This is a genomic window from Amycolatopsis sp. NPDC114505 (assembly GCF_055633615.1).
Map to the genome: position 1 here is coordinate 710,354 of NZ_JBVKDV010000005.1, position 42,219 is coordinate 752,572.

General features: G+C 71.2%; 35 protein-coding genes and 1 tRNA gene (1 of these 36 running past the window's edge). 18 read left to right on the top strand and 18 right to left on the bottom strand.

What is annotated here, in order from left to right; genetic code table 11:
* From ACZ7OU_RS46290 to ACZ7OU_RS46300, 3 genes are all read left to right on the top strand, one after another.
* On the top strand, window positions 1-407 hold the 3' portion of the coding sequence (locus ACZ7OU_RS46290) for a mechanosensitive ion channel family protein (RefSeq protein ID WP_470244797.1). 370 nt of this gene lie to the left of the window's left edge; 407 of the gene's 777 nt are visible here — the last part of the coding sequence; its start codon lies off the left edge, out of view; it ends in the stop codon at window positions 405-407.
* Between the two features lie 71 nt (window positions 408-478).
* A complete protein-coding gene (locus tag ACZ7OU_RS46295) occupies window positions 479-1,195 on the top strand; it encodes an MOSC domain-containing protein (protein WP_470260129.1) in 717 nt (238 codons plus the stop codon).
* A gap of 54 nt (window positions 1,196-1,249) precedes the next feature.
* Window positions 1,250-1,885 (top strand): nicotinamide mononucleotide transporter family protein, encoded by a 636-nt coding sequence (locus ACZ7OU_RS46300; protein ID WP_470244795.1) that lies wholly within the window; start codon window positions 1,250-1,252, stop codon window positions 1,883-1,885.
* Here the strand turns inward: ACZ7OU_RS46300 and ACZ7OU_RS46305 are convergent.
* A complete protein-coding gene (locus ACZ7OU_RS46305; protein ID WP_470244794.1) occupies window positions 1,866-3,482 on the bottom strand; it encodes an L-lactate permease in 1,617 nt (538 codons plus the stop codon). The genes ACZ7OU_RS46300 and ACZ7OU_RS46305 overlap by 20 nt on opposite strands.
* 282 nt (window positions 3,483-3,764) lie before the next feature.
* Complete coding sequence (locus ACZ7OU_RS46310) at window positions 3,765-4,355, bottom strand: TetR/AcrR family transcriptional regulator (RefSeq protein WP_470260130.1); 591 nt, start codon at window positions 4,353-4,355, stop codon at window positions 3,765-3,767.
* An 82-nt stretch (window positions 4,356-4,437) separates the two neighbouring features.
* Here ACZ7OU_RS46310 and ACZ7OU_RS46315 point away from each other — a divergent pair, with 82 nt between their 5' ends.
* On the top strand, window positions 4,438-5,181 hold the full coding sequence (locus ACZ7OU_RS46315) for an SDR family oxidoreductase (protein ID WP_470260131.1): 744 nt from the start codon (window positions 4,438-4,440) through the stop codon (window positions 5,179-5,181).
* A gap of 4 nt (window positions 5,182-5,185) precedes the next feature.
* Here the strand turns inward: ACZ7OU_RS46315 and ACZ7OU_RS46320 are convergent, their stop codons facing one another.
* Both ACZ7OU_RS46320 and aceE read right to left on the bottom strand, forming a co-directional pair.
* Complete coding sequence (locus ACZ7OU_RS46320) at window positions 5,186-6,397, bottom strand: alpha-hydroxy acid oxidase (RefSeq protein WP_470260132.1); 1,212 nt, start codon at window positions 6,395-6,397, stop codon at window positions 5,186-5,188.
* 85 nt (window positions 6,398-6,482) lie between these two features.
* The gene (aceE, locus tag ACZ7OU_RS46325; protein WP_470260133.1) at window positions 6,483-9,278 is read right to left on the bottom strand and encodes a pyruvate dehydrogenase (acetyl-transferring), homodimeric type; all 2,796 of its coding nucleotides are present in this window, start codon (window positions 9,276-9,278) and stop codon (window positions 6,483-6,485) included.
* Window positions 9,279-9,694: 416 nt separating this feature from the next.
* Here aceE and ACZ7OU_RS46330 point away from each other — a divergent pair, with 416 nt between their 5' ends.
* From ACZ7OU_RS46330 to ACZ7OU_RS46340, 3 genes are all read left to right on the top strand, one after another.
* On the top strand, window positions 9,695-10,126 hold the full coding sequence (locus ACZ7OU_RS46330; protein WP_470244789.1) for a DUF3052 domain-containing protein: 432 nt from the start codon (window positions 9,695-9,697) through the stop codon (window positions 10,124-10,126).
* 72 nt (window positions 10,127-10,198) lie between these two features.
* Window positions 10,199-10,660, top strand: a complete 462-nt coding sequence (locus ACZ7OU_RS46335) for a peroxiredoxin (protein ID WP_470244788.1) — start codon at window positions 10,199-10,201, stop codon at window positions 10,658-10,660.
* A gap of 49 nt (window positions 10,661-10,709) precedes the next feature.
* Window positions 10,710-10,781 (top strand) — tRNA-Val (locus tag ACZ7OU_RS46340).
* A 24-nt stretch (window positions 10,782-10,805) separates the two neighbouring features.
* On the opposite strand, the gene ACZ7OU_RS46345 is transcribed toward ACZ7OU_RS46340, so the two are convergent.
* From ACZ7OU_RS46345 to ACZ7OU_RS46365, 5 genes are all read right to left on the bottom strand, one after another.
* A complete protein-coding gene (locus ACZ7OU_RS46345) occupies window positions 10,806-13,703 on the bottom strand; it encodes a tetratricopeptide repeat protein (RefSeq protein ID WP_470260134.1) in 2,898 nt (965 codons plus the stop codon).
* Window positions 13,704-13,776: 73 nt separating this feature from the next.
* Window positions 13,777-15,219 (bottom strand): MFS transporter, encoded by a 1,443-nt coding sequence (locus ACZ7OU_RS46350; RefSeq protein ID WP_470260135.1) that lies wholly within the window; start codon window positions 15,217-15,219, stop codon window positions 13,777-13,779.
* Between the two features lie 400 nt (window positions 15,220-15,619).
* Window positions 15,620-16,222 (bottom strand): GAF domain-containing protein, encoded by a 603-nt coding sequence (locus ACZ7OU_RS46355; RefSeq protein WP_470260136.1) that lies wholly within the window; start codon window positions 16,220-16,222, stop codon window positions 15,620-15,622.
* Window positions 16,223-16,326: 104 nt separating this feature from the next.
* Window positions 16,327-17,364 carry a hypothetical protein gene (locus ACZ7OU_RS46360; RefSeq protein ID WP_470260137.1) on the bottom strand — a complete coding sequence of 346 codons (1,038 nt, stop codon included), beginning with the start codon at window positions 17,362-17,364 and terminating at the stop codon, window positions 16,327-16,329.
* A gap of 121 nt (window positions 17,365-17,485) precedes the next feature.
* Window positions 17,486-17,986 carry a carboxymuconolactone decarboxylase family protein gene (locus tag ACZ7OU_RS46365; RefSeq protein ID WP_470260175.1) on the bottom strand — a complete coding sequence of 167 codons (501 nt, stop codon included), beginning with the start codon at window positions 17,984-17,986 and terminating at the stop codon, window positions 17,486-17,488.
* A gap of 125 nt (window positions 17,987-18,111) precedes the next feature.
* On the opposite strand from ACZ7OU_RS46365, the gene ACZ7OU_RS46370 reads away from it, so the two are divergent.
* Window positions 18,112-18,576, top strand: a complete 465-nt coding sequence (locus ACZ7OU_RS46370) for a MarR family winged helix-turn-helix transcriptional regulator (protein ID WP_470244749.1) — start codon at window positions 18,112-18,114, stop codon at window positions 18,574-18,576.
* On the opposite strand, the gene ACZ7OU_RS46375 is transcribed toward ACZ7OU_RS46370, so the two are convergent.
* Both ACZ7OU_RS46375 and ACZ7OU_RS46380 read right to left on the bottom strand, forming a co-directional pair.
* Window positions 18,573-18,989, bottom strand: a complete 417-nt coding sequence (locus tag ACZ7OU_RS46375; protein WP_470260138.1) for a cupin domain-containing protein — start codon at window positions 18,987-18,989, stop codon at window positions 18,573-18,575. The genes ACZ7OU_RS46370 and ACZ7OU_RS46375 overlap by 4 nt on opposite strands.
* A 14-nt stretch (window positions 18,990-19,003) precedes the next feature.
* Window positions 19,004-20,491 (bottom strand): AMP-binding protein, encoded by a 1,488-nt coding sequence (locus tag ACZ7OU_RS46380; RefSeq protein WP_470260139.1) that lies wholly within the window; start codon window positions 20,489-20,491, stop codon window positions 19,004-19,006.
* 31 nt (window positions 20,492-20,522) lie between these two features.
* Here ACZ7OU_RS46380 and ACZ7OU_RS46385 point away from each other — a divergent pair, with 31 nt between their 5' ends.
* Window positions 20,523-21,659 carry an acyl-CoA dehydrogenase family protein gene (locus ACZ7OU_RS46385; protein ID WP_470260140.1) on the top strand — a complete coding sequence of 379 codons (1,137 nt, stop codon included), beginning with the start codon at window positions 20,523-20,525 and terminating at the stop codon, window positions 21,657-21,659.
* 40 nt (window positions 21,660-21,699) lie between these two features.
* Window positions 21,700-22,647, top strand: coding sequence for an SDR family NAD(P)-dependent oxidoreductase (locus ACZ7OU_RS46390; RefSeq protein WP_470260141.1), 948 nt, complete (start codon window positions 21,700-21,702; stop codon window positions 22,645-22,647).
* Here ACZ7OU_RS46390 and ACZ7OU_RS46395 read toward each other — a convergent pair.
* On the bottom strand, window positions 22,644-23,804 hold the full coding sequence (locus tag ACZ7OU_RS46395) for an aminotransferase class V-fold PLP-dependent enzyme (protein ID WP_470260142.1): 1,161 nt from the start codon (window positions 23,802-23,804) through the stop codon (window positions 22,644-22,646). The two genes, ACZ7OU_RS46390 and ACZ7OU_RS46395, sit on opposite strands and share 4 nt — an antisense overlap.
* 46 nt (window positions 23,805-23,850) lie before the next feature.
* Between ACZ7OU_RS46395 and ACZ7OU_RS46400 the strand changes: the two genes are divergently transcribed.
* Window positions 23,851-24,480 carry a GntR family transcriptional regulator gene (locus tag ACZ7OU_RS46400; RefSeq protein ID WP_470244743.1) on the top strand — a complete coding sequence of 210 codons (630 nt, stop codon included), beginning with the start codon at window positions 23,851-23,853 and terminating at the stop codon, window positions 24,478-24,480.
* Complete coding sequence (locus ACZ7OU_RS46405) at window positions 24,477-25,229, top strand: metallophosphoesterase (protein WP_470260143.1); 753 nt, start codon at window positions 24,477-24,479, stop codon at window positions 25,227-25,229. The genes ACZ7OU_RS46400 and ACZ7OU_RS46405 overlap by 4 nt, the downstream gene beginning before the upstream one ends.
* A 4-nt stretch (window positions 25,230-25,233) precedes the next feature.
* Here ACZ7OU_RS46405 and ACZ7OU_RS46410 read toward each other — a convergent pair whose 3' ends face one another.
* Entirely contained in the window at window positions 25,234-25,938 is a 705-nt protein-coding gene (locus ACZ7OU_RS46410; RefSeq protein WP_470260144.1) for a hypothetical protein, read from the bottom strand.
* Between the two features lie 147 nt (window positions 25,939-26,085).
* Between ACZ7OU_RS46410 and ACZ7OU_RS46415 the strand changes: the two genes are divergently transcribed.
* From ACZ7OU_RS46415 to ACZ7OU_RS46425, 3 genes are all read left to right on the top strand, one after another.
* On the top strand, window positions 26,086-26,508 hold the full coding sequence (locus ACZ7OU_RS46415; RefSeq protein WP_470260145.1) for a hypothetical protein: 423 nt from the start codon (window positions 26,086-26,088) through the stop codon (window positions 26,506-26,508).
* A 13-nt stretch (window positions 26,509-26,521) separates the two neighbouring features.
* Window positions 26,522-27,031, top strand: a complete 510-nt coding sequence (locus tag ACZ7OU_RS46420) for a hypothetical protein (protein ID WP_470260146.1) — start codon at window positions 26,522-26,524, stop codon at window positions 27,029-27,031.
* Window positions 27,032-27,417: 386 nt separating this feature from the next.
* Window positions 27,418-28,509: a hypothetical protein gene (locus ACZ7OU_RS46425; RefSeq protein WP_470260147.1), complete on the top strand. Its 1,092-nt coding sequence runs from the start codon at window positions 27,418-27,420 to the stop codon at window positions 28,507-28,509.
* Here the strand turns inward: ACZ7OU_RS46425 and ACZ7OU_RS46430 are convergent.
* The 5 genes from ACZ7OU_RS46430 to ACZ7OU_RS46450 are packed head-to-tail and all read right to left on the bottom strand — an operon-like array spanning window position 28,499 to window position 34,548.
* Window positions 28,499-30,124 (bottom strand): CocE/NonD family hydrolase, encoded by a 1,626-nt coding sequence (locus ACZ7OU_RS46430; RefSeq protein ID WP_470260148.1) that lies wholly within the window; start codon window positions 30,122-30,124, stop codon window positions 28,499-28,501. The genes ACZ7OU_RS46425 and ACZ7OU_RS46430 overlap by 11 nt on opposite strands.
* A 50-nt stretch (window positions 30,125-30,174) precedes the next feature.
* The gene (gene aspA, locus ACZ7OU_RS46435; protein WP_470260149.1) at window positions 30,175-31,566 is read right to left on the bottom strand and encodes an aspartate ammonia-lyase; all 1,392 of its coding nucleotides are present in this window, start codon (window positions 31,564-31,566) and stop codon (window positions 30,175-30,177) included.
* Window positions 31,566-32,486, bottom strand: coding sequence for an asparaginase (locus ACZ7OU_RS46440; RefSeq protein ID WP_470260150.1), 921 nt, complete (start codon window positions 32,484-32,486; stop codon window positions 31,566-31,568). The genes aspA and ACZ7OU_RS46440 overlap by 1 nt, the downstream gene beginning before the upstream one ends.
* Complete coding sequence (locus tag ACZ7OU_RS46445) at window positions 32,483-33,904, bottom strand: amino acid permease (RefSeq protein ID WP_470260151.1); 1,422 nt, start codon at window positions 33,902-33,904, stop codon at window positions 32,483-32,485. Before ACZ7OU_RS46445 ends, ACZ7OU_RS46440 begins: the two co-directional genes overlap by 4 nt.
* On the bottom strand, window positions 33,901-34,548 hold the full coding sequence (locus ACZ7OU_RS46450; protein WP_470260176.1) for a FadR/GntR family transcriptional regulator: 648 nt from the start codon (window positions 34,546-34,548) through the stop codon (window positions 33,901-33,903). The genes ACZ7OU_RS46445 and ACZ7OU_RS46450 overlap by 4 nt, the downstream gene beginning before the upstream one ends.
* A 571-nt stretch (window positions 34,549-35,119) precedes the next feature.
* Between ACZ7OU_RS46450 and dnaE the strand changes: the two genes are divergently transcribed.
* From dnaE to ACZ7OU_RS46465, 3 genes are all read left to right on the top strand, one after another.
* A complete protein-coding gene (gene dnaE / locus ACZ7OU_RS46455; RefSeq protein WP_470260152.1) occupies window positions 35,120-38,704 on the top strand; it encodes a DNA polymerase III subunit alpha in 3,585 nt (1,194 codons plus the stop codon).
* A gap of 73 nt (window positions 38,705-38,777) precedes the next feature.
* Window positions 38,778-40,259, top strand: a complete 1,482-nt coding sequence (locus tag ACZ7OU_RS46460; protein ID WP_470260153.1) for an MFS transporter — start codon at window positions 38,778-38,780, stop codon at window positions 40,257-40,259.
* A gap of 420 nt (window positions 40,260-40,679) precedes the next feature.
* On the top strand, window positions 40,680-41,873 hold the full coding sequence (locus tag ACZ7OU_RS46465; protein ID WP_470260154.1) for a low temperature requirement protein A: 1,194 nt from the start codon (window positions 40,680-40,682) through the stop codon (window positions 41,871-41,873).
* Window positions 41,874-42,219: the final 346 nt, after the last annotated feature.

Genomic DNA, 42,219 nt, shown 5'->3' on the forward strand with positions numbered 1-42,219 from the left:
TCGTGGTCGCCGCGGCCATCGCGAAGGTCGTGCGTGACGTCGTCTCGTCGGCGATGTCGGGCCGCCCGGCCGGCCGCTACCTGGCCACCGGCGCCTACTGGCTGATCATGGCGTTCGGCATCATCGCCGCGCTCGGCCAGGTGAACATCGCGACGGCCATCACCGGCCCGGTGCTCATCGCGGTGCTGGCGACGATCGGCGGCGTGATCGTCGTCGGCTTCGGCGGCGGCCTGATCAAGCCGGCGCAGGACCGCTGGCGCGGCTGGATGGCGAACATGCAGCAGCAGCTGGCCGAGACGCCGGCGCAGCGCACCGGCGAGATGGGCACGAGCGCGGCCCCGCGCGCCACGGTCGGCGCGGACAACACCCCGACGCCGCCGGCGGGCATGCCGCGCGCGCAGGGCTGAGCGAGGATCGGAGCGGGAAGAGACCCGGCGGACGAGGAAGCCGCCGGGTCTCTTCCCGTTACGCTGGGGTGATGGGGGTCGTCGCGGCGCTGTGGCGCTATCCGGTGAAGTCGATGGCGGGGGAGCGGCTGGCCGAGGCGACGTTCGGCGAGCGCGGCCTCGACGGTGACCGCCTCTACGCGGTCCACGATCAGGACGGCAGGTTCGGCAGCGGCAAGAACACCCGCCGGTTCCGGCGGATGCCCGGCCTGCACGCCTTCTCCGCGCGGTACGACGGTGACGTCCCGGTGGTGACCCTCCCGGACGGGCGCGTCGTCCGCGGTGACACCGCGAGCGCAGAAATCGCCGCCGCGCTGGGCCTCCCGGGCGTCGAGCTGGCGAAGGAAGCGGCGATCCCGCACCACGACGAAGCGGCCGTCCACCTGGTGACGACGTCGTCGCTGGCCTGGCTGGCCGAGCGCGCGCCCGGCGTGGCGCTCGACGAACGGCGGTTCCGGGCCAACCTCCTGCTCGACACCGGATCGGCGCCGGAGCTCGCCGAGGAGGCTTGGGTGGGGAAGCGCGTCCGGATCGGCGAGGTCGAGCTGGAGGTCCTCCGCAAGGCCGTGCGCTGCGTGATGGTCGGCCTGCCGGGCGACGGAGTGCCGGCCGCGCCCGGGCTGCTCAAGACGATCTCCGACGTCAACGGCATGACCTTCGGCGTGCAGACCCGGGTCGTCCGCGGCGGCACGGTCCGCGTCGGGGACGACGTCCACGAGGTGGGATGTTCCGCGGCTCACAGTCTCTAGGGAATTCACCCCCTCCGGAGCATGTTTGATGCGATAGGACGAAAGGGGCGTCAGGTGGATTTCCTGCTGCACCACGGAATCACGGTGCTCGGTCAGTGGATCTCGGTCGCGGAGCTCGCCGGGCAGGTGTTCGCGCTCGCCGTGGTGTTCCTCGCGCAGCGTCGCACCCTGTGGACGTGGCCCGTGCAGGTCGGCGCGACCGTGCTGCTGTTCGCCGTCTACGCCTCCGCGCACCTCGGCGGGCTAGCTTCTCGCCAGGTCGCCATCCTCGCGATCTCCGTCTACGGCTGGTGGGCCTGGACCCGCCGCCAGGACCCCGTGTTCGGCGTCGTCGTCCGGCAGGGACGGCTCGCCGAGCGGCTGGCCATGCTCGGCGCCTTCGTCGCCGGCACCACCGTGATGGCCCTGGTCCTCGACGCGCTCGACGCGTCCTGGGCGCCCTGGCCGGACGCCGCCATCTTCGTCGGCACGCTCGTCGCCTTCGGGGCGCAGGGCGCGGGACTGGTCGAGTTCTGGCTGGTCTGGCTGGTCGTCGACGCGATCGGCGTGCCGCTGCAGATCTCGTCCGGGCTGTACTTCTCGGCCGCGATCTACATCGTCTTCGCCGGGCTCGTCGTGCACGGCTGGTGGAGCTGGAACCGCTCGGCCAAGAGCGTCGCGAACCGTCAGGTCATGGCAGCATCCAGCTGAGCACCGGCGTGCTCTGCCCGAGCACGATCAGGCACATCACCAGCAGCAGCCCCAGGCTCCACGGCAGCACCTTCCGCAGCAGCTTGCCCTCCTCACCCGGCAGGTTCGCGGCCACGCAGGCGATCGTGAGGTTCTGCGGGGAGACCATCTTGCCGAGGACACCGCCGGAGCTGTTGGCCGCGGCCAGGAGGTCCGCGGCCAGGCCCGTCTTGTTCGCCGCCGTCACCTGCAACGCGCCGAACAACGCGTTCGCCGACGTGTCCGAGCCCGAGACGGCGACGCCGAACCAGCCCAGCACCGGGGACAGGAACGCCAGGCCGGCGCCGGCGGCCGCGATGAACGTGCCGATCGTCGTGGTCTGGCCGGACAGGTTCATCACGTAGGCCAGCGCGAGCACCCCGGTGACGGTCAGGATCGCGAACCGCAGCTCCTTGACCGTCGCCAGCCACTCCTGCACGGTGCCGCTCGCCGACACGGCCAGGACCGCGGCCGTGATGATGCCGGCCAGCAGCACGAGCGTGCCGCCGGTGTTGAGGAACGGCAGCGAGAACGTGTTGCCGGACACCGGTTTCCCGTTCGGCGCGGCGACGTTCAGGCCCGGCCAGTGGAACTTCCAGGTCGCCTTGTCCAAGAGCTTCTTGATCGGCGGCAGCACGGCCAGGGAGAAGATCACGATGATCAGCGCGTACGGCAGGTACGCCTTGACGACGTCGTTGCGCGAGTCCTCCGGCGGCGCTTCCTCGGTCGTCGTCCCGCCGGTGCCGATGCTGGTCCGGACGGCTTCGGGCACCGCGCGGCGGGTCTGGGGGAGCGCGACCAACGCGGCGGCGCCGGCGAGCGCGGCGCCGATGTCGGCCAGCTGCGGCGAGACGTAGTTCGACGCGAGGAACTGCACGAGCCCGAACGCGACCCCGCAGACCAGCGCGGGCAGCCAGGTGTCCTTCAGACCGCGCTTGCCGTCGACGATGATCACCAGCAGCAGCGGCACGACCAGCGCGAGCAGCGGCGTCTGGCGGCCGACGATCGAGGAGACGTCCTGCAGCGGCAGCCCGGTGACCTGGGCCAGCGTGACGACGGGCGTGCCCATCGCGCCGAACGCGACCGGCGCGGTGTTCGCGACCAGCGCGACGACCGCGGCCTTGACCGGGTGGAAGCCGACGGCCACCAGCATCACGGCGCTGATCGCGACCGGCGCGCCGAAGCCCGCGAGGGCCTCCATGAGCGCGCCGAAGCAGAAGGCGATGATCAGGGCCTGGATCCGCGGGTCGTCGGAGATCCGGCCGAACGAGCGGCGCAGGACGTCGAAGTGCCCGGTCCGCACGGTGAGCCGGTAGATCCACAGCGCGTTGACGACGATCCACATGATCGGCCACAGCCCGAACGCGGCGCCCGACAGCGCCCCGGAGACGGCCTGGACGATCGGCATGCCATAGGCGGCGACCCCGACGACGAGCGCGACGACCAACCCGATCAGGGCGGCGTGGTGCGCCTTCATCCGGACGACACCGAGGAGCACGAGAACGGTGGCTAGGGGCAGCACGGCGACGAGCGCCGACAGGCCCAGCGAACCGAGGGGAGTCACGTCTTGCACGAACACGGGGACCTCCGTTTTCCATGATGCGAAAACGGCCTTTCGGCGAGTGCCCGAGATCTTCGTCACAAACCAGTCGGTCCGTCAAGAACTTGAGACCGGTTGGCCCAACGAGTCAGCCCTTCACGGCCGCGGGAGCGTGCGGAAAGAGGCATCACACGTGACTGGGCGGGCATCACACGTGACTGGAGGGGCATCGGCGTGATGCCCGTCTGATCACGCGTGATGCCTCCCTGATCACGCGTGATGCCCCGCTGGTCACGTGCGATGCCCCGCTGGTCACGCGGGTTACGGCCGCGGGAGCACGGCGAGGACGGTTTCGGCGATGCCGCGCAGGTCGGCCTGGTCGCAGCTGCCCTTGCCGAGGGCTTCGATGCCGCGCAGGGTCGCCAGCAGGAGGCCGGCCAGGCGGGTCGGGTCGGGGCCGGGGGCGAGGTCGCCCGCTCGCTGGGCTCCGGCGACGCACGCGGTCAGCATGGCGTTCAGCTCGCGGAACGCCTGCCGGGCCCGGGTCGCGACCTCCGGGTCGTGTTCGGCGCATTCGGCCGCGGACTTCGCGATCAGGCAGCCCCGGTGGATGTCGTCCGCGATGACGGCTTCGGCGTCAGCCAGGACGTAGTCGCGTAGCCGCTGGTAGGCGGTTTCGTCGGGGCCGTCGAGCTTGTGACGCGTCGCTTCGACGGCTTCGGTGCAGTAGTCGTCGAAGACGCGCAGGAAGAGCGCGTGCTTGTCCCCGAAGGCGCCGTAGAGGCTGCCTTTGCCCAGGCCGGTGGCCGCGGCTATGTCGTCGATCTTCGTGCCCGCGTACCCCGTCGACCAGAACCGGTCCCGGGCCGTGCGCAGCACCGCGCGCTCGTCGAAGCTCCGGGGTCTCGCCATGGGCTCAGGATATCCATTCTTGACTATCTCGTCCAGAACTGCGTACGTTCTGGACGAGATAGTCAAGAACTCGGAGGGCACCGTGAACCTGAAGGACAAGACAGCTTTGGTGACCGGCGGCGGGACCGGCATCGGCCTGGGGATCGCGAAGCGGTTCGCCGCGGAGGGCGCGCACCTCGTGATCACGGGCCGCCGCAAGGAGGTCCTCGACGACGCCGTCGCCGAGATCGGCGGCAGCGTGCAGGCGATCCGCGCCGACTCGGCGAACCTCGCCGACCTGGACGAGGTCTACCGCGTGATCGCCGAGCGCGGCCGCGGGCTCGACGTCGTGGTCGCCAACTCCGGCGGCGGGATTTCGGCCCCGCTCGGCGAGATCACCGAGGAGCAGTTCGAGACGACCTTCGGCACGAACGTCAAGGGCGTCCTCTTCACCGTCCAGAAGGCCTTGCCGCTGCTGAACGAGAAGGCGTCGGTCATCATCACCGGCTCGACGACGTCGACGCGCGTGGCGCCGGGCATGAGCATCTACGCCTCGACGAAGGCCGCCGTGCGCAGCTTCGCCCGCACCTGGGCGCTCGACCTGCAGGGCAAGGGAATCCGCGTGAACGTCCTCAGCCCGGGGCCGACGCTCACCCCGGGCCTCCTCGGCCTGGCCGAGCCGGACGCGCGGCAGCAGCTCGTGGACGGGATGGCGGCCCAAGTCCCGCTGGGCCGCCTCGGCGACCCGTCGGAGATCGCCGCGGCGGCGCTGTTCCTGGCCACCGACGAGGCGAGCTTCGTCAACGGCGTCGAGTTCTTCGTCGACGGCGGCCAGGCGCAGGTCTGAGCGTCTAGCGCAGGGTGGCGTGCGAGGGCGTCAGGTCCTTCAGGGTCCGGACGCCCAGCAGCTGCATCGTGCGCACCATCTCCGTGCGCAGGATGTCGACGCACCGCTGGACCCCGCGCTCGCCGCCGGCCATCAGGCCGTACAGGAACGCGCGGCCGACCAGCACCGCGTCGGCGCCGCGGGCGATGGCCGCCACGATGTCGCCGCCCGAGAGGATGCCCGTGTCGATCCAGACCTCGGCGCCGCCCTGGAGCTCGTCCAGCACCGCCGGCAGCAGCTCCAGGGGCGTCGGGGCGCGGTCGAGCTGGCGGCCGCCGTGGTTCGAGATCAGGACCGCGTCGGCGCCGTGCTTGACGACGTCCCGCGCGTCGTCGACGTTCTGCACGCCCTTGACCACGAGCTTCCCGGGCCAGGTCCGGCGGACCCAGTCCAGGTCGTCGAAGTTCAGCGTCGGGTCGAAGAGCTTGTTCAGCAGCTCGGCGACCGTGCCGCCGAAGTGGTTGAGCGAGGCGAACTGCAGGGGCTCGGTGGTGAGCAGGTTGAACCACCACGCCGGGTGCGTCGCGCCGTCGAGGAACGTCTTGAGCGTCAGCGCCGGCGGGATGGTCAGGCCGTTGCGGACGTCGCGCAGGCGCGCGCCGCCGACCGGGGTGTCCACGGTCAGCATCAGCGTGTCGTAGCCCGCCGCCCACGCGCGATTCATCAGATCTTCGCCCGCGCCGTGGTCGCGCCAGACGTAGAGCTGGAACCACCTGCGGGCTTCGGGCGCGGCCTCGGCGAGGTCTTCGATCGACGTCGTCGCCATCGTCGAGAGGCCCATCGGGATGCCGTTGCGCTGGGCCACGCGGCCCACGGCGGCTTCGCCCTCGTGCTGCATCATCCGCGTGAACCCGGTGGGGGCGAAGGCGAACGGCAGCGCCGACGTCTTGCCGAGGATCTCGCGGGTGGTGTCCACATCGGACACCCCGCGCAGGACGTTCGGGTGGAACTCGATCCGCCGGTAGGCCTGGCGGGCGCGCAGCAGGCTGTCTTCCAGCTCGGCCGCGCCGTCGGTGTAGTCGAACGCCGCTCGCGGGGTCCGCTTGCGGGCGATCATCCGCAGGTCGGCGATGGTGTGGGCGTTCGCCAGTCGCCGGTCGGTCGGGTTCAGCACGATCGGCTTCGGCCGCAGGATCTGCTTCAGCTCGTCCGGCTTGGGCAGTCGGCGCTTCGTCACCTTCATCAACTCCCTGGCAAGCGGGACCCGGCAGACATCGGATGTCTGCCGGGTCCCTTTCTAGCACGGTGTCTCTAGCACCAGGTCACGCGTTACCGGCTTCCGACGTCTGCGGCCCGGCGGCCGCGATGTCGTCGAGCCGGTACTTCGTGGCCGCTTCGAGGACCTTCGCCTGCTCGACCTCGCCGCGCTTGGCCAGGATCGACAGCGCGCCGACGGTGATCGACTCGGCGTCGACCAGGAACTTCCGCCGCGCCGCCGGCCGGGTGTCGGAGAACCCGAACCCGTCGGTGCCCAGCGTCAGCATGTCGGTCGGCACGTACGGGCGGATCAGGTCCGGCACCGCGCGCATCCAGTCCGACACCGCCACGACCGGGCCGTTCGAGCCCAGCAGCGCCTCGGTGACGTACGGCACGCGCGGCTCGCTGCCCGGGTAGAGCAGGTTGTCGTGGTCGATCTCGACGGCCTCGCGCCGCAGCTCGGTCCACGACGTCGCCGACCACACCGACGCCCGCACACCCCACTCCTCGGCCAGCATCTTCTGCGCCTTGAGCGCGTCCGGCATCGTGACGCCCGAGACCAGGATCTGCACCTCCGGGCCGTCGCCCTCGGGCGCGCCGGCGTACTTGTACAGACCCTTCAGCAGGCCGTCGACGTCGAGGTTCTCCGGCTCGGCGGGCTGCTGGTACGGCTCGTTGTAGATCGTCATGTAGTAGAAGACGTTCTCGCCGTTGCCGTCCGGGCCGGTCTCGCCGTACATCCGGCGCAGGCCGTCCTTCACGATGTGCGCGATCTCGAACGACCACGACGGGTCGTAGGCCACGGCCGCCGGGTTGGTCGCCGCCAGCAGCAGCGAGTGCCCGTCGGCGTGCTGCAGGCCCTCACCGGTCAGCGTGGTGCGCCCGGCGGTGGCGCCGATGACGAACCCGCGGGCCATCTGGTCGGCGGCGGCGTAGAGGCCGTCACCGGTCCGCTGGAACCCGAACATCGAGTAGAAGATGTAGATCGGGATCATCGGCTCGCCGTGCGTCGCGTACGACGTGCCGACGGCGGTGAACGACGCGGTCGAGCCCGCCTCGTTGATGCCCTCGTGGAGCAGCTGGCCCTTCTCGGACTCCTTGTAGGCCAGCATCAGGCTCGCGTCGACCGACGTGTACGTCTGGCCGTGCGGGTTGTAGATCTTGGCCGTCGGGAACATCGAGTCGAGGCCGAACGTGCGGGCCTCGTCCGGGATGATCGGGACGACGCGCTTGCCGATCTCGGAGTCCTTCGCCAGCTCGCGGACCAGCCGGACGAACGCCATCGTCGTGGCGACCTCCTGCTTGCCGGAGCCCTTCCGGATGCCCTCGTAGACCTTGTCGCCGGGCAGCACGAGCGCCTTCGAGGCCTTCGGGCGGCGTTCCGGCAGGAAGCCGCCGAGCGCCTTGCGGCGGCCGATCAGGTACTCGATCTCGGGCGAGTTCGCGCCCGGGTGGTAGTACGGCGGCAGCTTCGGGTCGCGCTCGAGCTCCTCGTCGCTGATCGGGATCCGCTGCGAGTCGCGGAACAGCTTCAGGTCGTCGAGGGTGAGCTTCTTCATCTGGTGCGTGGCGTTGCGGCCCTCGAACGCCGGGCCCAGGCCGTAGCCCTTGATCGTGTGGGCCAGGATCACCGTCGGCTGGCCGTGGTGCTCCAGCGCCGACTTGTACGCCGCGTACACCTTGCGGTAGTCGTGGCCGCCGCGCTTGAGGTTCCAGATGTCGGCGTCGGAGAGGTCCTTGACCAGGTCCTTCGTCCGCGGGTCGCGGCCGAAGAAGTGCTCCCGGACGAAGGCGCCGTCGTTGGCCTTGTACGTCTGGTAGTCACCGTCCGGCGTCACGTTCATCAGGTTGACCAGCGCGCCGTCTCGGTCGGCGTGCAGCAGCGAGTCCCACTCGCGGCCCCAGATGACCTTGATGACGTTCCAGCCGGCGCCGCGGAAGTACGACTCCAGCTCCTGGATGATCTTGCCGTTGCCGCGGACCGGGCCGTCGAGCCGCTGCAGGTTGCAGTTGATCACGAAGGTCAGGTTGTCGAGACCTTCGCCGGCCGCGATGTGGATCAGGCCGCGCGACTCCGCCTCGTCCATCTCGCCGTCGCCGAGGAACGCCCAGACGTGCTGGTCGTTCGTGTCCTTGATGCCGCGGTCGCGCAGGTAGCGGTTGAACCGCGCCTGGTAGATCGCGTTCATCGGGCCGAGGCCCATCGACACCGTCGGGTTCTCCCAGAACTCCGGCATCAGCCGCGGGTGCGGGTACGACGGCAGGCCGCCGCCCTCGCCGGCGTGCGAGTACTCCTGGCGGAAGCCGTCGAGCTGCTGCTCGGACAGGCGGCCCTCGAGGAACGCGCGGGCGTAGACGCCGGGGGAGGCGTGGCCCTGGATGTAGATCTGGTCGCCGCCGCCGGAGTGGTCCTTGCCGCGGAAGAAGTGGTTGAACCCGACTTCGTAGAGCGCGGCCGAGGAGGCGTAGGTCGAGATGTGCCCGCCGACACCGACTCCCGGGCGCTGCGCGCGGTGCACCATGATCGCGGCGTTCCACCGGATGTAGGCCCGGTAGCGGCGCTCGATCTCCTCGTCACCGGGGAACCACGGCTCGTTCTCGGTGGGGATGGTGTTGACGTAGTCCGTCGAGGTCAGCGCGGGCACCCCGACGTTGCGTTCACGAGCGCGCTCCAGGATGCGCAGCATCAGGTACCGCGCCCGCTGCTGACCTCCCCTGGCCAGCGCCTCGTCGAAGGAGTCCAGCCACTCGGCGGTCTCCTCCGGGTCGATGTCGGGCAGGTGCGCCGCCAATCCGTCACGGATGACGCGTACGCGTGCCGGGGTCTCCTTGCCGGAGGCGCCGTCGTTCTGCGGGGCCAAGGGGTCTCCTTGCGAAAAGTTGCAGCCGGTGGTGCTCGTACTCGGGGTGTGTGACTCTCCATCGTCGTCTTCCGTCCCGGCTTCCGCACCGCTACTGAGCGGTAACATCAGCCGACCCGGTCGAGCCACTCCCCGTGCGCGGTGTATCGCGCGCGCGTTTTCTTCCTCCCCACCCTAGGGGACGCCCCCCGAAGGGGTGGCGGACCGGTACCGGGAGGCACCCGAAACGACGTCGCGGGAGGCCGGTGGCGGGCCGTATCCTGCGACACGAGTTGTCAAAGATCCGGTGTGGACGGTTGCGCGCGAGGCCCTACCAGTGTTCGCTATCGGCAACCGGGTCGCCGAGTGTGGCGCGGCCGTACCCTCGCGAAGGGGGTCGGACGCCACGCTCCGTCGTAGTTGGAGGAGTGAAAGCAGTGGTCGCCGCGGGAGACGCTGATCAGTCAAGCGTCGCCGAGAGGCTCGGCATCAAGCCCGAGATGGTGGTCCAGGAGATCGGCTGGGACGAGGACGTCGACGACGACGTCCGCGCGGCGATCGAGGAGCAGATCGGCGGGGACATCCTCGACGAGGACGCCGACGAGGTCATCGACGTGGTGCTGCTGTGGTGGCGCCAGGACGACGGTGACCTGGGAGACGCGCTCATCGATGCCCGAGGCCCCCTGGAAGAGACCGGCGTGATCTGGGTGCTGACCCCGAAGACGGGACAGCCCGGGCACGTCGAGCCGAGCGAGATCGCCGAAGCGGTGCCCGTCGTCGGGCTGGCCCAGACCGCCAACATGAGCGTGGGCGCGAACTGGATCGGCACGCGCCTGGTGTCTCCGAAGTCGAAGTCGAAGCAGCGCTGAACAGGTCCCGCCCGGCTGACACGATAGGGTTGTCGTCGCAGGCACGTGTCCGTACGGGAGAGGAAACGCGGTATGACCGTCGAGGTCGGTTCTGAGGCCCCTGACTTCACGCTCAACGACTACAACAAGCAGCCGGTGCAGCTGTCGTCCTTCCGGGGCGACAAGCCGGTGCTGGTGGTCTTCTACCCGTTCGCGTTCAGCGGGATCTGCACCGGCGAGCTGTGCCAGCTCCGCGACGAGTTCGCCGACTACGACAACAAGGGCGTCCAGGTACTGGGCGTCTCGGTCGACACGCCGTTCTCGCTGAAGGCGTGGGCCGAGAAGGAGGGCTACCAGTTCCCGCTGCTGTCCGACTTCTGGCCGCACGGCGAGGTGGCGAAGGCGTACGGCGTGTTCAACGAGCAGGCCGGCCTGGCGGTCCGCGGCACGTTCCTGATCGACACCACCGGTGTGGTCAAGTTCGCCGAGGTCAACGCCCCGGGCGAGGCCCGCGACCAGCAGGCCTGGAAGAAGGCTGTGGCCGAACTGGCTTGATTTCCCCGGACGGCGGCTCCCGGTTGTTTGCGGGGGGCCGCCGCCCGAGGGGCGCATAGCTCAGCGGAAGAGCACTCGGCTTACACCCGAGCGGTCGCAGGTTCGAACCCTGCTGCGCCCACCGACCGGACGAACCCCGAGCCCATCACGGCGTCTCAGCCAGCACGGCTTCCGCGGGAAGCCCGGTTTGGACCAGACGCTGCCGAAGCCGAGCCGTCTCTCTTCGGAACGCTCGTTCGTGGAGTTCGGGGTTCATCGCGGCCGCGGCCTTCCACGCTTCGACTGCGCCGCGGTCGGCGCGAAGCGCCTCTTCGTGCCTCCCCAAGACCCGGAGGCTGAACGCCCGGTTGACCAGGAGTTCGGCGAGGGCGGGGAGGTGACGCAGGGGTTCGGCGTCGGCGAGTTCCCGGCGGATGACGATGGCTTCGTCGTTCAGGTCGAGCGCTTCCTGGTGACGGCCGAGAGCGCGCAGTGTGCACCCGTGGTTGTTCAGGGAATAAGCGACGTCGGAAAGGTATCGGCCGGGCTCCGTGCCGGCCAGTCCGCGGCGAATGGTGATGGCTTCCGCACCCGGGCCCAGTGCCTCCTGGACGCGGCCCACACCCTGCAGGATGCCGCCGAGGTTGCTGAGCGATTCGGCGAGGCCGGGGAGGTGGCGCGCGGGTTCGGCGTCGGTGAGTTTGCGGCGGATGGCCAGCGATTCCTTGGTGGGCTCTAGCGCCTTCTGGTACTGGCCCAGGCCGTGCAGGGTCGTGCCGAGGTTGCTGAGCGCGTGGGCGAGGTCGGGAAGGTGGCGCTCGGGCGCTGTCGCGGCGAGGTCCCGGAAAATGGTGACGGCTTCCTCGGCGGGCTCGAGCGCCTCCTGGTACCGCCCCAGGCCGGGCATGGTGGTCCCGAGATCGATCAGGGCGCGGGCCAGCCGGGGCAGGTGACGTCCGGGTTCCGTCTCGGCGAGTTCCCGCCGGATGGTGATGCCTTCTGTGGTCAAGTCGAGAGCCTCTTCGAAACGGCCCAAGGCTTGCAGGATCCCGGCGAGGTTGCCCAGTGAATCAGCGAGGCCGGGGCGATGGGGTCCCCGTTCGGCGTCAGCCGGTTTCCGGTGCAGGGTGACGCTTTCCTCGGCCACGTCCAGCGCCTCTCGGTAGCGCCCGAGGCTGCGCAGGGTGGCCCCGAGGTCCCCCAACGACTGAGCGAGGTCGGAGCGGTGGGAGCCGGGGTCGGTCTCGGCGAGCTCCCGGCAGATGGCGACGGCTTCCTCGGCTGGGACGAGTGCGTGCCTGCCCCGTCCCAGACGATCGAGGATGGTCGCGAGGTTGCTGAGGGCGTGGGCGACGTCGGGGAGGTGGCCGGGATCGGCGGCGGCCAGCTCCCGGCAGACGGTGACCGCTTCCTCGGCCACGGGGAGCGCTTCCCGGTAGCGGCCCAAGTGGTCCAGGGCGCCGCAGAAAGCGAACAGCGCCGCGACGAGGTCGGGGAGGTGACGTCCGGGCTCGGCCTCGGCGAGCTTTCGGCAGTGTTCGGCGAACAGAGCGGCCAGCGCGGCCCGGATGTGCGGGAAGCGGCCGTCCGCGGGAGACGTCAAGGTATGGGCCAGGTGCTCGGGGTCCGTGATGCGGGTGTGGTCGACCAAAGCGGCGATCGCGCGGTCGACGGCGTGGTCGGGGGCACTGGTGTCCAGGAGCGCGGTGACGACCGGGGACAGCGGGGAGCCGTCGCGGTCGATGAGTGCGATGAGCAGCTCGAGCGCGTCGGGGAATTCGGCGTGCGCGCGCACCAGGACCGGGGTGGCGACGGCGATGTCGCCGGGCTCGAGCAGCTCGGTGCGGCCGAGTGTGTTCAGCATCAGGCGGTCGCCGACCAGGTGCGGGCGCACCCCCAGGCGCTCGTCCGGCCCGTTCGGGTAGCGGTTGCGTGCCCAGCGAGCCACCGCGAAGCGGGACTCGTGGGCGGCGTCCGGGGCGAACTGAGGAACTCGCCGCAGTGCTTTCGCGGCCTCCTCGGTGCTCTTCGCCGGAATCAGCATCAGGACGGTCACGGCCTCGGCCAGCACATCGACGTCGCAGCCGGACGGCAGAGAGCCCGACCCCGGCTCCCAGGTCCGCGTTTCCCGGTCCACGAGCTCGGCCATGAGCGTGGCCATGGACAGTTCGCGGGCGTCGGTGTTCCCGAGGGTGGTGAGCAGGGCGCGGGCATGCAGGATCAGCATCGTGTCCTGGTTCGTGCCGACCGGGCGATCCGGTAGCTCCGGATGCCGGACACCGAAAGTGGCGGCGTAGGCGATGGTCGTTTCCTCGAACCAGCGGCGCCGATCGGCCTCCTCGCCGATCGCCGCCAGCCGGTCGACCCCGAACACCCGCGGCAGTAGCGTGTCCGGCAACCGGAGTGCCTTCGGATCCCGGCACAGCACCAGCAGCCGCACCAGTGCCGGGTTGCGAAGCGCCGCGAGCAGCAGCCGCTCCAGACCAGGCACCCGGTCGGCGTCGTCCACCAGGACCAGCGTCGGATCACCGGCCGCCACGACCCGCTCCAGCACGCCGTCGACCGGTCCGGTCAGCCAACCCGCGGCCCATCCTGCGGGCAACGACTCCGCCACGGCCAACGCCAGCCTGCTCTTGCCCACCCCCGCCGGTCCGGCGACCACTCGGGCCACGCCGGCCTCCGGCGCCCGTTCCACGCACCAGGAAACCAGCGCGTCGCGCGACTTCGCCCGGCCCCACAACCGGGTCGGGGTGAACGGCGCGGTCAGCCAGGCCACCGCCGCCGGCACGCCCTCGGCTCCCGGCTCAGGCACCTCCGGTGGCGGCGGCCGCAACGGCGCCAGCACCAGGTCACGCGCCGCCCGCGCGGCCTGCTGATCACGCACGCCCTGCCACACCGAGAAGCCGGCTTGCGCTCCGACCAGCACCACCGTGGCGCACACCAGCACCCAGGTGGCGCTGTCGGTGACGAGGTTGGTCACCACACCCAAGCCGGCCGCGATCACCACGGCCGCCACGGGGTGCCACCATCGCATGACCGACCCGACCATGACTACGCGTCGCATGGCGGACGACAGTAGCTGCCCGGCTTCCGGCCTCGGTGCGGCAACACCCGGGCGGACCGCCGGCCGGCCGTGCTCATCCGACTTTCGCCGACTCCGGGACGGCCGTCTCCGTGCGGCTCATCGTCCACACCAACAGCGCCAGCCCCGCGAACAGGACCGCCGCGATCACGCCCGTCACGTTCACCGCGCTCGTGAACGCTTCCCGGGCCAGCGAAGCCAGCTCTGGGCGGGTGACGTCCGCAGCGAGAGTCGTCCCCGCCGGGAACACCCCGTGGTACACCGCCGTCGCCGTCAGGCCGATCAAAGCCAGCCCCAGTGAGCCGCCCAGGTAGTTGCCCGTGTCCGCCATCGAGGCCGCCGAGCCCGCTCGCTCCGGTGGGACCGCACCCATCACCAGCCCGATCCCCAGCGCGAACAGCGGGCCCGTGCCCAGCGTCAGCACCGCGATCCCCAGCATCACCAGCGGCAAGCCGTGAGTGAACGCCAGCAGGACCCCTCCGAGGGAAGAGACCACCAGGCCGCCCGTGATCGCCGTCGCCGGGGGCATCCGGCGGGTCAGCGACGGCGCCGTCATCGTGCCCGCCGCGACGCCCAGGCCCATCGGGGCGAACAGCAGCGCCGACACCAGCGACGAGTAGCCCAGGACGCTCTGCAGGTACTGCGTCACCAGCAGGCCGACACCCGCCATCGCGACCCCGGCGACCACCAGCGCGACCAGCACCGCGGTGAACGGCCGGTTCCGGAACAGCCGCAGGTCCAGCAGCGACGACGTCCGCAGCTGCCGCCGGACGAAGACGGCGCCGAGCGCGACCCCGGCGCCGATCGCGGCGAGGGGCACGAGCAGCTCCCCGGTGGTCAGCTGCTTGAGACCGAACACGATCAGCAGCACCGCCGCCAGCGAAAGCCCGACGCCGGCGAAGTCGAGCCGTCCGGACGCGGGGGCGCGGAACTCGGGCAGCAGGATCGGGCCGGCGACGAGCAGCACGGCCATCGCCGGCACCGCGACCAGGAAGACCGAGCCCCACGCGAAGTGCTGCAGCAGGAACCCGGCGAGCACCGGGCCGGCCGAGCCGCCCGCGAACTGGCACGTCGCCCAGATCGAGATGGCCTTCCCGCGCTGCTTCTCGTCGCGGAACATGTTCGTGATCAGGGCCAGCGTCGACGGCATCAGCGTCGCCCCGGCGACCCCGAGCGCGCCGCGGACCACGATGAGCATCGCCGGGGTGGTGGAAAACGCGGCGACGACCGACAGAGCCGCGAAGGCGCCGCCGCCGAAGAGCAGCAGCCGGCGTCGGCCGATCCGGTCGCCGAGGGTGCCCATGGTGATCACGAACCCGGCGACGACGAAGCCGTAGCTGTCGGTGATCCACAGCTGCTCGGTGGCGCTCGCCCCGAGGTCGGCGCTGAGCTGCGGCAGGGCGAGGAACAGCGAGGTCATGTCCATCGCGACGAGCAGGGTGGGCAGCACGAGCACCGTCAGCCCCAGCCACTCCCGCCGTCCGGCCGGCTTGTCCATTTCGACTCCTTCTCGGTGGTGCGAACACCCGGGGGTCGGAGCCGCGCCCCGCGACCGGACACGGGCGCGGAAACTTTCTTGAGACGATCTTGAGGGACGGCGGAGGTCCGGACCCGAACCTGGTTCCAGCGCACCACACCGGGTGGTGCCCGCCGGACAAGGACCTCCATGGCCGACCACGCGCTCCCCGCCCGCCGCCGCTCCGCCTGGCGCCCCCGTCGCCCTCGCCGTCATCGGCGGTTCCGTGCTCGCCGCCATGGACGCCGGCGTCTGGGCGACGCTCTCGGCGACCGCCGCGAACGTGACGCCCGAGACGATCAGCAGCGGTGACCCTCGCGGCGAACGGCGCCGGGTTCGACCAGGCGGTCGGCAACCTGGCCCCCGGCGACATCGTCAACCGCTACGTCGACCTCACCAGCGGCGGCAGCCTCGACGCCCAGGCGCTGACGATGCAGGTCGCGGCCACCGGCTCGGGCGCGCTCGTCACCGACTGGACCACGACCAAGGCCCTGCGGCTCACCCCGGGCAGCCTGCCGCTCTGGAGGCGGGTCAGGTCGAGGACGTCGTTCGGCAGCCGGATCAGGCGGTCGGTGTTCTTGGCCGCGATCGCGACCAGCCGCGCCGCCTGCAGCGGCGTCCGCAGCTCGTGGCTGACCAGGGAGACGAACTCCTCGCGGGCGTGCCGGGCGCCGCGTCGGGCCTGGACGACCGCGACCTCCAGCTCGACCCAGTGCGCCAGGCCGCGCAGCCGGTCGCGTTCCGCCGCGCGCAGGTGCTGCGGCTCGCGGTCGATCACGCAGAGCGTCCCGACTTTGTGCCCCGACGGCGTGCGCAGCGGCTGCCCGGCGTAGAACCGGATGTGCGGCGACCCGGTCACCGACGGGTTGTCCGCGAACCGCGGGTCGAGCCGGGCGTCGGGGATCTCCATCAGGTCGTCGAGCCCGACGCAGGACTTGAACCACTGCCGGTCCAGCTCGACGAGCGAAACCAGCGCGATGGGCACGCCGAATGTGTGCTGGTATCGAGGCGTGGCCGGGAAGCTGCCCGCCGTGTGACTCGACCAGGTGACGGCGCGCCCGCCGCGGAATTGGCGGGCGCGCCGGGGGTTCACCCGCAGTGCCAGCGCATCGGTGCCGTCCTGGGATCCGGGTCGTACACCGTGGCCGTGCCGAAGAGGTCACCGTTGTCGGCGACTTCCCGGACCCAGGCGTTGTGGTCGCCCGGGTCGACCGTCTGCGCCGGGCCGCCGTCGGCTGGGAGGAACAGCGTCGTTCCGTCGGCCGCGGAGCCCACGATCGCGCCCGCGGTGTTCATCGCCCGCACGCTCTGCAGGCCCGGCAACGCCCGGTCGAACGATCCGTCGGGGTGCCAGAGGAACGCCGCGCCGGGGCCCGCGTTGCCGGCGATCCGCTCCGACGTGATGGCCCTGGGCACCACGTCACCGGAGGCGACCGGCGAGGTCATGCGAACGGCGTCGCCGCCCGCGGGCACTACGAAACCAGCGAAGTTCCCGCCCACGGACCAGTCGATGGCCGCCACCGCGACCGTGCCGTCGTCGGCGATGCCGGCCGCGTTCTGGTAGCCGTTCGTCGGTATGGGCAACACCTCCACCGTCCCCGGGGCGTCCGCCGGCCACACGACCGTGGTGCTCACCCCGTTCACCGCCCTCTCGCCGACTTCGCCCATGATGTCGCCGCGGGCGTTGATCGCCAGCGCTTTCGTGTTCGTGTACCCCGGCGGATCGGGCAGCCGCTCGAAGTGGCCGCCGAAGTACCGGACCGCGTGGTTCAGCGGGAACTCCCCGAACTCCCGCGGATCGGTGTACGAGCCGACGGCCACCCCGGCCGCGTTCACGTCCTCGAGCGCGGTGTTCAGCCCGAACGCGGCGCCGAGCACGTGCGGCCCGTCGGCGCGCCACACGACCCCGACGATCGGCCCCTGCAGCGACTTCGGCTGCAAAGCGCCGGCGACCGCGCCCGCTCCGTCGCCCGTGCCGACGTTCTCCAGCCAGTAGCCGTCGGGCACCGGCAACGGACTCGACGAGCACCCCTCCGGCACCGCCGCCACGGCCGGTGTCCCGGCTGGCAACACCCCCGCCGACACTGCCGCGATGATGACGGCGATGTACTTCCCCCGTGTGCGCAAAAGTCCTCCTCGGACCTCGGATCAACCCCCGACCGAACACCTCGGATTCTACCGGCGGACACCGACAAAAACGGGCTTCCTGTTGTGGCGCAAGGGAAATCGGAAGGACGAGGAACGATCGTCACACCGCGGTAGCGTGCCAGGCGTGGCCGGCGAAAGCCTCGTCCAGCGGGGCGTCGGTCAGGCGGTTCGCGAACGTCGACAGCGTGTACGTCCCGATGCCCAGCACCACCTCCAGCGCGTTCCGGGTCGTGTAGCCGGCGTCGGTGAACGCCGCCAGCTCGGCCGGCGGGACGTCGCCCGTCGTGTCCATGACCGTCAGGACGAACCGCCGCAACGCCTCGAGCCGCGGTGACGGCAGAGACGACTGCGCTCGCAGTGCCGAAACCAGCTCCGGTGCGGCGGACAAGCCCTGCAGTGAAGCCGTGTGCATCGCCACGCACAGGTGACAGCCGTTGCGGGCCGCCACCGTCATGACCAGCACTTCGCGGTCCAGTGCCGGCAGCGTCGTGGACTCGAAGAGCGCGTTGAGCTTCAGGAAACCGTTCAGCAGTTCGGGTGACGTCGCCATGCGTGCGACGGCGGCCGGGACGCGGCCGAACTTCTTCGCGGTGGCCGCCATCGCCGGGCGGGCGGCGGGAGGTGCAGACTCCGGGGTGTGATCGGGGAACAAGACGTCTCCAGACGTAGTATCGACAACGTGGTTGTCGAAACAGTAAACCTGGTTGTCGAAAAGGGCAAGAGGCAGTGACCGACGCGCCCGGCTACGAGCTGCCCTTCCTGCTCTTCGGCGGCTTCCGCACGCTCATCGACCGCCTCCACGCCGAGCTCGCGCGCCGCGGGCACCCGGACGTCCGCCCGTCCTACGGCTTCGCGATGCAGGCCATCGGCGTCCAGGGCGCGACGGCGTCGGAGATCGGCCGCCGGCTCGGCGTCTCCAAGCAGGCGGCGGGCAAGACGGTCGAGCGGCTCGAGACGCTCGGGTACGCCGAACGCGCAGACGACCCCGAAGACGCGCGGCGCAAGATCGTGCGGCTCACCGCGCACGGCGTCGACGCGCTCACGAAGTCCGCGGAAATCTTCGACGACCTGCGCAAAGACTGGGCCCGCACGGTCGGTGCCGAGCGGATGAGTGCGCTCGAGACCGACCTGCGCGCGGTCGTCGGCCCGGCGGCCTACCGGCTCGACGCCGCCGGCTGGTTCAGCAGCTAGAAGCCGCAGCCCGGGTCGGGCGCGTCCTCCGACAGGGGGCTGCCCGCCGGGAGCACGTACAGGACTTCCAGCACCAGCGGCGTCGTCCCGAGGTTGCGGCCGATGTGCACCTGGTCGGGCTTCTCGGTGAACGCGCGCCCGGTGCCGAAGACGCCGTCGAGGCTGCAGTCGGCGAGGTTGTGCGTCAGCGTCCCGGCCTTCACGTACGCGTAGAGCGTGCCGTCGTGGAAGTGCCAGCCGGTGTAGCCGCCGGGCTGGACGGTGATCTCCCGCAGCGTGTAGTCGGTGTGGCCGATCGTCTTCTGGGCCAGGATCGTGCCGGTGACGCCGCTGCCGGGCGTCGCGGACGCGGTCCCGGTCAGCAGCGTGACGGCCAGCGCGGTCGTGGCGAAGAGCGTGACGGTCTTGCGCATCGGGCAGTTCCCCCTCAAGTCTTGCGCAGGGTGCGCCGCATCATCTTGCCCGATTCGGTGCGCGGCAGGCGATCGGTGAAGTCGAACCGCTTGGGCGTCTTGAAGCCGGCGAGCTCGCCGCGGCAGTGCTCGGCCAGCCGCTCGGCGAGGGAGTCGTCCGCCACGACACCGGGCACCGGCTCGACGACGGCGACGACCCGCTGGCCCCATTCCTCGTCGGGCTCGCCGATCACCGCCGCGTCGGCGACGTCCGGGTGCGTGAGCAGCCGCGCTTCGATCTCGGCCGGGTAGATGTTGACGCCGCCGGAGAGGATCAGGTCGGTCCGCCGGTCGAGCAGGAAGACGCGGCCTTCCGCGTCCCGGTACCCGAAGTCCCCGACGGTGATGTACTCCCCGGACCGGCCGGCGGCGGTCTTCTCCGGGTCGCCGAGGTAGTCGATCGCGGTGTGGGCCGAGCTGAACCAGATCGTGCCCGGCTCGCCGTCCGGCACCGCGGCACCGTCGTCGTCGAGGATCTTCAGCCGGACGCCGGTAAGCGGCCGGCCCACGGTTCCGGGCGCGGCCAGCCACTCGGACGCCGTGGCGCCGCAGATCAGGCCTTCCGACGCGCCGTAGTACTCGTGCACCACCGGGCCGAGCCAGCCGATCATCCGCTCCTTGACCTCGCGCGGGCAGGGCGCCGCGCCGTGGATCACGCTCACCAGGCTCGACGTGTCGTACCGCGCGCGGACGTCCTCGGACAGCCGCAGCATCCGGTGGAACATGGTCGGCACCAGGTGGGTGCCGGTGACGCGGTGCCGCTCGACCAGCCGCAGGGTCTCCTCCGCGTCGAAGCGGTCCATCAGCACCGCGCTGTGCCCGAGGTGCATCGCGTTGACGGCGAACGAGCCGGGCGCGGCGTGGTAGAGCGGGCAGGCCACCAGGTGCACGCCCGGCCCCGGCCCGACGTCGAACGCCGCCAGCAGATCGCGGTGGATCGGGTGCAGCGACGGCGGGTTCCCGCTCAGCGCGCGCCGGACACCCTTGGGCCGGCCGGTGGTACCCGACGTGTAGAGCATCGTCTGGCCGGCGGTCCGCGGCTCCGGCGGCGTCGACGGCTCGTCCTCGCCCCAGGACGCGTAGTCACCCCACCCCTCGGCCGGGCCGACCGAAAACCGGGGCACGTCGAGGTCGCAGCCGCGCGCGATGTCCGCGTCCGCGACGACGACCCGCGCGCCGCTGTTCTCGACCACGTAAGCGATTTCGGCGGGGGAGGAGCGGTAGTTGACCGGGGTGAAGTACATCCCGGCCTGCAGCGTGGCGAACAGCAGCTCGAAGTAGGGGAGTCCGTTGTGGACGATCGCGACGACGCCGTCGCCCTCGCCGAGGCCCAGCCGGCGCAGCGCGTGCGTCAGCCGGTTCGCCCGCGCGGCCAGCTCGCCGAACGTCGCGGCCGTGCCGTCCGGCGCGAGCACCGCGAGGCGGTCCGGGTGCTGCTCTGCCACGTCGAAGAAGGTGCTCACCCGCCGCACGCTACCGGGTACGGTGCGACGCATGGACGCGGAGCTTTTCGGGCAGGTGCTCGGTGCGGTGCGGGACTTCGTGCGCAAGGAGGTCGTGCCACGCGAGGCGGAGATCGACGAGCGCGACGAGATCCCGGCGGAGATCCGGGAGAAGGCCGCCGAGCTGGGCCTGTTCGGCTGGGCGTTGCCCGAGGAGTACGGCGGCCTCGGCCTCGGCATGGCCGAAGACGTCCGGCTGGCGATCGAGCTCGGCCACACGACGCCCGCGTTCCGGTCGCTGTTCGGCACCAACAACGGCATCGCCGGCCAGGCGATCGTGCACTACGGGACGCCGGACCAGCGCACCCGCTGGCTGCCCCGGCTGGCCGCGGGACAGGCGATCGCGTCGTTCGCGCTCACCGAGGCCGAAGCCGGTTCGGACCCGGGCGGGCTGACCAGCCGCGCGGTCCGCGACGGCGACCGCTACCGGCTGTCGGGCACCAAGCGCTTCATCACCAACGCGCCGCTGGCCGAGGTCTTCGTCGTGTTCGCGCGCACCGACCTCGAGAGCACCGGCAGCCGCGGCATCTCGGCGTTCCTGGTGTGCGCGGGCGCGGACGGCGTCACGGTCGGCCCGCACGACGCCAAGATGGGCCAGGCCGGCGCGTGGACGTCGGAGGTGGTCTTCGACGACGTCGAGGTGTCCGCGGACGCGCTGATCGGCGAGGAGGGCAAGGGCTTCGGCATCGCGATGGCCTCGCTCGCCCGCGGCCGGCTGCACATCGCGGCCCTGTGCGTCGGCATGGCGGAACGCGCGCTCGCCGAAGCCGTCGAGTACGCGCGGACGGCTCGTCAGGGTGGCCGCGTGATCGGCGAGTACCAGCTCGTGCAGGCGCTGCTGGCCGAGTCGCACGCCGAGCTCGCGGCCGGCCGCGCGATGGTGCACGAAGCCGCCGCGAAGTACGACTCGGGCGAGGACCGCAAGCTCGGGCCGTCGTCGGCGAAGCTGTTCTGCACCGAGATGCTCGGCCGCGTCGCCGACCGCGCGGTCCAGGTGCACGGCGGCATGGGCTACGTCCGCGGCGTCACGGTCGAGCGGATCTACCGCGACGCGCGGCTGTTCCGGATCTACGAAGGCACCAGCGAGATCCAGAAGCTCGTCATCGCGCGGCAGCTGCTCAAGGACTGAGCTTGCGCTGGAGTTCACTCCAGCTCTTACTGTCGGGGACATGACCACCGCACAGCACAAGATCGGCTCCGGGTTCGGGGACGGGAGCACCGCGGCCGAGGTCGTGGCGGGCCGCGACCTGACCGGCAAGCTCGCGATCGTCACCGGCGGCTACTCGGGCATCGGCTTGGAGACCACGCGGGCGCTGACCGCCGCGGGCGCGCACGTCGTCGTCCCGGCAAGGCGTCGCGCCACAGCGGAAGAAGCGTTGCGGGGCTTCGACAACGTCGAGATCGACGAGCTGGACCTCGGCGACCTCGGCAGCGTCCGCGCCTTCGCCGAGCGGTTCCTCGCTTCCGGGCGCGGGATCGACATCTTCATCGGCAGCGCCGGGATCATGGCGTCGCCGGAGACGCGCGTCGGGCCGGGCTGGGAAGCGCAGTTCGCGACCAACCACCTCGGGCACTTCGCCCTGGTGAACCGGCTCTGGCCGGCGTTCACCCCGGGCGCCCGCGTCGTCTCGGTGTCCTCGCGCGGGCACCACTACGGCCCGGTCCGCTTCGACGACCTCGAATTCCGGCAGGGCTACGACAAGTGGCTCGCCTACGGCCAGGCGAAGACCGCGAACGTCCTCTTCGCGGTCCAGCTCGACAAGCTGGCGCGCGAACGCGGTGTCCGCGCGTTCGCCCTGCACCCGGGCCGGATCCTGACCGAGCTGGTGCGGCACCTGGACCGTCAGGAGCTGGTCGACGCCGGCATGGTCGACGCGGAGGGCCGGGTCACCGGCGGCGCGAAGACCCCGGAGCAGGGCGCCGCGACGCAGGTCTGGGCCGCGACGTCCCCGCAGCTCGACGGCCTCGGCGGCGTCTACCTCGAAGACTGCGACGTCGCCGAGCCCGCCCCCGCCGACGGCGGCCACACGGGCGTCAAGGACTACGCGATCGACCCGGCGCTCGCCGAGCGGCTGTGGACGGTGTCGGCCGAGCTGACCGGGGTCAACGCCTTCTAGAGCTTTCCCACCAGCAGGTCGATCTCGTCCTCGGTGTTGTAGTAGTGCACCGACGCCCGGACCATGTCCGGCAGGTCGCGCGCGGTGAAGTCGAACTGGGCCGACGTCCGCGACGAGATCGACGTGTTGATGCCCGCTTCCGCGAGCCGCGCCTTGATCTCCTCGGCCGGGGTGCCGTCGACGCTGAAGGTGACGATGCCGCACTTGCGGGCGCCGGTGTCGTGCACGCGCGCCCCGGCTTCGGTGAGCCGGGTGCGCAGGGTCGCGGCCAGCGCGGCGACGCGCGTCTCGATGACGGGCAACCCCCAGTCGAGCGCGTAGTCGATCGCCGCGCCGAGGCCGAACACCGCCGCGAAGTCGCGCTCCCACACCTCGAAGCGCTTGGCGGTCGGGTCGACGACGTACTCCGCCGGCGACTCCCAGCTCGCCGAGTGCAGGTCGAGCATCGCGGGCTCCAGCCGGTCGCGCAGCCGCGGGTGCACGTACAGGAAGCCGGTGCCGCGCGGCCCGCGCAGGTACTTGCGGCCGGTCGTCGAGAGCGCGTCGCACTTGAGGCGCGCGACGTCGAGGTCGACCTGGCCGGCCGACTGGCACGCGTCGAGCAGGTACGGGATGCCGGCCGCCTCGGCGACCGCGCCGATCTCCTCGGCCGGGTTGACCAGCCCGCCCTGGGTGGGCACGTGGCTGATGGCGATCAGCTTGACGTCGCCGTCGACGCGCCGCTTCAGCTCTTCGACGTCCAGCTGCCCCGACTCGTCGTCGCCGATCACCTCGACGACCGCGCCGGTGCGCTTCGCGACCTGCAGGAACGCGATGGCGTTGCTGGCGTACTCCGCGCGGGACGTCAGGATGCGGTCGCCGGCCTTGAACGGCAGCGCGTAGAACACCGCCTGCCACGAGCGGGTCGCGTTGTCGGTGATCGCGATGTCGTCGGGCTCGCCGCCGACGAGCCGCGCCGCCGACGCGTACACCGCGTCGAGGCGATCCGACGCCTCGGCGGCCGCTTCGTACCCGCCGACCAGCGCTTCGTGACGCAGGTAAGCCACGACCGTGTCGGTCACGACGGCCGGCGGAAGGGCGGAGCCGGCGTTGTTGAAGTGGACCACTTCGGCGCAGCCGGGCGTTTCACGGCGGGCGCGGTCGACGTCGAAGGTCATGTGAACTGAATACAGTAGCGACCTTCTGTATGCAATACTGCCCGCCATGGCCCGGACCCCGCTGCGCAGCGACCTCACCGAGGAGATCACCGCCCGCGTGCTCGACGGGCGGCTCGCCGCCGGCGCCCGCGTCAACGAGGTGCACCTGGCCCGCGAGCTGGGCGTCAGCCGGACGCCGCTGCGGGAGGCGCTGATCGGGCTCGCCGACCGCGGCCTGCTCGTCTCCGCGCCCGGCCGGGGGTTCCTGGTGCCGCCGTTCGACCTCGACGAGGCCCGCCGCCTCTACCCCCTGGTCGCCGAGCTCGAAGCGCTCGCGCTGCGCTGGACGTCGCCGCTCGAGCTGGCCGGGCTGCCCGACGCGCTCGACGCCGTCGCCGACGAGATGAGCGCCGCGCCGACCGGCGCCGATCTGTCCGAAGTGGACGAACGCTGGCACGCGCTGCTGCTGTCCCGCTGCCCGAACCCGCACCTGCTGCGGCTGATCGAGCAGACGAAGCCGCTGCTCAAGCGGTACGAATCGTGCTACTTCGGCGGGGCGGAGCGCGCCGGGGAGAGCATCGGCGAGCACCGCCGGATCGCCGCCGCCCTGCGCGACGGCGACCTGCCCGCCGCGTCCGCGGTGCTCGTCCGCAACTGGGTGAAAGCACTGGCGTACCTGGGGAAGGACGAAAGATGATCATCGCGCACCTGAGCGACCTGCACCTCGACGACGAGCCGCGAGCCGAAGAACGCGTCGCCGCGGTGATGGCGTACCTCGGCGGGCTGGCGGTCGACGCGGTCGTCGTCACCGGCGACATCGCCGACCACGGCGCGGCGTCGGAGTACGCGCGCGCCGCCGAGCTGCTGAAGCACCCGGCGCCGGTGCTGGTGTGCCCGGGCAACCACGACGTCCGGGCGGCGTTCCGCACGGGGCTGCTGGGGCTGCCGGCTTCCGACGACCCGATCGACGTCGCCCGGGAGGTCGACGGCGTCCTGTTCGCGCTGTGCGATTCGACGATCCCGGGCCGCGGCGCGGGTTTCCTGGCCGACTCGACTTTGGCGTGGCTCGACGACGTCCTCGCCGGCGGCGACGGCCCGGTGTTCGTCGCGTTCCACCACCCGCCGGTCGAGGTGGGTGTCCCGCTGGTGGACGCGATCCGCCAGTCGGGCGAGGACCGGCTGGCGGCGGTGCTGGGCCGCCACCCGCGCGTGGTGGCGCTGCTGGCCGGGCACGTGCACACGGGCGCGTCGACGACGTTCGCCGGCGTGCCGCTGCGGATCGCGCCCGGCGTGGTTTCGCAGTCGCTGCTGCCGGTCGAGCCGGGTGCCGGGCGCGGCTGGGACGAAGGCGGCCCGCTGGACTACGAGCGGCCGCCTTCGCTGCTGCTGCACGTCCTGCACGACGACGGCCGGGTGACCAGCCACCAGCGGATCGTCCTCGGCTGAGGGCTCAGCCGGAGATCTTCGCGTCGTAGATCGTATTGCCGCACATGGCACCGCCGTAGCCGGTGACCTCCACGCTCCCGGAGACGTCGCCGCCGTCGACCGTCACGCTCAACCGTCCCGAGACCGGGAAGAACGGGCACGCCGCGACGCTCGACGACGTCGTGAAGAGGTTGCCGCCGGTGGCGGCCATGGACTCCACGGGTTCGACGTCGATCGTGTCGCCGTCCGCGTCGACGCTCGCCAGGTCGAGGTCCGCGGCGCCGGTCCCGGGGAGGCAGCCGGAGTTGGAGCCGAGCCGGATCGCGCCGGGCTGCGGCTGCGCGGCCGGGTTGCCGGAGACCAGGCAGACGTCGACCGGGTTGACGTCGTTGGTGGTGCCGGTCGAGGAAATCGTCTCGACGATGCGCAGCGTGGCGGACCGGCGGAACGAGTGGCCCGAGACCGAGCCGGAGAGCGTGACGTCGTAGGAGCCGGTGGTGCTCCGGCTCGCTTCTTCGGTCTCGGAGGTCGTGGTTTCTTCCTCGGTCGTGGTTTCTTCCGAGCTGGTCGTGGTCGTCTTGGCGGTCGTCGTCGGCGGTGTTTCGGTCGTCGACGGCGTTTCCGTCGCCGAGGAGGACGCCGGGCTCGCGACCTGCCGGACGCCGTCGCAGCCGGCGACGAGCACCAGCCCGGCGGCCAGCACGGTGATGATCTTTCGGTTGCCGATCAAGGGAAATCCTGACCTCGGGCGGTCCTGTCACCGGCGTAGACGGTGCGTGCCGCGAAGGCGTTACGGCGGGTTTGTAACGGCTTCGCCCGTGTGTGCGACTCCCGGACGGACACCCGGCCCGGGTGTCCGTCCACAGTGGAGGATCGGGTGCCGGGCGTCGTCCGCCGCGCGGGGTTCCGCGCGCTCGGGGTGGTCGCGGTCACCGCGCTGCTCGGGTTCGTGCTCCACCTGAGCCGGCCGGACGCGCCGGTGAGCGTGCCCGCGGCTCCGTCTCTCGCCGACGTCCCGGCGCGGGCGACCGACCGGCAGTGGGAGCTGAGCGGTGCCCGGGTGGGCGACGACGGAACGGGGTTCTTCACCGGCGAGATCACGGTGACGAACCGGGCCAGCCGGGCCCGGCCGGGGTTGTTCCGGCTGACGCTGTCGGTCGCGGGGACGAAGGTCGCGGACTTGGTCGGGCAGACCGGGCCGGCGGTTGCCCCGGGCGCGACGGTGCTGGTCGAACTGGGGCTCGGCGGCGAGTTCGTGCCGGGCCCGTACGCGGTGGAGTTCCACGAGGCGTTCGCATAGGAGGGTGGAGCGGGTGCACGACGAGGTCATCGGCTGGGCGGCGCGAGTGGCGGCGGTGGTGACACCGGACGAGGCCGAGCTGGTCCCGGCACTGACGGCGGCGTACGTGACGGGCGGGGAGTCCCGGCGGGAGTTGTTCGCGCGAGCGAACCCGGTCCCGGGCGGCTTCGACGTGACGGCGCCGATGGTGCTGTTCCCCCACGTACTGGCGGCGGTGACGTTGGCGGGCCCCGCGATCTGGGCGGCGTTGGGTGGCAACTTGAGCAGCGTCTCATCGTTGCTGAAGAACCTGGGCGACCTGTGGGACCGCCGCCACCGCGCGAAGCCGGCCGAGCCGGAGGAGCCGGCATCGCCGGAGCTGAGCAGGCTGATCGACACGATCATCGCGGAGCTGACGTCGGCGGGGGTCCCGCCGATCGAGAGCGAGGTTTTGACGTTCCGGATAGTCCGGGCGTTGATCGCGGACGGCGCTGGTACTAGGGCGTTTCTGGCGGCGGTGGCGCCGGAGAAGCAGAACCGGTGACGCCGGGGGAGCCGACTGGGGACGCGGGATCGATGGCCGGCGCCGCTGCTCGTGGGCCCGGCCCTGGCAGCCACCGACCCTCGCAGCCCCGCCCCGGGCCTCCCGCGCTGCCTCTTGCTGCTGCCGGAGTTGCTGGCACACGCGGCCCCGACGGCGAGCGATCTGCGTTGCCCCGCCCCGAACCTCCGGCCGCGGCCGCAGCTACTAGCGCGCCCGGTCCTGGCAGCCGCCGACCCTCGCAGCCCCGCCCCGGACCTCCCGCCGCGGCCGGCATGCCCGATCCCGGCGGCGGGCGACCCTCGCAGCCCCGCCCCAGACCTCCCGCGCTGCCTTTCCCGCCGGCCGGAGCCGCCAGCACACCCGGTTCGCAGCCCACACCGCCCGCCTTGCCCCTCTCCCCAGCCCCGCCCTGGCTGCTCTTCTGGTTCCTCACCGCCATCTGCTGGACCGCGCCCCGCCGGTTCCCCGACTGGCGCGACACCCTCCTCGACCTCCTGGGCGCCACCCCGAACCCCGCCGCCACGGTCCCCGGCAGCGACCTCCTCCGCGCAACCGGCCTGGTCGACCTCGTCCCCGCCTTCGTCCTCCTAGCCGCCGTCGCGACCGTGGCCGGGGCAAGCGTCCGAGGGCGGCTGGTCGAACGCCGATACCGCCTCGGCGACGATCTCCGCACCCCCACCCTCGCCGCCATCGCCGCGTACGCCCGGGACCGGCTGCCCGAAGTCGAAGTGCGCGCCAACCTCCGGCGCACCGATCTGCTCGCCTTCGCCTACCTCCGCCGCCCGCGCCGGCCGCGGCTCGCCGTCTTCGCGCCGCTCGTCGTTCTCTGGGGGCGTGACCGCGCTGCCGCCGAAGCCGTCGTGCGGCACGAACTCGCGCACTGCAGGCAGGGCGACACCCTGCTCGCCGGCGCCACCAGCCCACTGGGGTTCGTCGTCCGGCACTGGTTCGGCCTCTTCGTGTGGACCGCCTTGGTACCCGTCGGGGCGGTGTGGCTCGACGGCGCCCGGTACGCCCCCGCCGACCTCCTCGGCGGCCTCGGCCTGATGCTGCTCACCGCACTCGGCACGCTGTTGGCCGCCGTCACCCTGCCCGTCGCCGGGGCCTGGAGCGCCGAGTTCGCCGCCGATCACGTCGCCGGCGCCGCCGCGGCCACCCGGCTCGGCACAACGAACCCCCGCCGCGGGACGGCCTCGCTCACCCACCCGCCGATGGCCCTGCGCCGTCGCCTGCTCGACGCCGGCCCGCGGGCCACGGCGCTGGCCGCCATCGCCTGCTACCCCGTGGGCTGGCTGGTCCAGCTCGGCTGGCTGCTGCTCGCCGCCAACGCCGCCTGGCTGCAGCTCGGCGAGTCCGGCACCGTCCGCGCGCTCGGGCTCTGGGCCGCCGCCGGCTGGCCCGTCTGGGCGGCGGCCGCCCTCTTCCTCACTACCTGGCCGCTGCTGCGGCGGCCGTGGGCGCGCCTGGTCAGCCGGTGAACACCGGCAGCGTGATCTTCGACGGCCGGGCCGCGTCGTGGAACACCTCGAACCGGTTCGGCTTCCCGGTCACCGCCGACGTGACCGGCTCGTCCGTCCCGTGGTTGCGCGCGAAGCGCGGGAACGCCCCGCCCGCCACCTGGACGCGCAGCCGGTGGCCGCGGCGGAAGCGGTAGGCCGTCGGGTCCAGCGTCACCTCCGCCGTCACCACGCCGTCCGCGTCCGCCGCCGGGAAGCCCGGCCGCAGCCGGAGGATCCCGTCGGTCACGTTGCGGGACACCCCGCCGGCGTCGACGTCGCACAGCCGGACGTAGACGTCGGCGTGCCCGATCTCCGTGCGCACGTGCACGGTCGCCGTCACCTCGCCGATGACGTCGAGGTCCGACGGCAGCGGTTCGCCGGTGAACACCAGGACGTCCGGCCGCGCCTCGACCTCCTGGTTGTCGCGCTGCTTCCACTCGCCCGTCAGCAGCGGCCCGCCGACCGCCGGTGTCGGGTCGGCCGGGTCGTAGGTGAACGTCGTGGGCAGCGCCTCGTCACCGGCCCGCTCGCCGAGCCCGCCGATCGGCCGCAGGTGGGACGCGGTCGCCGTCGACGGCGGCGGCCACGACTCGAAGTCCAGCCAGGTGCCGGCGCCCTGCAGGAACAGCCGGACCGGGGCGCGCTGCAGGAAGGTCCGGTCGCCGAGCAGGTGCGCGCGCAGGAACCCGAGCTGGTCCCGGATCATCGGGCCCATGCTGCCGGGCTCGCCGTGCGCCCACGGCCCGATCGTCAGCCGCGGCGCCTTGCCCGCCTCGGACAGCGTCCGGAAGTCGCGCAGCTGCGAGCCGATGAACAGGTCGTACCAGCCGGTGACCATCGACACCGGGACGTCGAGCTTCGCGACTTCGGCGCTGTGGTCGGACATCGCCCAGTACTTGTCCTCCGGCACGAAGTGCTCGGTGATGTCCTGGAGGAACTGCACCGGCTTGCCGATCGCGGCGACGTCGGCCCGGCTCAGCGGCAGGAACGACATCGCCTTGCGCGTCTTGCGCTTCTGCAGCGGGTTGGGCAGCGCGGCGAAGCGCTCTTCCTGGCGGCCGATCATCGCCGACCACGACACCATGTTGTCCGCCGCGAGCACGCCGCCCGGGTAGAACGTCGAGACGAACTCCGACGCCGTGACGCCGAGGCACATCGCGGCCAGCGGCGGGTCGAGGTACGGGCCGACCGCCCACTGCGTGTGCCCGAGGTAGCTGGCGCCGGCCATCCCGATGGTCCCGTCGCACCACGGCTGCGCGCGCAGCCACTCGGCGGTCGCGACGCCGTCCTCGCGCTCGAGGTGGAAGGGCCGGAACTCACCGCCGGAGCCGAACGAACCGCGCGTGCTTTGGATGACCGTCTGCAGCCCGTGCCGGGCGAACGTGTCGCCGAAGAGCTTCGACAGGATGCCCTTGCGCCCGTACGGCGTGCGGATCAGCACGACGGGCGCCGACGTCGTCCCGGCCGGGGCGTACCGGTCGGCGAGCAGCGTGACGCCGTCGGCCATCGGCACGGTGAGATCGCGCGTCACGACCGGCTTCGGGCCTTCGGCGCGGGGGAGTCCGAGCATCTTGTCGACAAGTCGGTCCAGCACGGGCGCCCGCCTTCCGAAGTGGAGTAGGTCCTTCCGGATCCGACGGTACCTCAGTTCGCCCGGGCGAGCCGTTCCGGACGCAGCAGCTTGGCCAGCTCCTCGGCGGGGATCAGGCCCTTCTCGACGACGAGCTCGGCCACACCCCGCCCGGTCGCCAGCGCCTCCTTCGCGATCTCCGTCGCGGCCGCGTACCCGATGCTCGGGTTCAGCGCCGTGACCAGCCCGATCGAGTTCTCGACGTACCCGCGCAGGACGTCGACGTTCGCCGCGATCCCCGCGACGCACTTCGTCGCCAGCGTCCGGCAGGCCGCGCCCAGGTGCGTGATGCTCTCCGACAGCGCGTGCAGGATGATCGGCTCGAAGGCGTTGAGCTGCAGCTGCCCGGCTTCGGCGGCCATTGTCACGGTGACGTCGTTGCCGATCACCTCGAACGCGACCTGGTTCACCACTTCGGGGATCACCGGGTTGATCTTCCCGGGCATGATCGACGACCCGGCCTGCACCGGCGGCAGGTTGATCTCGTTGAGCCCGGCGCGCGGGCCCGAAGACAGCAGCCGAAGGTCGTTGCAGCTCTTCGACAGCTTCACGGCGATCCGCTTGAGCACACCCGAGAGGTGCACGAACGCGCCGCAGTCCTGGGTCGCCTCGACCAGGTCCGCGGCGGTGACGACCGGCAGCCCGGTGATCTCGCGCAGGTGGCGGCACGCGGCTTCGGCGTACCCCGGCGCGGCGTTGAGGCCGGTGCCGATCGCGGTCGCGCCGAGGTTGATCTCGTGCAGCAGTGCGACGGCTTCACCGAGCCGCAGCCGGTCCTCGCCGAGCATCACCGCGTAGGTGCCGAACTCCTGGCCGAGCGTCATCGGGACGGCGTCCTGCAGCTGCGTGCGGCCCATCTTCAGGACGTCGTGGAACTCCACGGCCTTGGCGGCGAACGCCTTCTCCAGCACGATCATCGCTTCCGACAGCTCGCGCACGGCGAGGATCGTCGCGACGTTGACCGCGGTCGGGTACGCGTCGTTCGTCGACTGCCCGAGGTTGACGTGCTCGTTGGGGTGCACGACGTGGTAGTCGCCCTTGGCGTGCCCGAGCAGCTCCAGCGCGCGGTTCGCGATGACCTCGTTGGCGTTCATGTTGGTCGACGTCCCGGCGCCGCCCTGGATGACGTCGACGACGAACTCGCCGTGCAGCGCGCCTTCGCGGATCTCGCGGCAGGCTTCGCCGATCGCGTCGGCGATCTCGGGTGCCAGCAGCCCGAGTTCGGCGTTGGCGCGCGCCGCGGCCTCCTTGACCGCGGCCAGCGCCTCGATCAGGTGCGGGTAGGCGGCGATCGTGGTCCCGGTGATGGGGAAGTTCTCGCGGGCGCGGGCGGTGTGCACGCCCCAGTACGCGTCGGCGGGGACGTCCTTGTCGCCGAGCAGGTCGTGTTCGCGGCGGGTGGTCATCAGAGGCTCCCAGCGGAGGCGGCGAGTTTTCCGGTCACGCGCAGGTTTTCCGGCCCGGGCGGGACGTCGGTCCCGCAGAGTTTCAGCGCCGCGGCCAGCACGGGCTGCCGGGCGCGGTCGCCGCCGTCGGCGATCTTGAACGCGATCGCCGTGCCGTCCGGCAGCGCGGCGATCTGGACGGCCTCGAAGCCGTCCTTCGCGATCAGCCCGGGCACCGCGCGCATGACGGCGGTGACGTCGCGGCGGCTGCCGCCGACCAGCTCCGGGTGCTTCCGGATCCCGTCGGCGACCAGGTGGTCCGGCGTGCCGGGCGCGGCCGTGGCGATCTTCGCGACGGCGGTCGCGAGCCCCCGCAGCGTCGTCGCGAAGAGCGGGGCGCCGCAGCCGTCCACCGCGACCCGCTCGATGCCGTGCCCGGTCAGGTCCTCGACGGTGGCGGCGATCGCGCGCTGCAGCGGGTGGGCCGGGTCGAGGTAGCCGTCGGTGCCCCAGCCGTTCAGGTCGCAGGTCGCGAGCATCGCCGCGTGCTTGCCGGAGCAGTTGTGGGCGAGCCGGCTCGGCGCCCGCCCGGCCGCGACCCAGACGTCCCGCTCGACCGGGTCGTACGGGAAGTCGGCCGGGTTGCCCAGCGCGCCGGGGGAGCGTCCGCCGAGCACTTCGAGGGCGGTGTCGAGGTGCATCGGCTCGCCGGAGTGGCTGGCCGCCGCGATGGCGAACCCGGCGGGGGACAGGCGCAGCCCGAGCCGCGCCATCGCCGCGGCCTGCAGGGGTTTCGCCGTCGACCGCGGGTACATCGCGGCGTCCGGGTCGCCGGCGGCGAAGAGCGTCGTGCCGTCCGGGGCGAGCACGATCGCGGAGCCGTGGTGCACGCCCTCGACCATGCCGTCGCGGATCAGCTCGACCAGTGGTTCGTGGTTCACAGGCCCTCCTCGTCGAACGCGCGCATGTCGATCCGCCTGCGTGCCGCGAACCAGCCCGCGACCAGCGCGACGGCGATCGCGGGCAGCGCCAGCAGGGTGATCCGGCCGGTTTCGTCGAAGCCCATCAGCACGACGACCGCGGCGAGGAACACCAGCGTCGCGATCTCGGTGTACGGCGAGAACGGCAGCCGGAACGCGGGCCGCTCGAGGCCGTCCTGTCTGGTCTTGCGCACGAACAGCAGGTGACAGACCACGATGATCGCCCAGGTCGCCAGGATGCCGATCGCGGCGAAGTTGAGGACGATGTCGAAGGCCTCCTTCGGCACCAGGTAGTTCAGCCCGACGCCCAGCACGCAGACCGACGCCGTCAGCAGGATGCCGCCGTAGGGCACCTGGTTGCGGTTCATCACGCCGGTGAACTTCGGCGCCGAGCCCGCCTTGGCCATCGACCGCAGGATCCGGCCGGTCGAGTAGAGGCCGGAGTTCAGGCTGGACAGCGCCGCGGTGAGCACGACCAGGTTCATCACGCTGTCGGCGGCGGGCACGCCCAGATGCGAGAGCACGGTGACGAACGGGCTCTGGTCCTTGGTGTAGGAGCTCCACGGCAGCAGCATCGCCAGCAGGACGACCGAGCCGACGTAGAAGACGAGGATCCGCCACATGATGGAGTTGATCGCCTTCGGCATGATCTTCTCCGGGTGCTCGGTCTCGCCGGCGGCGACGCCGACCAGCTCGACCGAGGCGTAGGCGAACACCACGCCCTGCACGATCAGGACCATCGGCAGCAGCCCGGTGGGGAAGATCCCGCCGTGCTCGGTGATCAGCTGCGGGCCGGGCACGTTGCCGTCGATCGGCGTCTGCGTCACCAGCAGGAAGATCCCGATCACCATGAACAGCACCAGCGCGGCGACCTTGACGATGGCGAACCAGAACTCCATCTCGCCGAACAGCTTCACCGAGACGAGGTTCAGCGTCAGGACCACGGCGAGCGCGATCAGGGCGAGCACCCACTGGGGGACCGGCGAGAAGAACGACCAGAAGTGCGCGTAGAGCGCGATCGCCGTGATGTCGGCGATGCCGGTGGTCGACCAGTTGAGGAAGTGCATCCAGCCGGCGACGTACGCGCCCTTCTCGCCCATGAACTCGCGGGCGTAAGAGACGAAGGCGCCGCTCGAGGGCCGGTAGAGGATCAGCTCACCGAGCGCGCGGACCACGAAGAAGGCGAAGAGGCCGCAGACGGCGTAGACGATCGCGAGAGCGGGCCCGGCCTGGGCGAGCCGCCCGCCGGCGCCGAGGAAGAGCCCGGTGCCGATCGCGCCGCCGATGGCGATCATGTTCACGTGCCGGGGCTTGAGGGCCTTGCTGTAGCCGGCGTCGCCCGCGTCCGCCGGGGTGGCCGTGAGGGTCTTTTCGGTCACTGGTCCCCGTTCACGATGCTGGTGAGGGTGGCTTCGACGTGCGTGAGGTGCGCGGTCATGGCGGCGACGGCGTCCTTTTCGGAGCCGCTCGCGATGGCCGTGACGATGGCGCGGTGCTCGACGTTCGACTGCGCGCGCCGGTCGCCGAGCTGGTTGAGGAAGGCGGACTGGCGGGCCAGCGCGTCCCGGATCTCTTCGATCACCTTCCCGAAGACGGGGTTGCCCGAGGCCTGGGCGATGGTGATGTGGAAGAGCGAGTCGAGCGCGACCCAGGCGGTGTTGTCGGTCTCGGCGTCCATCCGCTCGACGAGGTGACCGAGCAGGTCGAGGTCGTCCTGGCTGCGTCTGACGGCCGCGTAGCCCGCGACGGGGATCTCGACGTGCCGGCGCACCTCGATGAGATCGCGGGCGGAGTAGGGCCCGAAGGTGGGGTTGTCGGCGGGCCCGGTGGCGGTGACGAAAGTGCCCTTGCCGGTCTTGGACTCGGTCATGCCGAGGGCTTGGAGGCCGCGCAGGGCTTCCCGGATGACCGAGCGGCTGACCTCGAACTCCCTGCTCAGGGAGGCTTCGGAGGGAAGCTTCGCGCCGACGGGGTAGTCCCCGCGTTCGATCAGCCGCCGCAGGTGGGCCAGCACGGCTTCCATGGCGCTGATCCGCCGCGGACCACCTTGTCCGGCTGTCTGGCTGTCAGACAGGTTCATGAGGGGAATGCTCGGTTCCGAAGGTGCGGCTGTCAACGCGAGCCGAGGCGGCTGTGGCTGACCTCACCCGGCGCCTTCCTGGAGCGCGAGCTTCCGGCTACCGGCTGCAGCGTGATCATCACTTGTCGAGCGCCTGGCCGTCCGGCTGCCTCGCCGGCGTTGAGCTGCGCCGCGGTATCCGCTACGAGGCCCAGGCGCGCGCGTCCGCGCGCGAGGCGGCCGTCGACCACCCGTTCGGGTGGCCGGGGTCTCACCGAGCCGAGTCCCGCGAGCGTCGGCCACCGGCCCCGGCATGCCGCGCCCCACCGCCGGCCGGCCGCCTCGGCGTCCCCGTGTCACCGCCCGGCAGCGCCCCGTCGCCACCGGCTGCAGCGTGATCATCACCGCCCGAATCGGTGGCGCGTCGTGCCGCCCGGTGCGGGCTCCGGAGGCGCACAATCGAGCCCGGCGAGTGCGGGATAGGCTGGGGGACCCGGGCGCGCCGGTCCCACTCACCAAGGGGAGGTTTTCGCTGGTGTCGAACGATTCTTTCGTCCACCTGCACGTCCACACCGAGTACTCGATGCTCGACGGTGCGGCGAAGATCGCCCCCCTCTTCGCGGAGGCGGCGCGCCTCGGTATGCCCGCCGTCGGCATGACCGACCACGGCAACATGTACGGCGGCGACGAGTTCTACCAGCAGTCGAAGAAGCACGGCCTCAAGCCGATCATCGGCATCGAGGCGTACGTCGCGCCGGAGAGCCGGTTCCACAAGAAGCCGGTCTTCTGGGGACAGTCGAACCAGCGCGGGTCCGACGAGCTGGGCGAGGGCGGCGACGTCTCGGGCGCCGGCGCGTACACCCACATGACGATGCTCGCGCAGAACGCGACCGGGCTGCGGAACCTCTTCAAGCTGTCCTCACTGGCCAGCATGCAGGGCTACTACCGCAAGCCCCGGATGGACCGCGAGCTGATCTCGGAGAACCACGCCGGCATCATCGCGACCACCGGCTGCCCGTCCGGCGAGGTGCAGACCCGGCTGCGGCTGGGCCAGAAGGAAGCGGCGATCCAGGCCGCGTCCGACTACAAGGACATCTTCGGCGCCGACAACTTCTTCCTCGAGCTGATGGACCACGGCCTGCCGATCGAGCGGTCGGTCCGCGAGGGCCTCCTCGAGGTCGGCCGCCTGCTCGACCTCAAGCCGATCGCCACGAACGACTCGCACTACGTCACCAAGGACCAGGCCGACACGCACTCGGCGCTGCTGTGCGTCCAGGCCGGCAAGACCCTCAACGACCCGACCCGGTTCAAGTTCGACGGCGACGGCTACTACCTCAAGGCCGCCGCCGAGATGCGCGAGTACTGGGACAAGGAGGTCCCCGGCGCGTCGGACAACACGCTGCTGATCGCCGAGCGCGTCGAGTCCTACGACGACGTCTACGCGCACAAGGACCGGCTGCCGTTCTTCGAGGTGCCGGAGGGCTACGACCAGGGCGGCTGGCTGCGCGAAGAGGTCGCGAAGGGCCTCGCGTGGCGCTTCCCGGGCGGCCCGCCCGAGGGCTACCCCGAGCGGATCGAGAAGGAGCTCGACGTCATCATCGGGAAGGGCTTCCCGGCCTACTTCCTGATCGTCGCCGACCTCATCAGCTACGCCCGCCGCGTCGGCATCCGGGTCGGCCCGGGCCGTGGTTCGGCGGCCGGCTCGCTCGTCGCGTACGTCCTGGGCATCACCAACCTGGACCCGATCCCGCAGAAGCTGCTGTTCGAGCGGTTCCTGAACCCCGAGCGCGTCTCGATGCCCGATATCGACATCGACTTCGACGACCGCCGGCGCGGCGAGATGATCCGGTACGCGACCGACAAGTACGGCTCGGACAAGGTCGCCCAGGTCATCACCTTCGGCACCATTAAGACCAAGGCGGCGATCAAGGACTCCGCGCGGGTCCACTTCGGCCAGCCCGGCTACGCGATCGCGGACAAGATCTCCAAGGCGCTGCCCCCGCCGATCATGGCGAAGGACATCCCGCTCTCGGGCATCGTCGACTCGAAGCACGAGCGCTACGGCGAGGCCGCCGAGGTCCGCGCGCTGGTCGAAACCGACGAAGAGTGCAAGACGATCTTCGAGACCGCCCGCGGCCTCGAGGGCCTGATCCGCAACGCGGGCGTGCACGCCTGCGCGGTCATCATGTCGTGCGACCCGCTGACCGACGCGATCCCGCTCTGGCAGCGTGACGACGGCTCGATCATCACCGGCTGGGACTACCCGTCGTGCGAGGCCATCGGCCTGCTGAAGATGGACTTCCTGGGCCTGCGCAACCTCACGGTCATCGGCGACGCGATCGACAACATCAAGGCCAACCGCGGGATCGACATCGACCTCGACACCCTGGGCGTCGAGGACCCGGAGACCTACAAGCTGCTCGCCCGCGGCGACACACTCGGCGTGTTCCAGCTGGACGGCGGGCCCATGCGAGACCTGCTCCGCCGCATGGAGCCCACGGTGTTCGACGACATCGTCGCGGTCGGCGCGCTCTACCGCCCCGGCCCGATGGGCATGAACGCGCACAACGACTACGCCGACCGGAAGAACAACCGGCAGAAGGTCAAGCCGATCCACCCGGAGCTCGACGAGCCGCTGCGGGAGATCCTGGCCGACACCTACGGCCTGATCGTGTACCAAGAGCAGATCATGCACATCGGCCAGAAGGTGGCCGGTTACACGATGGGCCGCGCGGACGTGCTCCGCCGCGCGATGGGCAAGAAGAAGAAGGAAGTCCTCGACCTCGAGTACGAGGGCTTCGAAGCCGGGATGAAGGCCAGTGACCTGGTCCCGGGCGGGTTCTCCGCCGAGGCCGTCAAGGCCCTCTGGGACACGATCCTCCCGTTCGCCGGCTACGCGTTCAACAAGAGCCACGCGGCCGCGTACGGCCTGGTCTCCTACTGGACGGCGTACCTCAAGGCGAACTTCACGCCCGAGTACATGGCCGCCCTGCTCACCTCGGTCGGTGACAACAAGGACAAGTCGGCGGTCTACCTGTCCGAGTGCCGCCGCCTCGGCATCAAGGTGCTCCCGCCGGACGTCAACGAGTCGGCCCTGCGGTTCGCGGCCGTCGGGGAGGACATCCGCTTCGGCATGGGTGCCGTCCGCAACGTCGGCGCGAACGTCGTCGAGTCGGTCATCAAGACCCGCGAGGAGAAGGGCAAGTACGCCTCCTTCATCGACTTCCTCGACAAGTCCGAGCTCGTGGCCTGCAACAAGCGGGTCATCGAGTCGCTGATCAAGGCGGGCGGGTTCGACTCGCTCGGCCACACGCGGCTGTCGATGATCCAGGTCCACGAAGACGCGGTGGAAGCCGTCGTCCCGCTCAAGCGCCAGGAGGCGATGGGCCAGTTCGACCTGTTCGGCTTCGGTGGCGACGAGGGCGAGGCGGCCCCGTCGTCGTCGCCGCTCGCCCACCTGAAGTTCGGCGAGGAGGAGTACCCGCGCAAGCAGCTGCTCGCCTACGAACGCGAGATGCTCGGCCTGTACGTCTCGGCGCACCCGCTGGACGGCGCCGAGCGGATCCTGCGCAAGCACGCCCCGAAGCCGATCGCCGGGATCCTCGCCGATCCGCCGCGAGAGGGCGAGATCGTCATCTCCGGGCTGATCACGGCGCTCGAACGGCGCGTCAACAAGAAGGGCGAGCCCTGGGCGATCTGCACGGTCGAGGACATGGACGCGTCCCTCGAAGTGCTCTTCTTCCCGAAGTCGTACGCGCTGTTCTCGAGCGAGCTGATCGAGGACAACGCGGTGCTCGTCAAGGGCCGGATCAACTGGCGCGAAGACAAGATGTCGATCTTCGGCGGCGGCCTCGCGACGCTGGACCTGTCCGAGGTCGGCACGGGCAACGGCGACGACGAGCCGCCGCTGGTCCTGCTCGCCGCGGCGGAGAAGATCGACCAGTCGGTCGTGAGCGAGCTGCGGTCCACCCTGCTCGCCCACAAGGGTGAAACGATGGTCCACCTCAAGCTGGTGGGGCGGAACCAGACGGTGTTCGCCCTCCACGACTACCCGGTCAAGGTCAGCTCCATGCTGATCGGCGAGCTCAAGGGCATCCGCGGAATCACCGCGAGTACGTAGGTTCGGCGCGAAACGGGCGGGACCGCGAGCGGACAACGCGCGCGGCTCCCGCCCTTCGTGTTTGCTGGGCTCGATGACCCACGAACCCGACCCCCGCCGCTGGAAAGCACTCGCCGTCTCGCTGACGGCCGGGTTCATGGGCCTGCTCGACGTCAGCATCGTCAACGTCGCCCTGCCGTCGATGCAGTCGGGGCTGCACGCGAGCAGCGGCGGGATCCGCTGGGTCGTCTCCGGCTACGCGCTGGCGTTCGGGCTGGTCCTGGTCACCGGCGGCCGCCTCGGCGACGCGTTCGGCCGCCGGACCATGTTCCTCGGCGCGCTCGCCGCGTTCGTCATCACCAGCGCGCTGGCCGGAGCCGCGCCGAACGAGACGACGCTCGTGATCGCGCGGCTCGCCCAGGGCATGGCCGCGGGCCTGCTGACCCCGCAGAACACGGGGCTGATCCAGGACCTCTTCCGCGGCGCCGAGCGCGGCCGCGCGTTCGGGATGTTCGGTGCGGTCGTCGGGATCTCGACGGCGGTCGGCCCGATCCTCGGCGGCGTGATCCTCGCGCTCTTCGGTGCCCAGGACGGCTGGCGCTGGGTGTTCTACGTCAACGTGCCGATCGGCGTCGTCGCGTTCGCGCTGGCCCTGCGGCTGCTGCCGCGCAGCGAGAAGAAACGGTTCCGGGTGCGCTCGGAGATCGACTTCCTGGGCATCGTGCTGCTCGCGGTCGCCGTGCTCGGCGTGCTGCTCCCGGTCATCGAATCCGACGACGGCGGCCCGGCGCGGCTGTGGTGGATGTTCGTCGTCGCACTGGTGGCCGGCTTCGCGTTCGTGCGCTGGGAGCGCTCGGTGGTCCGGCGCGGCCGGACGCCGCTGCTGGACACCCGGCTGTTCACCGGCACGCCGGGGTACGCCTCGGGGTCCGCGGTCGGCGCGCTCTACTTCTGCGGGTTCGCCGGGATCTGGCTGGTCTTCGCGATGTTCTTCCAGCAGGGCCTCGGCTACACGCCACTGCAGTCCGGGCTGTCGGTGACGCCGTTCGCGCTCGGCTCGTCGGTGTCCGCGGCCGTCGCCGGGCGGTTCGTGCCGACCCTCGGTCGTCGGCTGACCGTCACCGGGCTGGCCATGGTCGCGGTGGGCCTGCTGGCCGTGGCGCTGCTGGCCGAGCTCGTCCCGCCGTCGGCGTCCGGGTGGGCGTTCGCGCTCCCGCTGCTGTTCGCGGGGGTGGGCGGCGGCATGGTGATCCCGCCGAACACGACGCTGACGCTGGAGTGCGTGCCGGTCCGGATGGCGGGGGTCGCCGGCGGCGCGTTGCAGACCGGCCAGCGGATCGGCACCGCGATCGGCACCGCCGTGCTCGCGTCGGTGTTCGGCGCCGTCGTCGGCGCGGGGATGGACTACCCGCTCGCGCTCACCGTCGCGCTGTGCTGCGCGGCCGGCCTGACGTGCGCCGCGCTGGCCCTCGCGATCGCCGAGCTGAGGGCGCGGCGCCACCGTGCGCAATCTTCCGACGAGGAACGCGAGGCCCGGCGGACCGAGACGTCCGCCGCGGACGTCCAACGGGGCTGAGACACTACTTTCGGCAGATTAGCGATGCTCCATCCGAGTGACGAGCACGGAAAGACACTGGTGCTACGCAGAGCAACCGGGTAGATCTTATGGAGCCTTCACTGCGCGGCTTCGGCTACCGACAGTGGCAATCGGTCGGCCACCCGGGGATGGGGTGACCGGCACGAGCGATCGAGGCGTCCGGAGTTCGAGGGAATGGACACACTCGGTCACCTTCCATCCAGTGAGTTGTCGGCGTCCGCGGGGGACCGTCCGGCACTCGCGGAAGGGATGCCCATCGGTGGCCGCCGGCGCGTGACGGCAGCGGGCGGGCCCGGGTGAGGGGGAACCGGGCCCGTCCGTTCTTCGTGTCGTGCTTCCGCCCGGCTCGTGATCATGTTGGGATGACCGCGTCCGACAGGCACGAGCGCAGGAGTTTCGATGACCGAGCAGCCGCCGCGGCCGGGGAGCGGGATCCGGGTCTGGTACCGGCCGATGCGATCGCGCGACAGCAGTGAGCACCACCGCGTCGCGACGCCCCTGGAACTGCTGTTCGACCTCTGTTTCGTCGTCGCCGTCGGCCAGGCCGCGACGTCCCTGCACCACGCGCTGGCCGAGGGCCACGCCGCCCACGGCGTCACGTCGTTCGCCATGGTGTTCTTCGCGGTCTGGTGGGGCTGGCTGAACTTCAGCTGGTTCGCTTCGGCGTTCGACACCGACGACGTCCCGTACCGGCTGGCCACGCTCGTGCAGATCGCCGGCGGGCTGACGGTCGCGGCCGCGGTGCCGCGCGCGTTCGACGGCGACTTCCGGCTGATGGTCGTCGGGTACGTGCTGATGCGGCTGGCGATGGTGTTCCAGTGGCTGCGGGCCGCGCGGTCGGATCCGGGGTGCCGGCCCGCCGCGCTGCGCTACGCCACCGGGATCGCGGTGGTCCAGGTGCTGTGGGTCTCCTACCTGTGGTTGCCGCAGGGAGTGCGGCTGGCCGCCTTCGTCGTGTTCGCGGTGCTGGAGATGGCCGTCCCGGTCTGGGCGGAGCGGCGGCAGGGGACCACCTGGCACCCGCACCACATCGCCGAGCGGTACGGCCTGTTCACCCTGATCGTGCTCGGCGAGGTGATCCTCAGCGCGACGAACGCGATCAAGGAGGGCACCGCCGAACCCGGGCACGTCGGTGCGCTGATCTCGCTGGCCGCGGCCGGGCTGGTGCTCGTGTTCTCCATGTGGTGGCTGTACTTCGACCGGCCGGGGCACGCGCGGCTCGTCCGCCGTCCGACCATGTTCACGTCGATGAGCTGGGGGTACGGCCACTACTTCATCTTCGCGTCCGCCGCGGCGGTGGGCGCGGGGCTGGAGGTGGCGGTCGCCTACGACACGGGTGCGCTGCACGACCTCGGCGGGGTGGCCGCGGCGCTGCCGACCACGCTGCCGGTCGCGGTCTTCCTGCTGAGCGTGTGGCTGCTGCACATCGGGCCGACCAACGAGTGCCGCCCGATCGCCATCGGCTTCCCGGTGACGGCGGTGCTCGTCGTCGCGGCGTCGTTCACGCCGGCGCCGATCCACGTCGCCGCGGTGCTGACGGCCGCGCTCGTCGCGCTGACGGTCGTCGCGACCCACGGGCAGCCCCAGTCGTAGCTTGCCGGATCGTCTTGCCGGATCGACGCAGGTCAGGGGCCCGGCGCGAATTAAGGGACCCCCCTGTGCGAGGCCGTTTCGGGGCATGTAAAGTTCTCCAAGTCGCCAGGGAAACCGGGCGGCCGCCGGGGCCACGAACCAAGCTCCCACGAAGGTGGTAGAGTGGGTGGTCCTGAACCGAGGTGGTAGCCTCGGAACAACAAAGCTTGAAACAAATGCTGAGGATAAGGTCGTGTAAAAGCGGCGCGATCCGAGGTGTGTTGCTTGAGAACTCAACAGTGTGCTAGTGAACTAAGCCAGTAGAGCTTATATAGAACCTCGTATGAGGTTCCTTTGAGAATGATTG

What these genes read in the sequence shown, in the direction of transcription:
- ACZ7OU_RS46375 (WP_470260138.1), bottom strand. Translation starts at nt 18,989, where the DNA reads ATGCGCAAGACCGTCACGCTCTTCGCCACGACCGCGCTGGCCGTCACG.
- ACZ7OU_RS46460 (WP_470260153.1), top strand. Translation starts at nt 38,778, where the DNA reads ATGACCCACGAACCCGACCCCCGCCGCTGGAAAGCACTCGCCGTCTCG.
- aspA (WP_470260149.1), bottom strand. Translation starts at nt 31,566, where the DNA reads ATGACCACCCGCCGCGAACACGACCTGCTCGGCGACAAGGACGTCCCC.
- ACZ7OU_RS46310 (WP_470260130.1), bottom strand. Translation starts at nt 4,355, where the DNA reads ATGGCGAGACCCCGGAGCTTCGACGAGCGCGCGGTGCTGCGCACGGCC.
- ACZ7OU_RS46335 (WP_470244788.1), top strand. Translation starts at nt 10,199, where the DNA reads ATGACCGTCGAGGTCGGTTCTGAGGCCCCTGACTTCACGCTCAACGAC.
- ACZ7OU_RS46365 (WP_470260175.1), bottom strand. Translation starts at nt 17,986, where the DNA reads ATGGCGGCCACCGCGAAGAAGTTCGGCCGCGTCCCGGCCGCCGTCGCA.
- ACZ7OU_RS46395 (WP_470260142.1), bottom strand. Translation starts at nt 23,804, where the DNA reads ATGACCTTCGACGTCGACCGCGCCCGCCGTGAAACGCCCGGCTGCGCC.
- ACZ7OU_RS46450 (WP_470260176.1), bottom strand. Translation starts at nt 34,548, where the DNA reads ATGGAAGCCGTGCTGGCCCACCTGCGGCGGCTGATCGAACGCGGGGAC.
- ACZ7OU_RS46465 (WP_470260154.1), top strand. Translation starts at nt 40,680, where the DNA reads ATGACCGAGCAGCCGCCGCGGCCGGGGAGCGGGATCCGGGTCTGGTAC.
- ACZ7OU_RS46295 (WP_470260129.1), top strand. Translation starts at nt 479, where the DNA reads ATGGGGGTCGTCGCGGCGCTGTGGCGCTATCCGGTGAAGTCGATGGCG.
- ACZ7OU_RS46390 (WP_470260141.1), top strand. Translation starts at nt 21,700, where the DNA reads ATGACCACCGCACAGCACAAGATCGGCTCCGGGTTCGGGGACGGGAGC.
- ACZ7OU_RS46400 (WP_470244743.1), top strand. Translation starts at nt 23,851, where the DNA reads ATGGCCCGGACCCCGCTGCGCAGCGACCTCACCGAGGAGATCACCGCC.
- ACZ7OU_RS46405 (WP_470260143.1), top strand. Translation starts at nt 24,477, where the DNA reads ATGATCATCGCGCACCTGAGCGACCTGCACCTCGACGACGAGCCGCGA.
- ACZ7OU_RS46345 (WP_470260134.1), bottom strand. Translation starts at nt 13,703, where the DNA reads ATGCGACGCGTAGTCATGGTCGGGTCGGTCATGCGATGGTGGCACCCC.
- ACZ7OU_RS46350 (WP_470260135.1), bottom strand. Translation starts at nt 15,219, where the DNA reads ATGGACAAGCCGGCCGGACGGCGGGAGTGGCTGGGGCTGACGGTGCTC.
- ACZ7OU_RS46385 (WP_470260140.1), top strand. Translation starts at nt 20,523, where the DNA reads ATGGACGCGGAGCTTTTCGGGCAGGTGCTCGGTGCGGTGCGGGACTTC.